Source organism: Reyranella sp., assembly GCF_004297265.1.
Taxonomy (GTDB): Bacteria; Pseudomonadota; Alphaproteobacteria; order Reyranellales; family Reyranellaceae; genus Reyranella.
The window spans coordinates 1-56948 of record NZ_SCUT01000045.1; the positions used below are offsets into that span (position 1 = coordinate 1).

50 protein-coding genes, 1 tRNA gene, 1 other RNA gene and 2 pseudogenes (1 of these 54 running past the window's edge) are annotated in these 56948 nt (G+C 66.0%); 33 read left to right on the forward strand and 21 right to left on the reverse strand.

Annotated features, from left to right (window positions below):
- Nucleotides 1-51: 51 nt before the first annotated feature.
- From EPO41_RS18755 to EPO41_RS18775, 5 genes are all read left to right on the forward strand, one after another.
- A tRNA-Leu gene (locus tag EPO41_RS18755) sits at nt 52-136 on the forward strand.
- Nucleotides 137-230: 94 nt separating this feature from the next.
- On the forward strand, nt 231-2513 hold the full coding sequence (locus EPO41_RS18760) for an NADP-dependent malic enzyme (RefSeq protein WP_296328081.1): 2283 nt from the start codon (nt 231-233) through the stop codon (nt 2511-2513).
- Nucleotides 2510-3871 carry a magnesium transporter gene (gene mgtE / locus EPO41_RS18765; RefSeq protein ID WP_296328084.1) on the forward strand — a complete coding sequence of 454 codons (1362 nt, stop codon included), beginning with the start codon at nt 2510-2512 and terminating at the stop codon, nt 3869-3871. Before EPO41_RS18760 ends, mgtE begins: the two co-directional genes overlap by 4 nt.
- Nucleotides 3872-3897: 26 nt before the next feature.
- Nucleotides 3898-4341 (forward strand): hypothetical protein, encoded by a 444-nt coding sequence (locus EPO41_RS18770; RefSeq protein WP_296328086.1) that lies wholly within the window; start codon nt 3898-3900, stop codon nt 4339-4341.
- A 25-nt stretch (nt 4342-4366) separates the two neighbouring features.
- On the forward strand, nt 4367-5539 hold the full coding sequence (locus tag EPO41_RS18775; RefSeq protein ID WP_296328089.1) for an isovaleryl-CoA dehydrogenase: 1173 nt from the start codon (nt 4367-4369) through the stop codon (nt 5537-5539).
- A 64-nt stretch (nt 5540-5603) separates the two neighbouring features.
- On the opposite strand, the gene EPO41_RS18780 is transcribed toward EPO41_RS18775, so the two are convergent.
- Entirely contained in the window at nt 5604-6509 is a 906-nt protein-coding gene (locus tag EPO41_RS18780) for a hypothetical protein (RefSeq protein WP_296328092.1), read from the reverse strand.
- 66 nt (nt 6510-6575) lie between these two features.
- Between EPO41_RS18780 and EPO41_RS18785 the strand changes: the two genes are divergently transcribed.
- The 4 genes from EPO41_RS18785 to EPO41_RS18800 are packed head-to-tail and all read left to right on the forward strand — an operon-like array spanning nt 6576 to nt 9890.
- Nucleotides 6576-7199 (forward strand): TetR/AcrR family transcriptional regulator, encoded by a 624-nt coding sequence (locus EPO41_RS18785; protein WP_296328095.1) that lies wholly within the window; start codon nt 6576-6578, stop codon nt 7197-7199.
- Nucleotides 7196-8731, forward strand: a complete 1536-nt coding sequence (locus EPO41_RS18790) for an acyl-CoA synthetase (RefSeq protein WP_296328098.1) — start codon at nt 7196-7198, stop codon at nt 8729-8731. Before EPO41_RS18785 ends, EPO41_RS18790 begins: the two co-directional genes overlap by 4 nt.
- A gap of 8 nt (nt 8732-8739) precedes the next feature.
- Nucleotides 8740-9414: a sulfite oxidase-like oxidoreductase gene (locus EPO41_RS18795; protein ID WP_296328102.1), complete on the forward strand. Its 675-nt coding sequence runs from the start codon at nt 8740-8742 to the stop codon at nt 9412-9414.
- A gap of 2 nt (nt 9415-9416) precedes the next feature.
- Nucleotides 9417-9890 carry a glutathione peroxidase gene (locus EPO41_RS18800; protein WP_296328104.1) on the forward strand — a complete coding sequence of 158 codons (474 nt, stop codon included), beginning with the start codon at nt 9417-9419 and terminating at the stop codon, nt 9888-9890.
- 83 nt (nt 9891-9973) lie between these two features.
- Here EPO41_RS18800 and EPO41_RS18805 read toward each other — a convergent pair whose 3' ends face one another.
- Together EPO41_RS18805 and EPO41_RS18810 are read right to left on the reverse strand one after the other, a co-directional pair.
- On the reverse strand, nt 9974-10624 hold the full coding sequence (locus tag EPO41_RS18805; protein ID WP_296328107.1) for a uracil-DNA glycosylase: 651 nt from the start codon (nt 10622-10624) through the stop codon (nt 9974-9976).
- Nucleotides 10625-10637: 13 nt separating this feature from the next.
- The gene (locus EPO41_RS18810; protein ID WP_296328109.1) at nt 10638-11261 is read right to left on the reverse strand and encodes an NYN domain-containing protein; all 624 of its coding nucleotides are present in this window, start codon (nt 11259-11261) and stop codon (nt 10638-10640) included.
- A gap of 144 nt (nt 11262-11405) precedes the next feature.
- Between EPO41_RS18810 and folK the strand changes: the two genes are divergently transcribed.
- From folK to era, 8 genes and pseudogenes are all read left to right on the forward strand, one after another.
- Nucleotides 11406-11957 (forward strand): 2-amino-4-hydroxy-6-hydroxymethyldihydropteridine diphosphokinase, encoded by a 552-nt coding sequence (gene folK / locus EPO41_RS18815; protein ID WP_296328700.1) that lies wholly within the window; start codon nt 11406-11408, stop codon nt 11955-11957.
- 35 nt (nt 11958-11992) lie between these two features.
- A pseudogene (gene rpoZ, locus EPO41_RS18820) lies at nt 11993-12307 on the forward strand (DNA-directed RNA polymerase subunit omega); the annotation flags it as partial.
- Between the two features lie 141 nt (nt 12308-12448).
- Complete coding sequence (locus tag EPO41_RS18825; RefSeq protein WP_296328112.1) at nt 12449-14629, forward strand: bifunctional (p)ppGpp synthetase/guanosine-3',5'-bis(diphosphate) 3'-pyrophosphohydrolase; 2181 nt, start codon at nt 12449-12451, stop codon at nt 14627-14629.
- A 34-nt stretch (nt 14630-14663) separates the two neighbouring features.
- Complete coding sequence (locus tag EPO41_RS18830; RefSeq protein ID WP_296328115.1) at nt 14664-15416, forward strand: pyridoxine 5'-phosphate synthase; 753 nt, start codon at nt 14664-14666, stop codon at nt 15414-15416.
- Nucleotides 15413-15814, forward strand: a complete 402-nt coding sequence (acpS, locus tag EPO41_RS18835) for a holo-ACP synthase (RefSeq protein WP_296328118.1) — start codon at nt 15413-15415, stop codon at nt 15812-15814. The genes EPO41_RS18830 and acpS overlap by 4 nt, the downstream gene beginning before the upstream one ends.
- Nucleotides 15815-15921: 107 nt before the next feature.
- Entirely contained in the window at nt 15922-16746 is an 825-nt protein-coding gene (gene lepB / locus EPO41_RS18840; RefSeq protein ID WP_296328120.1) for a signal peptidase I, read from the forward strand.
- Complete coding sequence (rnc, locus tag EPO41_RS18845) at nt 16698-17450, forward strand: ribonuclease III (RefSeq protein ID WP_296328122.1); 753 nt, start codon at nt 16698-16700, stop codon at nt 17448-17450. The genes lepB and rnc overlap by 49 nt, the downstream gene beginning before the upstream one ends.
- Nucleotides 17447-18379, forward strand: a complete 933-nt coding sequence (gene era, locus EPO41_RS18850) for a GTPase Era (RefSeq protein ID WP_296328123.1) — start codon at nt 17447-17449, stop codon at nt 18377-18379. Before rnc ends, era begins: the two co-directional genes overlap by 4 nt.
- On the opposite strand, the gene EPO41_RS18855 is transcribed toward era, so the two are convergent.
- Entirely contained in the window at nt 18376-19920 is a 1545-nt protein-coding gene (locus EPO41_RS18855) for an alkaline phosphatase D family protein (protein WP_296328125.1), read from the reverse strand. The genes era and EPO41_RS18855 overlap by 4 nt on opposite strands.
- 61 nt (nt 19921-19981) lie before the next feature.
- Here EPO41_RS18855 and recO point away from each other — a divergent pair, with 61 nt between their 5' ends.
- From recO to EPO41_RS18885, 6 genes are all read left to right on the forward strand, one after another.
- Nucleotides 19982-20698 (forward strand): DNA repair protein RecO, encoded by a 717-nt coding sequence (gene recO / locus EPO41_RS18860; RefSeq protein ID WP_296328127.1) that lies wholly within the window; start codon nt 19982-19984, stop codon nt 20696-20698.
- Between the two features lie 52 nt (nt 20699-20750).
- Complete coding sequence (gene parC / locus EPO41_RS18865) at nt 20751-22991, forward strand: DNA topoisomerase IV subunit A (protein WP_296328131.1); 2241 nt, start codon at nt 20751-20753, stop codon at nt 22989-22991.
- A gap of 2 nt (nt 22992-22993) precedes the next feature.
- Nucleotides 22994-23800: an undecaprenyl-diphosphate phosphatase gene (locus EPO41_RS18870; protein ID WP_296328134.1), complete on the forward strand. Its 807-nt coding sequence runs from the start codon at nt 22994-22996 to the stop codon at nt 23798-23800.
- 92 nt (nt 23801-23892) lie between these two features.
- Entirely contained in the window at nt 23893-24999 is a 1107-nt protein-coding gene (locus tag EPO41_RS18875; protein WP_296328137.1) for a TRAP transporter substrate-binding protein, read from the forward strand.
- 175 nt (nt 25000-25174) lie between these two features.
- Nucleotides 25175-26281, forward strand: a complete 1107-nt coding sequence (locus tag EPO41_RS18880; RefSeq protein WP_296328140.1) for a TRAP transporter substrate-binding protein — start codon at nt 25175-25177, stop codon at nt 26279-26281.
- A 195-nt stretch (nt 26282-26476) separates the two neighbouring features.
- Nucleotides 26477-27580 (forward strand): TRAP transporter substrate-binding protein, encoded by a 1104-nt coding sequence (locus tag EPO41_RS18885; RefSeq protein WP_296328142.1) that lies wholly within the window; start codon nt 26477-26479, stop codon nt 27578-27580.
- A 126-nt stretch (nt 27581-27706) separates the two neighbouring features.
- Here the strand turns inward: EPO41_RS18885 and EPO41_RS18890 are convergent, their stop codons facing one another.
- The 13 genes from EPO41_RS18890 to EPO41_RS18950 form a co-directional block, all read right to left on the reverse strand.
- Nucleotides 27707-28192 carry a GNAT family N-acetyltransferase gene (locus EPO41_RS18890; protein WP_296328145.1) on the reverse strand — a complete coding sequence of 162 codons (486 nt, stop codon included), beginning with the start codon at nt 28190-28192 and terminating at the stop codon, nt 27707-27709.
- A 78-nt stretch (nt 28193-28270) separates the two neighbouring features.
- A complete protein-coding gene (locus tag EPO41_RS18895) occupies nt 28271-29872 on the reverse strand; it encodes a TRAP transporter large permease subunit (RefSeq protein ID WP_296328148.1) in 1602 nt (533 codons plus the stop codon).
- Nucleotides 29869-30414 carry a TRAP transporter small permease subunit gene (locus EPO41_RS18900; RefSeq protein ID WP_296328150.1) on the reverse strand — a complete coding sequence of 182 codons (546 nt, stop codon included), beginning with the start codon at nt 30412-30414 and terminating at the stop codon, nt 29869-29871. Before EPO41_RS18900 ends, EPO41_RS18895 begins: the two co-directional genes overlap by 4 nt.
- A gap of 155 nt (nt 30415-30569) precedes the next feature.
- Nucleotides 30570-31304, reverse strand: coding sequence for an arginyltransferase (locus EPO41_RS18905; RefSeq protein WP_296328153.1), 735 nt, complete (start codon nt 31302-31304; stop codon nt 30570-30572).
- Nucleotides 31305-31387: 83 nt separating this feature from the next.
- Complete coding sequence (locus EPO41_RS18910; RefSeq protein WP_296328156.1) at nt 31388-31990, reverse strand: DUF4126 domain-containing protein; 603 nt, start codon at nt 31988-31990, stop codon at nt 31388-31390.
- 10 nt (nt 31991-32000) lie between these two features.
- Nucleotides 32001-32594 (reverse strand): recombination mediator RecR, encoded by a 594-nt coding sequence (gene recR, locus EPO41_RS18915; RefSeq protein WP_296328159.1) that lies wholly within the window; start codon nt 32592-32594, stop codon nt 32001-32003.
- 12 nt (nt 32595-32606) lie between these two features.
- The gene (locus tag EPO41_RS18920) at nt 32607-32936 is read right to left on the reverse strand and encodes a YbaB/EbfC family nucleoid-associated protein (RefSeq protein WP_296328161.1); all 330 of its coding nucleotides are present in this window, start codon (nt 32934-32936) and stop codon (nt 32607-32609) included.
- Entirely contained in the window at nt 32936-34699 is a 1764-nt protein-coding gene (locus EPO41_RS18925) for a DNA polymerase III subunit gamma/tau (protein WP_296328164.1), read from the reverse strand. The genes EPO41_RS18920 and EPO41_RS18925 overlap by 1 nt, the downstream gene beginning before the upstream one ends.
- A 97-nt stretch (nt 34700-34796) precedes the next feature.
- Nucleotides 34797-34891: signal recognition particle sRNA small type (gene ffs / locus EPO41_RS18930), an RNA gene on the reverse strand.
- A gap of 129 nt (nt 34892-35020) precedes the next feature.
- Nucleotides 35021-35473, reverse strand: a complete 453-nt coding sequence (locus tag EPO41_RS18935; RefSeq protein ID WP_296328167.1) for a copper chaperone PCu(A)C — start codon at nt 35471-35473, stop codon at nt 35021-35023.
- A gap of 21 nt (nt 35474-35494) precedes the next feature.
- Entirely contained in the window at nt 35495-36226 is a 732-nt protein-coding gene (locus EPO41_RS18940) for an SDR family oxidoreductase (protein ID WP_296328169.1), read from the reverse strand.
- Nucleotides 36227-36269: 43 nt separating this feature from the next.
- On the reverse strand, nt 36270-38060 hold the full coding sequence (locus tag EPO41_RS18945; RefSeq protein WP_296328172.1) for a hydantoinase B/oxoprolinase family protein: 1791 nt from the start codon (nt 38058-38060) through the stop codon (nt 36270-36272).
- Nucleotides 38057-40135: a hydantoinase/oxoprolinase family protein gene (locus EPO41_RS18950; protein ID WP_296328174.1), complete on the reverse strand. Its 2079-nt coding sequence runs from the start codon at nt 40133-40135 to the stop codon at nt 38057-38059. Before EPO41_RS18950 ends, EPO41_RS18945 begins: the two co-directional genes overlap by 4 nt.
- A gap of 123 nt (nt 40136-40258) precedes the next feature.
- Here EPO41_RS18950 and EPO41_RS18955 point away from each other — a divergent pair, with 123 nt between their 5' ends.
- The 6 genes from EPO41_RS18955 (at nt 40259) to EPO41_RS18980 (ending at nt 46731) form a co-directional block, all read left to right on the forward strand.
- Nucleotides 40259-41281, forward strand: coding sequence for an ABC transporter ATP-binding protein (locus EPO41_RS18955; protein ID WP_296328176.1), 1023 nt, complete (start codon nt 40259-40261; stop codon nt 41279-41281).
- A 59-nt stretch (nt 41282-41340) separates the two neighbouring features.
- Nucleotides 41341-42630, forward strand: coding sequence for a PotD/PotF family extracellular solute-binding protein (locus EPO41_RS18960; RefSeq protein WP_296328179.1), 1290 nt, complete (start codon nt 41341-41343; stop codon nt 42628-42630).
- A 123-nt stretch (nt 42631-42753) separates the two neighbouring features.
- Nucleotides 42754-43608, forward strand: coding sequence for an ABC transporter permease (locus tag EPO41_RS18965; RefSeq protein WP_296328182.1), 855 nt, complete (start codon nt 42754-42756; stop codon nt 43606-43608).
- Nucleotide 43609: 1 nt separating this feature from the next.
- Nucleotides 43610-44452, forward strand: coding sequence for an ABC transporter permease (locus EPO41_RS18970; protein ID WP_296328185.1), 843 nt, complete (start codon nt 43610-43612; stop codon nt 44450-44452).
- A gap of 1 nt (nt 44453) precedes the next feature.
- Nucleotides 44454-45518, forward strand: coding sequence for a ring-opening amidohydrolase (locus EPO41_RS18975; RefSeq protein WP_296328188.1), 1065 nt, complete (start codon nt 44454-44456; stop codon nt 45516-45518).
- A gap of 22 nt (nt 45519-45540) precedes the next feature.
- On the forward strand, nt 45541-46731 hold the full coding sequence (locus EPO41_RS18980; protein WP_296328190.1) for an aminotransferase class V-fold PLP-dependent enzyme: 1191 nt from the start codon (nt 45541-45543) through the stop codon (nt 46729-46731).
- Here EPO41_RS18980 and EPO41_RS18985 read toward each other — a convergent pair.
- The 4 genes from EPO41_RS18985 to EPO41_RS19000 form a co-directional block, all read right to left on the reverse strand.
- Complete coding sequence (locus tag EPO41_RS18985) at nt 46713-47813, reverse strand: ABC transporter ATP-binding protein (RefSeq protein ID WP_296328191.1); 1101 nt, start codon at nt 47811-47813, stop codon at nt 46713-46715. The two genes, EPO41_RS18980 and EPO41_RS18985, sit on opposite strands and share 19 nt — an antisense overlap.
- Complete coding sequence (locus EPO41_RS18990) at nt 47810-48841, reverse strand: extracellular solute-binding protein (protein WP_296328193.1); 1032 nt, start codon at nt 48839-48841, stop codon at nt 47810-47812. Before EPO41_RS18990 ends, EPO41_RS18985 begins: the two co-directional genes overlap by 4 nt.
- 51 nt (nt 48842-48892) lie before the next feature.
- On the reverse strand, nt 48893-50656 hold the full coding sequence (locus EPO41_RS18995; protein ID WP_296328195.1) for an iron ABC transporter permease: 1764 nt from the start codon (nt 50654-50656) through the stop codon (nt 48893-48895).
- Between the two features lie 137 nt (nt 50657-50793).
- Nucleotides 50794-52083, reverse strand: a complete 1290-nt coding sequence (locus EPO41_RS19000; RefSeq protein ID WP_296328198.1) for a hypothetical protein — start codon at nt 52081-52083, stop codon at nt 50794-50796.
- Nucleotides 52084-52128: 45 nt separating this feature from the next.
- Here EPO41_RS19000 and EPO41_RS19005 point away from each other — a divergent pair, with 45 nt between their 5' ends.
- From EPO41_RS19005 to EPO41_RS19020, 4 genes and pseudogenes are all read left to right on the forward strand, one after another.
- Nucleotides 52129-53019, forward strand: a complete 891-nt coding sequence (locus EPO41_RS19005) for a polysaccharide deacetylase family protein (RefSeq protein WP_296328200.1) — start codon at nt 52129-52131, stop codon at nt 53017-53019.
- An 8-nt stretch (nt 53020-53027) separates the two neighbouring features.
- A complete protein-coding gene (locus EPO41_RS19010; RefSeq protein ID WP_296328203.1) occupies nt 53028-54500 on the forward strand; it encodes a M81 family metallopeptidase in 1473 nt (490 codons plus the stop codon).
- 63 nt (nt 54501-54563) lie between these two features.
- The gene (locus EPO41_RS19015; RefSeq protein ID WP_296328205.1) at nt 54564-56150 is read left to right on the forward strand and encodes an ABC transporter substrate-binding protein; all 1587 of its coding nucleotides are present in this window, start codon (nt 54564-54566) and stop codon (nt 56148-56150) included.
- A gap of 67 nt (nt 56151-56217) precedes the next feature.
- A pseudogene (locus tag EPO41_RS19020) lies at nt 56218-56948 on the forward strand (ABC transporter permease) (it continues 211 nt past the right edge of the window).

Consider the following 56948-nt stretch of genomic DNA (forward strand, 5'->3'; position numbering starts at 1 on the left):
CGCCTTGCCACTGGGGGGGCGATTTGGTATCCCCCGCGCCATCGAACCGGCGCGGCCATGGCGGAATTGGTAGACGCGCTAGCTTGAGGTGCTAGTGCCGCGAGGCGTGGAAGTTCGAGTCTTCTTGGCCGCACCATCGCCGGTTCGAATGAAAAGGTAGACGAGAGGTCGCCGCCTGTTGGTAAATCCCAACCGGCGGCCCTTTTGTTTTTCAGGCGAGGAGACGAGCTTTGGCGGACGAACTCAGCGAAAGCGCCCTCCGATACCATCGCCTGCCCAGGCCCGGGAAGATCGAGGTCGTTCCGACCAAGCCGCTGGCGACCCAGCGCGACCTGTCGCTCGCCTATTCGCCCGGCGTGGCCGCGGCCTGCAACGAGATCGTGCGCGATCCCGGCACCGCCGCTGAACTCACCTCGCGGGCGAACCTGGTCGCCGTCGTGACCAACGGCACAGCCGTGCTGGGCCTTGGCGCGATCGGTCCGCTGGCGGCCAAGCCGGTGATGGAGGGCAAGGGCGTCCTCTTCAAGAAGTTCGCCGGTATCGACGTCTTCGACCTCGAGCTGGCCGAGCTCGACCAGGAGAAGCTGGTCGACATCGTGGCCTCGCTGGAGCCGACCTTCGGCGGCATCAACCTCGAGGACATCAAGGCGCCGGAATGCTTCTACGTCGAGCAGAAGCTGCGCGAGCGCATGAAGATCCCGGTGTTCCACGACGACCAGCATGGCACCGCCATCATTGTCGGCGCGGCGCTGCTCAATGCGCTGTCGCTGGTCGGCAAGGACATCGCCAAGGTGAAGCTCGTCGTGTCCGGTGCAGGGGCGGCGGCGCTATCGTGCCTCGGCGTGCTGGAGAAGCTTGGCCTGCCGCGCGAGAACATGTGGGTGACCGACATCGCCGGCGTGGTCTGGAAGGGCCGCAACGAGCTGATGGACCCGTGGAAGGAGCGCTATGCCCGCGACACGCAGGCCCGCACTTTGGGCGAGGTGATCGGCGGCGCCGACGTGTTCCTCGGCCTCTCGGCCGCCGGCGTCCTGAAGCCCGAGATGGTGTCCCGGATGGCCGCCCGGCCGCTGATCTTCGCACTGGCCAATCCCAATCCCGAGATCGCGCCGGAAGACGTCGCGGGCGTCCGCGACGACGCCATCATGGCGACCGGCCGCAGCGATTATCCCAACCAGGTCAACAACGTCCTCTGCTTCCCCTACATCTTCCGGGGCGCGCTCGACGTCGGCGCCACGACCGTCAACGACGAGATGAAGATCGCCTGCGTGCGCGCGCTGGCGGCGCTGGCGCGCAAGGAGCCCTCCGAGGTCGTGGCGCGCGCCTTCGGCGAGCAGGCCGGCGGCTTCGGCCCCAGCCAGATCATCCCCAAGCCGTTCGATCCGCGCCTGATCGTCGAACTGGCGCCGGCCGTCGCGAAGGCCGCCATGGACAGCGGCGTCGCGACGCGGCCGATCACGGATTTCGACGCCTATCGCCAGCAGCTCAGCCAGTTCGTCTTCAAGTCCGGTCTCATCATGCGGCCGGTGTTCGCCCAGGCGCGGTCCGATCCGAAGCGCGTGATCTTCAGCGCCGGCGAGGACGATCGCGTGCTGCGCGCCGCGCAGATCATTCTCGACGAGGGCATCGCCAGGCCGATCCTGATCGGCCGGCCCGGGATCATAAAGCGCCGCGCCGAGCGCCTCGGCCTGCGGTTCCAGCCGGGCGTCGACATCGAGCTGGTCGATCCGTCCAGCGACCCGCGCTACGACAAGTACTGGGGCGCCTATCACGAGCTGATGGAGCGGCGAGGCGTCACCGAACCGACGGCGCGCAACCTCGTGCGCTCCAGCCCGACCCTGATCGCCGCGCTGGCGGTGAAGCTCGGCGACGCCGACGCGATGATCGCCGGCGCCTATGGCCGCTTCCGCACCCACCTGGCCCATGTGCGCGACGTCATCGGCCTGCGCGAGGGCGCGAAGAACATGGCGGCGCTCAGCCTGCTGGTGATGCCGACCCGCTCGCTGTTCATCGCCGATACCTACGTGAACGACGATCCGGATCCCGAGACACTGGCCGAGATCACCCTGCTGGCCGCGGACGAGGTCCTGCGCTTCGGCATCCAGCCCAAGGTCGCGCTGATCTCGCATTCCAGCTTCGGCAGCTCCGATCATGCGTCGGCCCGGAAGATGGCGGCGGCGGTGAAGATCCTGCACCGGCGGGCACCGACCCTCGAGGTCGACGGCGAGATGCACGGCGACGCCGCGCTCGACGTCGACATTCGCAACAGCGTCTTTCCGCGGTCCAGGCTGAATGAGGCCGCGAACCTGGTTGTCTGCCCGTCGCTGGATGCCGCCAACATCTCCTTCAATTTGCTGAAGGAGGCGGCTGACGGGCTGCATATCGGACCGATCCTGCTCGGCACCGATCTGCCGGCACATGTCCTCACGCCGTCGGTGACCGCCCGCGGAATCCTCAACATGACCGCCCTGGCCGTGGTCGAAGCGCAGCGCCTCGCCGAGGCGCGTGGATGAGCGGCGAGATCGATCTCGTCGATGAAGTCACGCCGGACCTCGTCCGGCGAGTTGAGGCGGCCCTTGTCGAGAACAGGCCGGAAGAGGCGCGGGGCCTGCTGGCCAACCTCAGCGCTACCGGCCAGGCCTCCATCCTCGAACAGATTTCGGAGGAGGAGCGCGACACGCTGGTCGCGATCCTCAAGGACGATCTCGATCCCGAGACCCTCACCGAACTCGACGAGGAAGTGCTCGAGGACGTTCTCGATCAGCTCGACAGCAAGGAGATCGCGGCCGCCGCCCGCGAACTGGAGGCCGACGATGCGGCCACCATCCTCGAGGACCTGTCCGAGGACGAACGGCAGGAGGTCCTGGCCGAACTGCCGGCCGAGGAGCGTGCCGACATCGAGCGGGCGCTGGCCTATCCTGACGATACGGCCGGGCGCCTCATGCAGCGGTCGCTGGTCAAGGTCGCCGACACCTGGACCGTGGGCCAGGTCATCGACTATTGCCGCGAGGCGACCGACCTGCCCGACGACGTGTACGACATCTTCGTCGTCGATGCGGCGGGCCGGCTGCGCGGTTCGGTGCCGCTCGGCCGCATGCTGCGCACCAAGCGGCCGGTCCCGATCCTCGACATCGTCGATCCCGACATCCCGTCGCTGCCGGCGATGGCCGACCAGGCGGAGGTGGCACACGTCTTCCGCGACAAGAACCTGGTCTCGTGTCCGGTCGTCGACGGCGACGGGCGGCTGCAGGGCGTGATCATGGTCGACGACGTCGTCGACGTGATCGACGAAGAGGCCGAGGAGGACCTGCTCAAGATGGGCGGCGTCGGCTCCGACGACATGCATGCCGACACCGTGACGACCGCCCGGATGCGGGCGCCCTGGCTGCTGGTCAACGTCGCGACCGCCCTTGTCGCGTCCTTCGTCATCAGCCGGTTCGAGGACACGATCGAGAAGATCGTGATCCTGGCCGCTCTCATGCCGATCGTCGCGTCGATGGGCGGCAATGCCGGCATCCAGACCGTCACCGTCACGGTGCGCGCCCTGGCGATGGGCGAGCTTACTGCCGCCAACGGGATGCGCTTCATCGCCAAGGAAGCGGTCGTCGGCAGCCTGAACGGACTGTTGTTCGCATTTCTGCTGGCCTTGGGCGTGATCCTGATCTTCCACGACTGGCGGCTGGGCGCCGTGATCGCGGCCTCCATGGTCTGCAACCTGATGGCCGCGGCGCTGGCCGGCTCGCTGATCCCGCTCGGCCTGCAGAAATTCGGCGTCGACCCGGCCGTCTCCTCGACGGTGTTCCTGACCATGGTCACCGACGTGACCGGATTTCTCACCTTCCTCGGGTTGGCGACGATCTTCCTGCTTTGAGCTATCGTTGGCGGTGGAGGTCGTTCATGTCGGCAATCGTCCGTCTGGTGGCTGCATTCGCCCTGATGCTGGGTGCTTCCGTGGTGCAGGCGCAGAACAAGGTGCCGTCCGACCGCGTGCTGGAAGCGCTGGTCAAGAGTTCGCTGCTCAGCCTCAACGACGCCAATGTGACCGGCAACTACGCGGTGCTGCACGCGAAACTGTCCAAGCCGTTCCGCGAGCAGTTCCCGCCCGAGAAACTCAAGGCCACGTTCAGGGAATTCCAGAAGAAGAACGCCGACTTCGACATCATCGCGGCCATGCCGCCGAGCTACGATCCCCGGCCCGTCGTCGACGAGGACGGGAAACTGGTGGTGAAGGGCAGTTTCCCCACGGAGCCGTCGCGCCTGCGATTCGAGCTGGAATTCATTCCGTCGGACGGCGAGTGGAAGCTGATCCGAATCTACGTCAAGGTCGACCCGAAATCCTGATGTCCCTCGATAGGTAAGACAGATCATGATCCCGAATGCGATGCCGCCGTTCGATTTCGGCCTGGGAGAAACCGCCGACGCGCTGCGCGACCAGGTCCAGCGCTTTGCCTCGACCGAGGTCGCGCCGATCGCCGCCGAGATCGACAGGACCGACCGGTTCCCGCGCGAACTCTGGCCCAAGATGGGCGAGCTCGGCCTTCACGGCATCACCGTCGAGGAGGAATTCGGCGGCTCGGGCCTCGGCTATCTTGAGCATGTCATCGCCGTCGAGGAGATCAGCCGCGCCTCGGCCGCGGTCGGGCTGAGCTATGGCGCCCACTCCAACCTCTGCATCAACCAGATCCGCCGCACCGGCACCGACGAGCAGAAGAAGCGCTTCCTGCCCGGGCTGATCTCCGGCGAGCATGTCGGCAGCCTCGCCATGAGCGAGTCGGGCGCCGGCTCCGACGTCGTGTCGATGAAGCTCAGGGCCGAGAAGAAGGGCGACCGCTATGTCCTGAACGGCACCAAGATGTGGATCACCAACAGCCCCGACGCGCAGCTGATCGTGGTCTATGCCAAGACCGATCCGGCGGCCGGGCCGCGCGGCATCACCACCTTCATCGTCGAGACCGACCGCAAGGGCTTCAAGGTCGCCCAGAAGCTCGACAAGATGGGCATGCGCGGCTCCTCCACCGGCGAGCTGGTGTTCGAGGATTGCGAGATCCCCGAGGAGAACGTGTTGGGCGCGGTGGGCAAGGGCGTCAACGTGCTGATGAGCGGGCTCGACTACGAGCGCGCCGTGCTGGCGGCGGGACCCATCGGCATCATGCAGGCGGCGATGGACATCGTCGTGCCCTATGTCCACGAGCGCAAGCAGTTCGGCCAGGCGATCGGCGAGTTCCAGCTGGTGCAGGGCAAGCTCGCCGACATGTACACGACGATGAACGCCTGCAAGGCGTATGTGTATGCCGTCGCCAGGGCCTGCGACCGCGGCCAGACCACGCGCAAGGATTCGGCCGGCGCCATCCTCTACGCCGCCGAGAAAGCGACGCTGATCGCCCTCGACGCCATCCAGCTGCTGGGCGGCAACGGCTACATCAACGACTATCCGACCGGCCGCCTGCTGCGCGACGCAAAGCTCTATGAGATCGGCGCCGGCACCAGCGAAATCCGCCGCATGCTGATCGGTCGCGAACTGTTCGCCGAAACGGCCTGAGCGCGGTCACAGCCATGACGCAGGCTCCCGGCGCGGCCGTTCGGCTTGCGTGGGCGAGGTGCGCTCAGGGCCAGACCCCACATTCGACGAGCGCCGCGCCCTCGCTCCGGATCGCCTCGACCGTCAGCTCATGCTGGAAGGACAGAAGCGCCGGCGGATTGAGGATCATCCGGACGGTCGTCGTGACCGACCGGTTGTTCAGCTGGATCTCTATGGGCTGCAGGATGAGGTCCCTCGACCGATCGGTAGAGGTGGCGTGCAGGATCAGCACCGGCCCTGCCGGCCCGGTAACGGCGACATGGCCTGGCGAAATATCGATGTCGGCGGACGGCAGCTCGTTGGCCACGAGGTTCCAGCGGAAGCGGTCGAGGATGCGGACCTGCCGGCGTGAACCCAGGATCGTCAGGTTGAAGGCATTCTGCTCGAACAGCTTTTCGAGGTTCATGATCGCCGTCTGCGCCGCCCAGACATCAAGGAAGCCGCGTGAGCCGCACAGGAAGAAGCCGGAGTTGAGGTAGGGCGCAGATGGGTCGAAGCCGCTCACCAGAATCTCATAAGACGGTGCCGGCTCCATTGCCTGGTGCTCGCCGATGCTGACGCCGCTGTCGGCCACCGCGACGACATGCCCGTCGGCACGCATCGCGTCGAACAGCGCCTGCAGCGGGGCCTGAATATCGTTGAGCACGATCATGTCGGCGTCGATCCAGACAATGGCGTCGCTCGATACGGTGGCGACGTATCGGCCGAGATTGGCCTTGTAGTCCCATGGATGACGGGCCCGGATCTCCATCGGTTTGTCGAGCAGGACGTAGCGCCGGCGGACATAGGCCCGCTGCGCCTCGGTCAGGCCGAAGTCGCAGACATGGAGGGCGAGGCCAGGGCTGTAGCGGCGCAGCGATCCGCCGAGCAGCAGGAGCTGGGAGAACATGCCGGCGTCGACGCCGGTGACGAGGCACAATCTGGAATGCATCCGGGAATCTGGGATCGGGGCAAAAGTTGACGGTGGCAGGGCAAGTATACACACTGTGTATCTAACATGCCCCGCTATCTGACCGAACAGGACATTGCCAACTTCCGCGCCGAGCTGTGCCGGGTCGCCACCGAGCGGTTCGCCCGCTTCGGCTATGAGGGCGTCACCATGCGCCAACTGGCCGAGGCGCTGGGCTGCAGCCCCAAGACGCCCTATCGCTACTTCAAGGACAAGGCCGACATCCTGGCGACGGTGAGGGCGCAGGCCTTCTCCCGGTTCGCCGACGTTCTCGAAGCCGCCGCGGCGAAGGGCGAGGGGGCGCTCGACAAGGCGCGCCTCGTGGGGGATGCCTATCTGCGCTTCGCCGACGAACATCCGCATGCCTACCGCATCATGTTCGAGATCGACCAGCCGATCGGCGACGACCATCCCGACCTGCTGCGCGAATCGAAGCGGGCGCGCACCTTCGTGACCCGGCAGGCGGAAGAGATGGTGAAGGCCGGCCTGATCGACGCCGATCCGCTGCTGTTCGGCTGGTCGATGTGGGCGGCCACCCATGGGCTGGTCATGCTGAAACAGGCGGGCATGCTCGATCACGGGCCGGATGTCCGGACGCTCGCCGGCTATCATGGCGCGCTGATGTTCAAGGGCGCCTTGGCGGCTCCAAAGAAGACGGGGAAGAAACAATGACGGCAGGCGTCACGGCGGGCGAGCGGTTCCGCAGTTGGGCGGAGATCCGGGACAATGCGGCGCGGGCAGCCGGCGGTCTGGCGGCACTGGGCGTCGGCGATGACAGCGCCGTGGCGCTGATGCTGCGCAACGATTTCGCGACCTTCGAGGTCAACATGGCGGCGAGCCAGCTCGGCGCCTACGCCGTGCCGATCAACTGGCATTTCACGCCCGAGGAGGCGAACTACATCCTGCGCGACAGCGGCGCCTCGGTCCTGGTGGCCCATACCGACCTGCTGGCGCAGATCGCGGGTGGCGTTCCCGAGGGCGTGACGGTCTTCGCCGTCCCGACTCCCGATGAGATCGCCGCGGCTTATGGCGTCGCGGCCGAGAAGCGGCAGGTGCCGCCAGGTGCCGAGCCGTGGGATGCGTTCGTCGCGGGTTCGGCGCCGCGCACCGAACCGCCACGGGCGGCGCGTGGCAGCATGATCTACACGTCCGGCACCACGGGGCGGCCCAAGGGCGTGCGCCGCCAGCCCAGCACGCCCGAGCAGCAGGCCGCGGCGGCGCAGGAAGCGGCCCTGTTCTGGGGCCTGAAGCCCGATCCCGGGATCGTCGTGCTGATGAACGGGCCGATGTACCATTCCGCGCCGTCGGCCTACGGCAATGCCAGCTCGCGACTGGGCCTGCATATGGTGCTTCAACCGCGCTTCGAGGCCGAGGACATGCTGCGGCTGATCGCGCGGCACGGCATCACCCACATGCACATCGTGCCGACCATGTTCGTCCGCCTGCTGCGGCTGCCGGCCGAAGTGCGGGCGCGCTACGACGTCTCGTCGCTGCGCTTCGTGAGCCACGGCGCGGCACCCTGTGCGCCGGCGGTGAAGCGCCAGATGATCGAATGGTGGGGACCCGTCATCAACGAGTATTACGGCGCCACCGAGACCGGCGTCGTGGTCTGGCACGGCTCCGAGGACGCGCTGCGCAAGCCCGGCACGGTGGGCCGTGCGGTGCCCGGCGCGACCGTACGGGTCGTCGATGAAGAGGGGCACGACGTGGCGACGGGCGAGATCGGTGAGATCTATGTCCGTGGCCCGCACCTCGCGGATTTCACCTACAACAACGACGACGCCAAGCGCCGCGAGGTGGCGCTGGGCCAGCTCGTCACCGTGGGCGACGTGGGCTATGTCGATGCCGACGGCTTCCTGTTCCTGTGCGATCGCAAGCGCGACATGATCATCTCGGGCGGTGTGAACATCTACCCGGCGGAGATCGAGGGGGCGCTGATCCAGATGCCGGGCGTGCGCGACTGCGCCGTGTTCGGCATTCCGGACGAGGAGTTCGGCGAGCAGATTTGCGCCCATGTCGAGCCGGCCGCCGGCGCGACCCTCGATGCCGCCTCCGTGCGGGCCTATCTCGGGGAGCACCTGGCCCGCTACAAGGTGCCGAAGGTCGTCGAATTGAGCGCTGCCCTTCCCCGAGAGGATTCGGGCAAGATCTTCAAACGCAAGCTGCGCGCGCCATATTGGGAGAAGGCGGGCCGCCGCATCTGAGGAGTTCCATGGCCGACGACGACGTCACTCTGTCCGGCGAATTCAAGGGCAAGCTGGTCGACAGCAAGCAGAAGTGGGCCGAGGAAGGCCGCCTGCTCACCGGCAAGACGGCGGCCCCGACGGAACGTTTGCCGCCCGGCCAGCGCCTGGTCGAGACCTGGCCGGTCCTCGATCTCGGCATCAAGCCCGAGATTCCCACCCATGCGTGGCGCCTGTTCGTCGATGGTGAAGTCGAAGCTCCCGTCACTCTGAAGTGGGATGAGTTCAAGGCCCTGCCCCCGACGCAACTCACGAACGACATCCATTGCGTCACCGCCTGGTCGCGCTACGACAACAGGTGGGAAGGCGTCAGCGCCCGCGACCTGATCGCCCTGGTGAAACCGAAGGCCTCGGCGCAGCACGTGATCTTCCATTCCTACGACACCTACAAGACCAACGTGCCGCTGGCGGACTTCGCTGCGGAGGACGTCATGCTGGCCTGGAGCTGGAACGGCGAGCCGATCAGCCGCGAGCATGGCGGGCCGCTGCGCGTCGTGATTCCGAAGCTCTATTTCTGGAAGAGCGCCAAGTGGATCAAGCGCGTCGAATTCTCGGAGTTCGACAAGCCGGGCTTCTGGGAAGTGCGCGGCTATCACAATTACGGCGATCCGTGGCTGGAACAACGCTATGACGAGGAGCCTTGAACATGGGCGCACACGATTTCAGCTTCACCGCGATCGACGGCAAGCCGCTCGACCTGAAGAGATTTGCCGGCAAGCCGATCCTGCTGGTGAACGTCGCCTCCTATTGCGGGTTCACGCCGCAATACACCGACCTGCAGGCCCTGCATGAAAACTACGGGCCCCGCGGTCTCGTGGTGCTGGGCGTGCCCTGCAACGATTTCGGGGCACAGGAGCCTCGCGACGAAGCCGAGATCGCGAAGTTCTGCGAGTCGATGTACGACGTGACCTTCCCGATGACCGCGAAGCAGAAGGTGATCGGCCCCGAGGCCCACGACGTCTACAAGTGGATCGCGGCGGAAGCGGGCGAGGGCGCCGCGCCGAAGTGGAACTTCCACAAGTACCTGATCGGCAAGGACGGCAGCCTTCAAGGCGCCTGGCCGAGCCGCGTGCGCCCGGTGTCGAGCGAGATCACATCGGCGATCGAGGCGGCGCTGTAGAGTAGTCGGCGTCTCATTGGAGCGCGCCACTCCTGTGGCGCTCATGATCATGATTGCGCCACTGGAGTGGCGCGCTCCGCTGATCAGGCGTCGAGGGCGCGGCGGACCCCGTCGAAGACCTGGTGGAACATCTCGGTCGTGAGGCGGCCGGTGTTCGTGTTGTAGCGGGAGCAGTGATAACTGTCGGCGATCATCAGCCCGGTGGGCAGCTTGTGCAGGCGGCCGTGGATGAACGGATAGGCGCCGGCCGGCCGCACGGTCAGCGCCCGCAGGATCTGGTCGTGAGCGCCCTTGCCCAGTGCCACCAGGATTCGCAGCTCCGGCATGACGGCGAGCTCGGACTGCAGGAACGGCCGGCAGGCGGTGAACTCGACCGGCAACGGCTTGTTCTCGGGCGGCAGGCAGCGCACCGCGTTGGCGATGCGGCAGTCGACGAGCTGCAAGCCGTCGTTCGGATCGGCGCGGTAGGTGCCCTGCGCGAAGCCGAACTTCAGCAGGGTCGAGTACAGAAGGTCGCCGGCATAGTCGCCAGTGAAGGGGCGGCCCGTGCGGTTGGCGCCCTTCATGCCCGGCGCCAGCCCGACGATCAGCAGGCGGGCGTCGAGCTTGCCGAACGAACGGACCGGCGCGTTCTTCCAGTCCGGGAACTTGCCCTGCAGGTCGTGGCGGAAGGCCGCGAGCCTCGGACAGCGCGGGCAGTCGAGCGGCGGCTCTTCGAAGGCGGGCGCGGACACTGAAGCGGTTGGCCTAGGCCGAGCGCATCAGGGATTCCGGCGGCGCGTCGTACTCGGCTTCGGACTCGCGGGTGGTCGTGGCCGGGCGCGGGGCGCGCTCCGACGGGTTGCGGGCGATCAGCGGCGCCAGTTCGGACAGTTCGATGAAGTCGTCGGCCTGGCGGCGCAGCTCGTCGGCCACCATCGGCGGGGCGGACTTGATGGTGCTGACGACCGAGACCCGGATTCCGCGGCGCTGGACGGCCTCGACCAGCCGGCGGAAGTCGCCGTCGCCCGAGAACAGGATCACATGGTCGAGATGGTCGGCCATTTCGAGCACGTCGATGGCCAGCTCGATATCCATGTTGCCCTTGACCTTGCGGCGGCCCATGGCGTCGGTGAATTCCTTGGCCGGCTTGGTGACCATGGTGTAGCCGTTGTAATCCAGCCAATCGATCAGCGGCCGGATCGGCGAATATTCCTGATCCTCGACCAGGGCCGTATAATAATATGCCCGGACCAGCCGGCCTTTTTCCCGGAACACTTTCAGGAGGCGGCGATAGTCGATGTCGAAGCCCAGGGAGCGGGCCGCCGAGTAGAGATTCGCACCGTCGATGAACAGCGCGACGCGCTCGTTCTCGTAGAAGTTGCCCTTCATGGCGACCAAACCCTTTTTTGAAGAATATGCGCTGGCGAACGAAAATTATGCAGCTGCGAAAGGCTGGTAACCCATACCTCTCCTGGAACATATTAAGAGTAGGTTGTTAACCTATAGATCACAAGGGGTTGAGGGAACTTGCTGGTGGACAACACAGGCGGCCAACCGATTTTCATAGGTGCCGGCGCCAACCTGCCCCACCCATCCTACGCCTCTCCCCGCGAGACGCTGCAAGCCGCGCTGCTGGAACTGGACCGGCGGGGTATCCGCGTCCTGCGTTATTCCCGCTGGTACAGGACGGCCCCGGTCCCCGCCTCGGACCAGCCTTGGTACGTGAACGTGGTGGCCGAGGTCGCCACGTCGCTGTCCGCCGACGACCTGCTGGCCACCCTGCACGAAATCGAGGATCTGTTCGGCCGGGTTCGCAGTGTGCCCAATGCTCCCCGGCTGATCGATCTGGATTTGCTCGATTATCGTGGGGAAATAGCCGCTCCAGGGGCCGGGAGAGCCATCCTGCCGCATTCCCGCATGTCGGAACGGGCTTTCGTCCTGCGGCCTTTGGCCGATCTCGCGCCGACCTGGCGCCACCCGGTGTCCGGTACCCCGATCCACGACCTCCTGAAGGCCCTGCCGGCGGACCAGGTCGCCCAGCCGTTCCAGCCCGCCGGCTTGCCTTTTGGGCGGGGGCAGGTATAACCGCCGGCTTCCAGGAAATTCTGAGGTTCCCGCCCATGGCGCGTGTCACCGTCGAAGACTGCATCTTGCAGATCCCCAACCGTTTCGAACTGGTCATGTTTGCCTCGCAGCGCGCCCGCGACATCTCGGCCGGCGCCCAGATCACGCTCGACCGCGATCGCGACAAGAACCCGGTCGTGGCGCTGCGCGAGATCGCCGAGATGAAGCTCGATCAGGCGGTCCTGAAGGATTCCCTGATCTCCGGCATGCAGAAGCACGCCGACGTCGACAAGCCCGAGGAAGTCAACGAGATGGCCGAACTCGAGCAGGAGCTGGCCGCGGCGCTGGCGCAGGGCGGTGCGGAAGCGGCCCAGCCCAAGGCGCTGCCGATGGCCGAGGAAGACGACGTCAGCGAATAGTGTTTGAGGGCTGAGCCCTAACGGCGCTCAGCCTGCTATTCGTGCAAACGCCGTGGAGTGCACGCAATCGTCCCCATATAATGGGCGATTGTCATGATTCGTCAGTTTGAACTCGTCGAGCGCGTACATTCCTACGATCCGGATGCGGACGAGGACATGCTGAACCGTGCCTACGTCTATGGCCTCAAGAAGCACGGCAACCAGCTCCGCGCCTCGGGTGACCCCTATTTCTCACATCCCGTCGAGGTCGCCGGCATCCTGGCCGAGATGCGGCTGGATACCGACTCGATCGTCACCGGCCTGCTGCACGACACGCTCGAGGATACCGACGCCACGCGTGACGAGATCGCCAGTCTGTTCGGCGAGGACATTGCGCGTCTGGTAGACGGCGTCACCAAGCTCTCCCGCCTCGAGATCCAGTCGGAGAGCACCAAGGAAGCCGAGAACCTGCGCAAGCTGGTGCTGGCCATGTCGTCGGATATCCGCGTGCTGCTGGTGAAGCTGGCCGACCGCCTGCACAACATGCGCACGCTGCACCACATCAAGGAACCGGCGCGCCGCCGGCGCATCGCGCGCGAGACCATGGACCTCTACGCGCCGCTCGCCTCGCGCATCGGCATGGAGAATGTGAAGCGCGAGCTGGAGGAATTGGCCTTCGCCGAACTCAATCCCGATGGCCGGGCCTCGGTGCTGGCGCGCCAGGGCTACCTGCGCGAGCGCGGCGACAAGCTGGTGCCGCAGATCGAGGTCGAGCTGGTCCGGACGCTGAAGGACGGCGGGCTCGAGGCCCAGGTCTCGGGCCGCGAGAAGACGCCCTATTCGATCTGGCGGAAGATGCAGAGGAAGAACGTCTCCTTCGAGCAGCTCTCCGACATCATGGCGTTCCGCATCATCGTCGCCGACGTGGCGCAGTGTTATCAGGCGCTCGGCCTGCTGCACGGCCGCTATCAGGTGCTGCCGCAGCGCTTCAAGGACTACATCTCGGTTCCCAAGCCCAACGGCTATCGATCGCTGCACACCGGTGTGATCGGGCCGCTCGGGCAACGCATCGAAATCCAGATCCGCACCGCGGAGATGCAGGACCAGGCCGAGCGCGGCGTCGCCGCCCACTGGATCTACAAGCAGGGCGGCCCGTCGACCGACGCGCCGCAATATGCCTGGCTGCGCAGCCTCATGGACATCCTCGACAAGGCGCCCAACGCCGAGGAGTTCCTCGAGCACACCAAGCTCGAGATGTTCCAGGACCAGGTCTTCTGCTTCACGCCCAAGGGCAAGCTGATCGCCCTGCCGCGCGGCGCGACGCCGATCGACTTCGCCTATGCGGTGCACAGCCAGGTGGGCGACACCTGCGTCGGCGCCAAGATCAACGGCCGCATGCTGCCGCTGCGCACCCAGCTCTCGAACGGCGACCAGGTCGAGATCATTACGTCGAAAGCGCAGACGCCGTCGCCGACCTGGGAACGCTTCGTCGTCACCGGCAAGGCCAAGGCCGCGATCCGCCGCTTCATCCGGACGCGCCAGCGCGAGCAGTACATCCAGCTCGGCAAGTCGTTGCTCGAGAAGGCCTTCCATGAAGAAGGCTACGAGGTCACCGAGAAGGGCCTCGACGGCGTACGCATCAACTTCAAGCAGGCCTCGACCGACGACCTGATTGCGACGGTCGGCGCTGGTCTCGTCGGCGCCCGCGAGGTCCTGACGGCGGTCTACCCCGGGCTGAAGCAGCCACGCAAGGGTGGCGCCGACGTCGTGCCGATCTCGCGAGCCCGCTCGAAGTCCGGCAAGACGGCCGAGAACGGGCGAGGGGGCAAGCTCGAGGGCGAGCAGATTCCCATTCGCGGGCTGATCCCGGGCATGGCGCTGCACTTCGCGCGCTGCTGCCATCCGCTGCCGGGCGATCGCATCGTCGGCATCATCACGACCGGCAAGGGCGTCACCATCCATACGATCGACTGCGCCACCCTGGAGAGCTTCTCCGAGGCGCCGGAGCGCTGGATCGACGTCGGCTGGGATTCGGTGAGCGAAAGCGGAGGCGGCGTCTATACCGGGCGGCTCAAGATCACGGTCGCCAACCAGCCCGGCAGCCTGTCGAGCTTGTCCACGGTGATCGCCCGTCACCAGGGCAACATCTCCAACCTGCGCATCGTCAACCGGTCGATGGATTTCTTCGACATGGTGATCGACGTCGAGGTGTCCGACGTGAAGCACCTGGCCGACATCACCGCGGCGCTGCGCGCCACGCCCGCCATCAACGCCGTCGAACGCGCCCGCAATTGACGACTTCCTCGTTCCCCCTCTTCGAGAGCTGCGTATGACTGCGTCCAATCCCCTGCGTCTCGGCATCAACATCGACCACGTCGCCACGGTGCGCAACGCGCGCGGCGGGCACCTGCCCTATCCGCTGCGCGCGGCGCGCCTCGCGGAGGCGGCCGGCGCCGACGGCATCACCGCGCATCTGCGCGAGGACCGGCGTCACATCGTCGATGCCGACATCGAAGGCTTGATGCGCGAACTCAAGGTGCCGCTCAACTTCGAGATGGCGGCGACCCAGGAGATGGTCGACATCGCCTTGCGCCATCGGCCGCATGCCGCCTGCATCGTGCCCGAAAAGCGCGAGGAGCGGACGACCGAAGGCGGGCTCGACGCCGCCGGCCAGCACAACCACCTGAAGCCGATGGTCGCACGCCTGCGCGACGCCGGCATCCGGGTCTCGCTCTTCATCGAGGCCGACCCGCGCCAGCTCGAGGCCGCCGTCACGCTGGGGGCTCCGGTCGTGGAATTGCATACCGGTCGCTACTGCGAGGTCGAGGGCGAGGCCAAGCAGGCGGAACTGCACCGCATCCGCGAGGCGGCGGCGCTGTGCGCCAGGCTCGGCCTGGAATGCCATGCCGGCCATGGGCTGAGCTACGCCGACGTGGCGCCGATTGCCGCCATTCCCCAGGTGCGGGAACTCAACATCGGCCATTTCCTGGTCGGCGAGGCGATCTTCGTCGGCCTGGAGCCGGCGATCCGGGAGATGCGCCGCATCATGGATGCTGCGCGGGCCGGAGGGGCCGCCGCGTGATCATCGGCCTGGGCAACGACCTCTGCGACATCCGGCGCATCGAAAAGTCCCTGGAGCGGTTCGGCGAACGCTTCGTGCAGCGTGTCTTCACGGAAACCGAGCAAAAACGCTCGGAAGGCCGGGCAACCCGTGCTGCCAGCTATGCCAAGCGGTTTGCCGCCAAGGAGGCTTGTGCCAAGGCATTGGGCACCGGGCTGCGGGCCGGGGTTTTCTGGCGTGACATGGGTGTGATCAATCAGAAAAGCGGCAAACCCACCCTGGCCCTGACGGGTGGGGCATTGGCCCGGCTCCAAAAGATCACGCCGGCCGGCATGACGGCGCAGATCGACCTGAGCATCACGGACGAATACCCGCTCGCTCAAGCAGTCGTGATCATCTCGGCGGTCCCCAATCCATGATCCGCAAGGCGCTTTGGGCGATCACAGAGCCCCCATGCCGCGGCTGGGGCGGGAGACAGGGACCCCGGGCCCTGCTATAGCCCCGGCTTGTTCAAACTGGTACGGCGATGACGGACGTGGCTGAGCGTCGTAAGAGAACACAAGAAAAGACCGGCGGTTGGGGCGAAACCGTCCGGACGGTGGTCTATGCCGTCCTGATTGCGCTGGTCGTGCGGACTTTCGCCATCGAGCCCTTCAACATTCCGAGCGGCTCGATGATCCCGACCCTCCTGGTCGGCGACTACCTGTTCGTGTCCAAGTATTCCTACGGATACAGCAAGCACTCCTTCCCTTTCTCGCTCGGCGTCTTTTCGGGCCGGATCTTCGGTTCGCCGCCGGAGCGCGGTGACGTCGCCGTGTTCAAGTATCCCGGCGACCAGGGCCAGGGCGTCAACCGCACCGACTACATCAAGCGCATCGTCGGCATGCCGGGTGATCGCATCCAGGTGACGAACGGCCTGCTGCACATCAACGGCGTGGCCGTAGACCGGCTGAAGATCGGCGACCATGTGAAGGGCAGCAACGGCCACTACCAGAAGGGCACGCTCTACAGCGAAACCCTCCCCAACGGCCGCCGCTACACCGTGCTCGAGTATCGCGACGACGGCATGGCCGACAATACGCCGGAATTCCTCGTGCCGGCCGGCAGCTACTTCGTCATGGGCGACAATCGCGACGATTCGCTCGACAGCCGAACGCGGTTGATGCTGCGCGACTTCTCCGGCTCGACGCGCGACCGCGACCAGCTCGGCTGGTACGTGCCCTCGGAGAATCTCGTCGGCCGGGCGGAGTTCATCTTCTTCTCGCACGACCCGTCGGCTGCCGGTTGGCTGGAACCGTGGAAATGGCCCGAGGCGATACGCTGGAACCGCTTCTTCATGGCAATCCACTGATTTCGACGGACGTCGATCTCGCGGCGCTGTCGAAGGGTGTGGGTCATGTTTTCGCGCATCCCGAGCTTGCCGCGGAGGCGCTGACCCATCGCAGCGCGCTCGACCGCCGGCCCGAACTCAAGGCGGCCTTCCCGAACGGCAACGAACGGCTGGAATTCCTGGGCGACCGCGTGCTGTCGCTCGCGATGGCCGACCTGCTGCTGCGCCGCTTCCCACATGAGCGCGAGGGCGAGCTGGCGCGCCGTCACGCCGCTCTCGTGCGCGCCGAGACGCTCGTCGAAATCGCCACGGAAATCGACCTCGGCAGCCAGCTCCGCCTCGGCGATTCGGAGCGCACTCCGGGCACCAGCGTTCGGCCCAATATCCTGGCCGATGCGCTGGAGGCGCTTCTGGGGGCCATCTTCCTGGATGCCGGCCTGGAAGCCGCGGCGGCTAGCGTGGCCCTGCTGTGGGGCCACCGCCTCAGCAGCCAGGTAGCGGTGCCACGCGATCCCAAGACGGCGCTGCAGGAATGGGCGCAGGCGCGCCGTCTGCCGTTGCCTGTCTATCTCGAGGTCGATCGCGAAGGACCGCCGCACGCGCCGGTCTTCGTGGTCGATGCGGTGCTCAAGGGACACGAGCCCGCGCGCGGCCGGGGCGGCAGCAAGCGCGAGGCCGAGCGGCTGGCGGCCATGACATTGCTGGAAAGGTTGAACGGGGCATGAGCACAGCTGCAACGCGGGCCGGCTTCGTCGCCGTCGTCGGCGCGCCGAACGCCGGCAAATCGACCCTGGTGAACGGCCTGGTCGGCTCCAAGGTGAGCATCGTGTCGCCCAAGGTGCAGACCACGCGCATGCGCGTGATCGGCATCGCGATGACGGACCTCCCCGACACGGGCGAGGGCCCCTCGCGGGCGCAGGTCGTGCTTGTCGATACGCCGGGCATCTTCCGCGTCGCCAAGCGGCGCCTGGAACGCGCCATGGTCGCTGCCGCCTGGCAGGGCGCCGACGATGCCGACCTCGTGGCGCTGGTGGTCGACGCGGAACGCGGCGTCGGCGAGGAGACGAAGGCGATCGCCGGGCGGCTGAAGGAGTCGCGGACGCCGCGCTTCCTGGTCCTGAACAAGATCGACCTGGTGCCGCGCGAAAAGCTGCTGGCGCTGACGGCCGAGCTGAACGCCATCGTGCCGTTCGAGCGCACCTTCATGGTGAGCGCGCTCAAGGCCGACGGCATCGGCGACCTGCTGACGGCCTTCGCGCAGGCCGTGCCGCCGGGACCGTTCCTCTACCCCGAGGACCAGGCGGCGGACCTGCCGCTGCGCCTGCTGGCGGCGGAGGTGACGCGCGAGCAGGTGTTCCTGCAGCTTCACCAGGAGCTGCCCTACGAGGCGGCGGTCGAGACCGAGAAGTGGGAGGATCGCCCCGATGGCAGCGTCCGGGTCGAGCAGACCATCCATGTCCAGCGCGAGGGCCAGCGCGCGATCTTCCTCGGCAAGGGCGGCGCCCGCATCAAGCAGATCGGCGCGCGCGCGCGTCACGAACTCTCCCAGATGCTGGAGCGCCCGGTGCATCTCTTCCTGCACGTGAAGGTGAGCGAACGCTGGGCCGACGATCCCTCGCACTACCGCTCGATCGGGCTCGACTATCAGTCCTAGGACGGCATGACGTCGAGCGTATCGATCACCGCGCCGCCGGCGTCACGATGGCTGACCGTCATCACCCCTGACTTTCCGTCGATCTTCACATGCCCGAAGTGGCAGGAGCCCTCGAGCGGCGAAAGATCGAAGCGGCCGGGGGGCGGGACCTTCTGGAACACGACCTGCGGGCCGAACGTGCCGTCGAGCGCGTTGGGACCGAAGCCGCCGGCGCAGAGCGGGCCCGACACGAATTCGTAGAACGGCGTGAAGTCCTGGAAGGCGGCCCGTGCAGGGTCGTAGCGATGGGTCGCGGGATAATGCACATCCGCGGTGATCCAGTGCACGTTGCGGATGCCCTCGCGCTTGATGAAGGCGAGCAGTCCCGCGATCTCCAGTTCGCGGCCCAGCGGCGGGCCGTCATCGGCATTGGAGACGGCCTCGAAGCCGGACTTGCGGCGCCAGTCGTCGTAGACGACGAGGCCGAGGGGCATGTCGGCCGCGATGATCTTCCAGGTCGCGGTGGAGCCCTTGAGTGCCTGTTTCAGCCAGGCGACCTGTTCCAGACCGAGAAAAGCGGCTTCCGGGCCGGTCGCTTCCTGCCGATTGGCGCCGTTGGGTGCCCGGAAGCTCCGCATGTCGAGGCGGAAGAGGTCGAGGTGCGGCCCGAACGAGAATTTGCGATAGAGGCGCATCGGCCCGTCGAGCCCGTCGGCGAGGGGCATGAACTCGCGGAAGGCGCGCTCGGCGTGGCGCGCCAGCAGTCCGACGTCCTTCTCCCGATAGCGCACATCCTCGTCGAGGCGCTTCTCGCGGTACCAGTTGTCGACGACGTCATGATCGTCCCACAGGGCGATCATCGGGATTTCGGCGTTGAAGCGGCGCAGGTTGGCGTCGAGGAAATTGTAGAGGTGATTGCCGCGGAACTCGTCCAGCGTCTCGGCGATCTTCGACTTCGACTCGGTCGTGAGGTTCTTCCACACGCGTCCGTCGGGCAGTTTCTTTTCCGGCAAGAGTGGATCGTCTGCATAGATCGTGTCGCCGCAATGCACGAAGAAGTCGGGCGCCAGCGACCGCATCGTCTCGTAGATCGTCATGCCGCCAATGGCGGGATTGATGCCCCAGCCTTGGCCCACCGTATCGGCCGACCAGACGAAGCTCACATCGCCTTTGGTGGCTGGGGGAGTACGGAAGCGCCCGGTCACCCACTCGCTGATCGCCGCGTCGTTCGCGAGATCGGCATAGGCAATGCGATAGAAGATCGTCTGGCCCGGCGGAAGGCCGGCCAGCCGCAGGCGCGACGTGTAGTCGGTCGCTTCGAGCGCCGTTGGTCCCTGGACACGCGTTGCGCTGGCAAAGCTTTCCGTCGTTGCATGCTCGATGATCATGCGCGCCGGCCGGTCGGCGCGGCTCCACAGTGTCGCGCCGTCGCTACCGATATCGCCCGCTTGCACGCCTTGCAGCATCTGCGGCCGGGTGTCGGCGGGCCGGGCAAGGCCGGGAAGGGGCAGGGTCGTCAGAGCGCCCGCACCCAGAAGGGTGCGGCGTCTCAGGTTCGGCATATCGACTTCGGCATCGGCCGGAACCTAGCGCGATTCACCGGGACGCGGCATACACGGACGCATGGACTGGAACGACGAAGGCATCGTGCTGGCGGCGCGGTCTCACGGAGAGACGGGCCTCGTTGTATCGCTGCTGACGCGCGAGCACGGGCGGCATTCCGGTTTCGTGCCAGGCGGCGTATCCCGGCGTGCCCGTCCCATCTGGCAGTCGGGCAACCTGGTCGAGGTCGGCTGGCGCGGGCGGCTTCCCGAACAGCTCGGCAACTACTCAGGCGAATTGCGCGAGCCGCACGCCGCGCGCGCCATGGACGATGCCTCCGAACTGGCCGGGCTCGCGGCGGCCTGCGCCGTCATCGATGCCGCCCTGCCAGAGCGCGAACCGCATCCGGCGATGTTCGACGGGTTCAAGGCCTTCCTGGGCGTGCTCGGTCATCCCGGCTGGCCCACCATCTATGTCCGCCTCGAACTCGGCCTGCTGCAGGAGCTGGGCTTCGGCCTCGATCTCGAGAAATGCGCGGCCACGGGCTCGACCGATGACCTGGCCTATGTCTCGCCCCGGACGGGCCGCGCCGTCTCCCGCGCGGCCGCCGGACCCTACAAGGAGAAGCTGCTGCCGTTGCCGGGCTTTCTATCCACCGGCGGACCGTCGTCTGGTCGCGACGAGCTGCTCCAGGGCTTCGATCTGACGGGGTTTTTCCTAGAACGGCACGTTTTTTGGCCGCACAACAAGCCCTTGCCTCCCGCCCGGTCGAGATTTATGGAATCGCTCCAACGCTAGATAAATCGGGCCACGGCAGGAACTGCGGCTCTTCCCCTCGTCACGCTGGTCCATGGCAAAGCGCAACAACGTCGTCCAACTGGCCGAAGTGAAGCCGGTGCAATTCGGAGACGCGCTCCGCGAGCGCTATCTGTCGTATGCGCTGTCGACCATCATGTCGCGGTCGCTGCCGGACGTGCGCGACGGGCTGAAGCCCGTGCATCGCCGGCTGATGTACGCCATGCGCCAGCTTCGGCTCGATCCGAACAGCGCCTTCAAGAAGAGCGCCCGCGTCGTCGGCGACGTGATCGGCCAGTATCACCCGCATGGCGACCAGTCGATCTACGATGCGCTGGTGCGCCTCGCCCAGGAATTCGCCGCGCGCTATCCGCTGATCGAGGGGCAGGGCAACTTCGGAAACATCGACGGCGATAATCCCGCCGCGATGCGCTACACCGAGGCGCGCCTCACCGAGGTGGCCGAGGCGCTGCTGGGCGGCATCGACGAGAATGCCGTCGACTTCCGGCCCAACTACGACGGCTCGACCGAAGAGCCGATCGTGCTGCCGGGCGGCTTCCCGAACCTGCTGGCCAACGGTGCTGCCGGCATTGCCGTCGGCATGGCGACCTCGATCCCGCCGCACAATGTCGGCGAACTCTGCGACGCGCTGCTGCATCTCATCAAGACGCCCAACTCCCGCATCGAGACGCTGGTCGACCTGGTGAAGGGCCCCGATTTCCCGACGGGCGGCATCCTGGTCGAGCCGCGGGAATCCATCGTCGAGGCCTACAGGACCGGCCGCGGCGCCTTCCGGCTGCGCGCCCGATGGGAAGTCGAGCAGCTGCCGCGCGGCCAGTACCGCATCGTCGTCACGCAGATCCCGTATCAGGTCCAGAAGGGCAAGCTGATCGAGCGGATCGCCGAGATCATCAATGCCAAGAAGCTGCCGATCCTCGAGGACGTGCGCGACGAGTCGGCCGACGACGTGCGCATCGTGCTGGAGCCGAAGACCGGCAACGTGCCGGCCGAGCTCCTGATGGAGCAGCTCTTCAAGCTGAGCGATCTCGAGACGCGGTTCCCGCTGAACCTCAATGTCCTCGACAAGGACAACACGCCGCGCGTCATGGACCTGCGCGAGGCGCTGCAGGCCTTCCTCGACCACCGGCGCGAGGTGCTGGTGCGCCGTTCGACCTTCCGGCTGGCCGCGATCGAGCGACGCCTGGAGATCCTCGACGGCTACCTGATCGCCTATCTGAACCTCGACAAGCTGATCAAGATCATCCGCGAGGAGGACGAGCCCAAGCCCAAGATGATCAAGGCTTTCGGGCTCACCGACCTGCAGGCCGAGGCGATCCTGAACATGCGCCTGCGCGCTCTGCGCCGGCTCGAGGAATTCGAGATCCGCGGCGAGCACAAGAAGCTCAGCGCCGAGCGCAAGGACCTGAAGGCCCTCCTGAAGAGCGATGAGCTTCAGTGGAACGCGATCGCCGACGAGGTGCGCGAGACCAAGAAGAAGTTCGGCGGCAAGACCGAGCTCGGTCGCCGCCGCACGGAGCTGGCCGATGCGCCGGCCGAGATCGAGCATGCGATCGAGGATTTCGTCGAGCGTGAGCCGGTGACGGTGATCTTGTCCGAAAAGGGCTGGATCCGCGCGGCCAAGGGCCATCTCGATGACAAGGCCGCCGGCGAACTGAAGTACAAGGAAGGCGATACGGCGCGCTTCGCCATCCACGCCCAGTCGACCGACAGGATTCTGTTGTTCGGGACCAACGGCCGCTTCTACACGGTGGGCTGTGATCGCCTGCCGAGCGCTCGCGGCCATGGTGAGCCGATCCGGCTGATGATCGAGCTGGGCAACGACCAGGACATCGTCCAGCTCGAAGTCCTGAAGGGCGGCCGGAAGTTCCTCGTGGCGTCCGATGCCGGACGCGGCTTCGTCGTGCCGGAGGACGAGGTCGTGGCGCAGACCAAGAACGGCAAGGGGGTGCTGACCCTCGCCGACAAGGAGAGGGCGCAGGCCTTTGGCGTCGTACCCGAAGGCGCAAACTCCATCGCCGTGCTGAGCGAAGGTCGCAAGCTGCTGATCTTCCCCCTCGACCAGGTGCCCGAAATGGGCCGCGGCCGCGGCGTGCTGCTGCAGAAGTCGAAGGGCGACCGGCTGTCGGATGCGCAGGCCTTCGTCCTTTCGGAAGGGCTGCCGTGGGGCAACCGGACCATTCCGGCGGCTGAGCTGAAGTTCTGGCGGGGCGAGCGCGCCCAGGCAGGGCGCATGCCGGAGAAGGGCTGGCCACGGGCCAAACGCTTCAAGGATTGAGAATGGACCTGACGCTGATCTGGAAGGCGCTGCTGATCGGCGTTGTCGAAGGTCTCACCGAGTTCCTGCCCGTCTCGTCGACGGGCCACATCATCCTCGCCGAGGAACTGCTCGACTTCCAGGGGCCGCCGGGCAAGGTCTTCGAGATCGTGATCCAGCTCGGCGCGATCCTTGCCGTCTGTCTGCTCTACCGCGCGAAGATCTGGGCCACCGCGATGGGTGTCCTGGAGCGGGACAGGCAGGCGACACGATTTGCATTGGCCATTCTGGTGGCGTTCCTGCCGGCCGCGATCGTGGGCGTCGCGGCTCATAAATACATCAAATCCGTGTTGTTCAGCCCTTGGGTGGTTGCCATCTCGCTGATCGTGGGGGGCGTGGCGATCCTGGTGATCGAGAGATTCGCGCAGAGGCCGCGCATCAAGAGCGTGGACGACATTGGCTTGAAGACGGCGCTCTACATCGGCCTCTGCCAGTGCGTGGCGATGATCCCGGGTGTGTCGCGGTCAGGCGCAACGATCATGGGGGCGCGGATTTTCCGCGTGGATCGTGCGACGGCGGCCGAGTTCTCGTTCTTTCTCGCGATGCCCACAATGCTTGGGGCGACCGTCTACGACCTCTACAAGAACTGGTCGTCGTTGAGCTGGGATCACGGCGGCGTGATCGCGCTGGGCTTCGTCGCCGCCTTCGTCGCGGCGATACTCGTCGTAAGGGCATTCGTTCACTTCATCAGCCGCCACGGCTTTACCGTTTTTGCCTGGTACCGCATTGCAGTGGGCGCATTGGCGCTCACCTTATTGCTCATGCATTGAGCCTTTCTTCCGGTGCAGCGCGCATGTCATATGCCGCGCAAATCAGGCGGCATACGTGTCGTCCTGCAACATGAGTTGGGAGTCCTAGTTTCATGCAACGTCGTAAATTCGTCCGCACGGCCGGCATCGGCACCGCTGCGGTTGCCGCCACCGGAGCGCTCGCGGCGCCGGCCATCGCGCAGTCCGCGCCCGAGCTGAAGTGGCGCATGGCGTCGAGCTTCCCGAAGTCGCTCGACACGATCTTCGGTTCTGGCGAACTCTTCACGAAGTACGTCTCCGATGCGACCGACGGCAAGTTCCAGATCCGCCTGTTCGCCGCCGGTGAAATCGTTCCCGGCCTGCAGGTCGCCGACGCCGTCCAGAACGGCACGGTCGAGATGGGCCACACCGCTTCGTACTACTATGTCGGCAAGGACCTGACCTTCGCGCTCGACTGCGCCGTGCCGTTCGGCCTGAACGCCCGCCAGCAGGATGCCTGGTGGAACTGGGGCGGCGGTCGTCAGGCGATGAACGACTTCTTCAAGGACTACAACATCCACTCGATTCCCTGCGGCAACACCGGCGCTCAGATGGGCGGCTGGTTCCGCAAGGAGATCAAGACCGTCGAGGATCTCAAGGGCCTGAAGTTCCGCGTCAGCGGCTTCGCGGGTGAGGTGCTCACCAAGCTCGGCGTGGTGCCGCAGCAGATCGCCGGTGGCGACATCTATCCGGCGCTCGAGAAGGGCACGATCGACGCGGCGGAGTGGGTCGGTCCGTACGACGACCAGAAGCTCGGCTTCAACAAGGTCGCGCCCTATTACTACTATCCGGGCTGGTGGGAAGCCGGCCCGCAGCTCTCGGCCTATGTGAACCTGGCCAAGTGGGCGGAGCTGCCGAAGTCGTATCAGGCCATCATCGAGGCAGCCGCCGCCAAGGCGCACACCTCGATGCTGTCGAAGTACGATGCCCAGAACCCGAAGGCCGTTCGCGAGCTGGTCGGCGCCGGCACCAAGCTGCTGCCGTTCTCGCCGCAGATCCTCGAGGCCTGCTACAACGCGACCAACGACCTCTTCGCGCAGCTCAACGAGAAGAACCCGAAGTGGAAGAAGATCTTCGAATCGTGGAAGCCCTTCCGCGCCGAGGAGGTCCTGTGGTTCCGCGTCGCCGAGAACACGATGGACAATTTCATGGCGCGCCAGTCGGCGGCCAACAAGCTCTAGGCTTCACCGCCCCAGACCTGGAAAACCCCGCTTCGGCGGGGTTTTCTTTGTCTGCATGCTCCCGGCACCTGCTTTTCATCGCCGTTGCGCTATGCGATAAACGACACCAACAAGGTGTGGTTCGCGTGGCAGAAGTCGCGCGTTCGGTAAGCAAAAGAGTTAGGGAGATAAACAAATGCAACGTCGCAAATTCCTGCGCACGGCCGGTGTCGGCGGTGCGACGGTTGCCGCTGCCGGCGCCCTGGCCGCTCCGGCGGTCGCCCAATCGATGCCCGAAGTGAAGTGGCGCCTGGCGTCCAGCTTCCCCAAGTCCCTCGACACGATCTATGGCGCCGGCGAATTCTTCGCCAAGCGCGTCGCGGCACTCACCGACAACAAGTTCCAGATCCGGGTCTTCGCGGCGGGCGAGATTGTTCCAGGCCTGCAGGTCGTCGACGCCGTCCAGAATGAAACGGTCGAGTGCGGCCATACGGCGGCCTACTACTATGTCGGCAAGGATCCGACCTTTGCCTTCGATACGGCGCTGCCGTTCGGCCTCAACACCCGCCAGCACAATGCCTGGGTCTATTTCGGTGGCGGCCTCGAGCTGATGCGGGACTTCTACAAGGAGTATAAGCTGATCTCCTTCCTGATGAGCCATACCGGTGCCCAGATGGGCGGCTGGTGGCGCAAGGAGATCAAGACGCCCGAGGACATGAAGGGCGTGAAGATGCGCATCGGCGGCTTCGCCGGCCAGGTGATGGCGAAGCTCGGCGTGGTGCCACAGCAGATCGCCGGTGGCGACATCTACCCTGCGCTCGAAAAGGGCACGATCGACGCGGCGGAGTGGGTCGGTCCGTACGACGACCAGAAGCTCGGCTTCAACAAGGTCGCGCCCTATTACTACTATCCGGGCTGGTGGGAAGGCTGCGCGGCCCTGTCGCTCTACTGCGGCGAGAAGGCGTTCGCGGCCTTGCCGCCGATGTACAAGGAGGCGATCGCCGTGGCCTCCGGTGACACGGTGAGCTGGTCGGTCGCCAAGTACGACGCCCAGAACCCGCGCGCCCTGCGCGAGCTGGTGGCGGCCGGCACGAAGTTCCTGCCATTCCCGCAGTCGGTGATGGAAGCATGCTTCGGCGCCGCGAACGAACTCTATGCCGAGACCATCGCCAAGAACCCGAAGTTCAAGAAGGTCTACGATTCCTGGAAGCCGTTCCGGAACGAGGAGGTTCTCTGGTTCCGCGTGGCCGAGAACACGTTCGACAACTTCATGGCGCGCCAGTCGGCTGCCAACAAGCTTTAGAACCTCCGGCCCCCGGCCGGTCGAAAGCCCCGCTTCGGCGGGGCTTTTTGGTGTCGGAGCGGATCAATTCACGCCGAAACATTGCATATATTTAAGGATTTTCCGGCAGGCGGGCGCTTTTCAAAGTCAATTTCGCATGCCAGTGTTGCAGGGCTGAAGGGGGCCATGAAGGCAACCACGGGAGGAAAGAGAATCATGCAACGTAGGAAATTCATCAGGACAGCGGGCGTTGGCGCCGCGGGCGTAGCGGCGGCTTCCACGATTGCCGCGCCGGCCATTGCCCAGAGCATGCCGGAAGTGAAGTGGCGTCTGACGTCCAGCTTCCCCAAGTCGCTCGACACGCTCTACGGCGGCTCCGAGCTGTTCGCAAAGATCGTCGGTGAGATGTCGGACGGCAAGTTCCAGATCCGTCCCTTCGCCGCCGGCGAAATCGTTCCCGGCCTGCAGGTTGCGGATGCGGTGCAGAACGGCACGGTCGAGGCCGGCCAGACGGCCGCCTACTACTATTTCGGAAAGCATCCGAACTTCGTGTTCGAGACCGGCCTGCCGTTCTCGATGAACCAGCGCCAGTATTATGCCTGGCTGGAATTCGGTGGCGGCCACGAACTGATCAACGACTTCTACAAGGAGTACAATTTCCGCTCCCTGACCTTTGGCGGCACGGGCTGCCAGATGGGCGGCTGGTTCCGCAAGGAAATCAAGTCGATGGACGACATGAAGGGCCTGAAGTTCCGCGTCGGCGGATTCGCGGGCCTGATCCTGACGCGCCTCGGCGTGGTGCCGCAGCAGATCGCCGGCGGCGACATCTATCCGGCGCTCGAGAAGGGCACGATCGACGCGTGTGAATGGGTCGGTCCGTACGACGACGAGAAGCTCGGCTTCAACAAGGTCGCCAAGTACTACTACTATCCTGGCTGGTGGGAAGGCGCGTCGGTCGGTTCGCTCTACATCAACAACGAAGCATGGGCGAAGCTGCCGAAGCCCTACCAGGCGATGGTCGAGGCCGCGGCCGGTCGGGTCACCTCCTGGATGGTGCCCAAGTACGACGCGGGAAATCCGCCCGCGCTGCGCCGCCTCGTGGCGGCCGGGACCGAACTGCGTCCATTCCCGCGCGCCGTCCTCGAGCCGTGCTTCCTGGAAGCGTACAAGTACTACGATGAACTCTCGGCCAAGGATCCGAAGTTCAAGAAGATCTACGACAACATGAAGGCCTTCCGCGCCGACGAGAACCTGTGGTTCCGCGTTGCCGAGAACACCTTCGACAATTTCAACTTCTCGATGTCGGCCCAAGGCCGCTAGCAGGAAGCCTGATAGAAGAAGCCCCGCCGGTTGGCGGGGCTTTTTTGTTGCCCTTGCGGCAGGAAGGGGCCGCCTGCGCGCGAAGCGTCTGAAGCCAGCCGCTTCTGCCGGACGAGACGGCGTGACCTAAAATGTCTTCACCATGTAGACCCTGGTATGAGGGTCGAGCCCGTGGTCGGGTGGACCATGGCGCACGATCTCGAAGCCGTGTCGTTGGTAGAGGCGAATGTTGGCCATCGCCATCTCGGCGGTTTCGAGTGACAGGCTGCCAAGGCCACGTGCTCGCGCCATCTCGTCGATCTGCTCCAGCAGCCAGCTCCCGACGCCGGTGCCTTGTCTCACTGGATCCACGGCGATCGTGTGAATGTAGAGGTCTTTCGCCTGAGGCTTGGTCCTGACAGCACCGACGATGCGCTCCCCATCCAGAGCGATGTAAATCTCGCCGCGCCCGAGTTCCGCCGCAAATCGCTCCCGCTCTTCGGCATATTCAGCAGATTCATCGGTAGGAAAGTCGCGCCCCAAGGCGCGTAGATAGGGCGTGAAGGCTGCGCGTATGACGCGCACGACCTCTTCGCCTTCTGCAAGCATCGCCGTCCTGAAGGTCAGCACCATGGGCGCAGAATACCAAACAAAACGCCCGCCGGTGCGGCCGGCGGGCGTGTCGTTCAATCCGTGGACCGGATGCCCACGCTATTTAGGCGGCGCCCCGAAGACCGGCGGCGCGACATCGTCCGTCGGAGGTGCCTGGATGTCGATCGTCACCTTGCTGGGGTCGACCCCGCTCGGATCGTCGAGGAAGTAGGTCACCGACTGCGGGATGGCGATCACGATCGCCACCATGATGAGCTGCAGCAGCACCCACGGGATCGAACCCCAGTAGATGTCCGAACTCTTCACTTCCTTGGGCGCCACGCTGCGCAGGTAGAAGAGCGCGAAGCCGAAGGGCGGGTGCATGAACGAGGTCTGCATGTTCACGCACAGCATCACGCCGAACCAGATCAGGGCGGCTTCCGCTCCCACGACCGGCGCCAGGAGTTTCTGCGCGACCGGCGCCAGCATCGGAATGATGATGAAGGCGATCTCGAAGAAGTCGAGGAAGAAGGCCAGGAAGAAGACGAACAGGTTGACGACGATCAGGAAGCCCCAGACGCCGCCCGGCAGGTTCGACATCAGATGCTCGACCCACTGGTTGCCGTCGACTCCCTGGAAGCTGATCGAGAAGCAGGTCGCGCCGACCAGGATGAAGGCCACCATCGCCGTGATGCGCATCGTCGCCTGGAAGGCCTGCACGATCAGGTCGCGCAGGTCCTTTACCTGCCAGGCGCGCCAGCACAGCCAGATGATGGCGGCAAACATCACCGTGAAGGCGGCCTGGAAGGCGAGCGACTTGAAGGCGACGATGCCGATCAGGGCGCCGATGATGGCGGCCGCGCAGCCGCCGAAGAACGCGATGCGGTCGAAGCGGGTGAGCGGCGCGTTGCGCACCACCGCCAGCACGATCGCGCCGATCGTTCCCATCGCTCCCGCCTCGGTGGGAGTCGCCAGGCCCATCATGATGGTGCCGAGCACCAGGAAGATGAGCACGGCAGCGGGGATGATGCCCCAGGCGCACTTGATCAGCAGCGCCTTGCCGAACAGCGTCCGCGGCACCGGTGGCAGGGCCTCGGGCTTCACCAGGGTCAGGTAAAAGGTGTAGCCGGCGAACAGCGCGATCTGCAGCAGGGACGGGCCCCAGGCGCCGAGATACATGTCGCCGACGGACTTGCCGAGCTGGTCGGCCAGGACGATCAGCACCAGCGAAGGCGGCACGAGCTGGGTGATGGTGCCCGACGCGGCCAGCACGCCGGTCGCGTAGCGCATGTCGTACTTGTAGCGCATCATCACCGGCAGGGTGATCAGCGCCATGGCGATGACCTGGGCGGCCACGGTGCCGGTGATGGCGCCGAGGATGAAGCCCACGATGATGGTCGAGTAGCCCAGCCCGCCCTTGATGGGACCGAAGAGCTGGCCCATCGATTCGAGCATGTCCTCCGCCAGCCCGCATTTCTCCAGGATGGCACCCATGAAGGTGAAGAATGGAATGGCGAGCAGCAGCTCGTTCGACAGGATGCTCCCGAACACGCGGCCCGGGATGGCCTGCATGAAGGCCATCGTGAAGTAGCCCATCTCGATCGACAGGAACCCGAAGAAGAAGCCCACCGCGCAGAGCGAGAAGGCGACCGGGTAGCCGATGATCATGAACACGACGAGGCCGCCGAACATCAGCGGCGGCATGTACTCTAGAGGGATCATTGCGTGGGCCTCTCGTAGTGGGCTTCGAGGCTGTCAACGGCATATCCGTTGAGGAAGGCCACACGCTTGATGAGTTCGGAGAGGCCCTGAAGGGCGACCAGGGCAAAGCCTACGGGCAACACCAGCTTGATCGGCCAGCGCAGCAGCCCGCCGGCGTTCGAGGAGTGCTCGTAGACGTTGAACGACTGCATGAAGAAAGGCCAGCTCAGCCAGGCCAGGATGGTGCAGGTCGGCAGGAGGAAGATCAGCGTGCCGAGAATGTCGACCCAGAGCTGTCCGCGGCGGCTCAGGGTCATGTAGAAGAGGTCGACCCGGACGTGCTCGTTGCGCTTCATCGTATAGGAAGCGCCCAGCATCACGATCACGGCGAACATGTACCACTGGATCTCGAGCCAGGCGTTCGAGCTCGTGTCGTAGGCGTAGCGCACCATGGCATTGCCGGCGCTGACCACGCAGGCCAGAAGCACAAGCCAGTTGCAGATGTGTCCTATCTTTTCATTTAACGCGTCGATCAGCGCGCTGAACGCCAGCAATGAGCGCATCCCGTCTCCCCTACCCAGAGTTTCTTATTTGGCTGACCATCCGTTCTTGCCGACGGATAGACTTTCTTAGCTTGGTCCGCTGCGCGATGCCATAGCTTGCATCGGTCCGCAATGCGGACGAGGTGCGTCAAGTCGCGCCACGCCCGCTGCACTGCCTATGTCGCAGGCAACTCCATCCATCCTTCCGGGCCGAAGAATTCCAGCGGCCGGAAGGAGCGCTTGTAGGCCATCTTGGTGGACTCGGCGATCCAGTAGCCGAGATACACATAGGGCAGCCCCCGCTTGGCGGCGGCACTGGCCAGCCACAGGATCATGTGCGTGCCGAGGCCTCGCCGCGGATCCTGGGGATCGAAGAAGCTGTAGACCGCCGACACGCCGCTCGACAGCCAGTCCACGAGGCATGCCCCCACCAGACGGCCATCGGCCGAGTCATCGCGAAACTCGATGATCGCCGTCTCGACCGGACTCTCCTCGACCATGGCACGGTAGTCGTCGAAGTCCATGTCGGCCATGTCGCCATCGCGATGGCGCGTCAGGACATAGCGCGAGAACAGCGAGAACTGCTCTCCGGTCGCCAGGGCCTGCGTCTCGACGGCATGGACATGTTCGTTGCGGCGCTGGATGCGGCGCTGGGCCCGGCTGGGCTCGAAGTCCCGAACCCGGATGCGCACCGGAACGCAGGCCCTGCAACCGTCGCACAGCGGCTTGTAGACGAAGTGGTGCGAACGGCGGAAGCCGGCGTCGGTCAGCGTATCGTGCTGGGAGATGGCGTCCGGCCCGCTCAACTCGGTGACGAGCTTCGTCTCCAGGCGATGCGGCAGGTAGGGGCAGCGCATCGCCGGCGTCGTGCGGAAGAACCGAAGGGACTGGATGTTCTGGCGGATGAACATGTGCTTGCGGTTGCGAGTGTACCCCTCGGGCGGACGAAGGAAAGCGCCAGTTCTTCCGCCAAAGGTCTATGAAGGTCCCTCCGTCAGGGTCCCGGACGGCCCCGGGCCAGCCGGCGAAACGGCACCAGGGCCAATCGCACCAGCTTCGGCAGCAGCCATATAAGGAGGATCACGAACAATGCCAGCAGGCACAAAAAAGTGATCGGATGGGCGATCGCCAGCGCCAGCCCGCCGAAGACCGTGACGTCTTCGCCGAGGGAGGCGAGGATGTTGCTGAACGGTTCCGGCGTGCTGTTGATCAGCGCACGCGAGCCGGTCTTGGCGATGTGCGTCCCGGCCGCGAGCGTTCCGCCCAGCAGGCCGGCGATGACCGAGACTTCAGGGCTGAGGCCGCCGGCAGCGCCATAGGCCAGCAGCACGCCGGCGGGTATGCGCACGAAGGTCTGCAGCACGTCGTTGATGCTGTCGATGTAGGGGATCTTGTCGGCGAAGAAATTGAGCGCGAACAGGATCGCCGCCACGCCGAGGACCCAGGGCGATTCGAGCATCTGCATATCGTGCGGCAGGGCCACGAGGCCCAGGCGCTGCGCGAGACCCAGGACCAGCACGGTGGCATAGGCGTTCAGCCCGCTGGCCCAGCCGGCCGCCAGGGCGACGGCGATGGCGGTGAGAGTTTCGGCGCTCATCCGGGCGAGGCTAGAGGGCGCGCCGCGCCTTGAAGGCGGTGGCGAGCGTCCCGTCGTCGAGCCAGTCGAGTTCGCCGCCGACCGGCACGCCGTGCGCCAGCCGCGTCAGCGGTACCTCGTGCTCGGCCAGCCGCTCGGCGAGATAGTGGGCCGTCGTCTGGCCGTCCACGGTGGCATTGGTCGCCATGATCACCTCGCGGATGCCGCCCGCGGCGACCCGCTTCACGAGGCTGCCGATGTTGAGCTCCTCGGGGCCGATCCCGTCGAGCGCCGACAGCGAGCCGCCCAGCACATGGTAGCGGCCGGAGAAGATGCGGCCGCGCTCCATGGCCCACAGGTCGCCGACATCCTCGACGACGCAGATCAACCCGGCGTCGCGGCGGGGATCGGCACAGATCGAACAGGGGTCGATCGTGTCGAGGTTGCCGCAGAGGCTGCAGGCGCGGATGGCGCGTGCCGCGTCGGCCAGGGCGGCGCCCAGCGGTTGCATCAGCGTCTCGCGCTTCTTCAGGAGATGCAGCGCCACGCGGCGTGCCGAGCGCGGCCCCAGCCCCGGCAGTCGGCCGAGGAGCTGGATCAGTCGCTCGATCTCCGGGCCGTTCATCGCGGACGCTTCCTAGAGCTTGAAGCCCGGCGGCAGCGGCAGTCCGCCGGTGATGTCGCGCATCTGCTCCTGCACGGTCTGCTCGACCTTGGCGCGGGCGTCGTTGGCGGCCGCCACGATCAGGTCCTCGACCACGCCCTTGTCCTCGGGCTTGAAGAGCGAGGCGTCGATCTCGATCCGGCGGGTCTCGTTCTTGCCGTTGACCGTGACCTTCACCAGGCCGGCGCCCGACGAGCCCACGATTTCCAGGCGCTCGAGCGCCGCCTGCAGCTCCTGCATCTTCTGCTGCATCTGCTGGGCCTGCTGCATCAGGCCGCCAAGGTCCTTGAGCTTGTCGAACATCAGTACTCGCTTTCAGGGATGTCGTCGTCGGCCGGGTATTCTTCGGCGGGGGGCGGCTCTTCGGCAGCGAAATCACCGAGACCGGAGAGCATGGAAGTCTGCTCGCCCTTGCGCCGCACGGAATCGAGCCTGGCGCCGGGGAATGTCTTCAATATGGCCAGCACCAGCTCGTTGTTCTCGGCCGAGCTGCGCAGGTCGTCGGCCTTGGCCGCCTTCTGCTGGGTGAGCGTGGGCTTGCCCTCGGCGCTGGAGACGGACGCGATCCAGCGGCGGCCGGTCCATTGGCTCAAGAGTTCGCTGAGGCGCGGCGCCAGATCGGCCGGCGCCTTGGGCTCCGGGCGGAATTCGATCAGGCCCGGCTCGCAGCGCACTTCGTGCACATGGTGCATCAGGCTGTGCACGAGCCGCGCCTCGCGCTTGGTCTCGAACAGCGCCACGACCTCGGTGAAGTTCCGCGGCGCCGGCATCGCCTGTGCGGGCTGGGCGGCGACTGCCGTCACCGGCTGGGTCGCCAGGCGAGCGGCGGCACCCCCGCCACCGTTGCCTCGTGGCACCGGGCCTGAGGCCGTTGCAGCTGGGGCGCCGCCGCCATTCTGCAGCACCTTGATCGCGTCGGCGGGCGAAGGGAGGTCGGCGACGTAGCAGAGCCGGATCAGCGCCATCTCGGCGGCGCGCAGCGGCGAGGGCGCGGCGAGCGTCTCCTGCAGGCCCTTGAGCAGCAGTGTCCAGGCCCGCGTGAGGGAGGCCATGGAGAGCTTGCCGGCCATCGCGAGCCCTTGGGCGCGCTCGCTGTCGGCCGTCGAGGCCGCGGCGTCGGGCGCCACCTTGAGGCGCGTCACCCAGTGCGTGAGCTCGAGCAGGTCCTGCAGCACGACCACGGGGTCGGCGCCGGAATCGTGCATCTCGCCCAGCGCCGCGACCACGGCGGGCGCGTCGCCGCGCATCACCTTCTCGAAGAGTTCGAGAACGCGGCTGCGGTCGGCCAGACCCAGCATGTCGCGGACCTGCGCGGCATCGACCACGCCCCCGCCATGGGCGATCGCCTGGTCGAGCATGGAAAGTCCGTCGCGCACCGATCCGTCGGCGGCGCGCGCCAGCAGGGTCAAGGCCTCGGGTGAGATTTCGACCTTTTCGGCCTGTGCGATCTTGCTGAAATGCTCGACCAGCGTTTCCTGCGGCACGCGCTTCAGGTCGAATCGCTGGCAGCGCGACAGGACCGTCACCGGAACCTTGCGGATCTCGGTGGTGGCGAACAGGAACTTCACGTGCGGCGGCGGCTCTTCCAGCGTCTTCAGCAAGGCGTTGAAGGCCTTCTCCGACAGCATGTGCACTTCGTCGATGATGTAGACCTTGTAACGCGCCGAGACCGGGCGGTAGCGCACGCCCTCGATCAGCTCGCGCACGTCGTCGATGCCGGTGCGGGAGGCCGCGTCCATCTCGATCACGTCGACATGGCGGTCCTCGGTGATGGCCTTGCAGTTGTCGCAAACGCCGCAGGGATCGACCGTGGGGCCGCCGGTGCCGTCCGGTCCGATGCAGTTCAGCGCGCGGGCGATGATGCGGGCGGTGGTCGTCTTGCCGACGCCGCGCACGCCGGTGAGCATGAAGGCATGGGCGATGCGGCCGGTGGCGATGGCGTTGCGCAGGGTGCGCACCATCGCCTCCTGGCCGACCAGGGTGGTGAAATCGACGGGACGGTACTTGCGGGCAAGGACGCGATAGGGGGTAGCCGGATCTTCCGGGCCCTTGGTGGCCTGCGCCATGGCGATCACCCGCTATTCTGCGCCGTGGCCCCTCTCAGGCCCGGCGGTCATCGCGCCCGGGCCGCCCGCCCTCCGCGGCGGCGCGCGCAGGGGAACGGGTGAGAGACCGGCATGACCCGAAGCGAATTCGTTACGGCTGCTTCCTTCCGGATCTGACCGGGTTGGCGACTGCTCCGCCCACACCGGCCCCTCGAGGCGGTTATATCAGGAGTCTTGCCGCCTGGCGCAAGGGCCGAGTGAAGTGCTTGTGAGCAGCCTTCGCAAAACGCCACAAGATATTGATTTGCAACGGTTAAATGTGTCGCCGTCGGCGGGTGGATTCTACTGGGGCTCGCGGAGGGTGGCGTGTCCTACGGCGCCGGGCGCTTCCACGGCAAAGTCGACGGTGACACTGCCGGCCTTCTCGAAGGCCAGCGTGATCGGCAGGCTTGCTCCTGCGGCCAGGGGAGCGGTCAGGCCTCCTAACAGAAGGTGATAGCCTCGCGGCTTGAAGACCTGCTGGTTGGCGGGCGGGATGACGATGCCCTCCGCGATCTTCCGCATCTCCAGGACCGATCCCTTGACCCGGATGGCCTGGATGTCGACCGAGCCGGCGGCGGCACAGGTCGCCGATACGAGGCGGTCGGACTCGCCTTCGTTGATCACGGTCATGTAGCCGCCAGCGACGTCCGGTTCAGTCGAGGACGAGCGGGCCCAGGGCTTGACGATCTGCAGCGGACCGAGGGTGGCGGCCGGAACTTCCTTTGGCTCGGAACGACGAAGCCACTTCAGCAAAATCCATCCTCCGCTGCGCCGTCAGTGCGCGAAATAGTGCATGCCGCCATCCACCGGAATGACCGCGCCCGTGATGTAGCGCGCGGCCGGGGAGGCCAGGAAGGCGACGAGGTGTGCCACATCCTCCGGCTCGCCGAAATAGCCGATGGGGATGTTTCGCTCGATGAAGCTGCGCCGGGCTTCCTCGGTCGGATGCAGTTTCTCCCGGATCTGCTCGCTGTTGATGCGCCCCGGCTGAATCGTGTTCACGGTGACGTCGTCGGCGGCGACGTCGCACGACAGGCCCTTTGCCCATAGATGCAAGGCGGCCTTGGCGGCGATGGCGGCGTTGAGCCCGCGCGGCTCCATGGAGCCACTGATGTTGACGATCCGGCCCCACTTTCGCTCCCGCATCGCCGGCAGGAGGGCCTTGGTCAGCAGCCGCGCCGCCGTGAAGTTGAGCGCGAAGGCCTCCTCCCAGACATCCTCGCCGGCATCCGGCCCGGTCGGCCGCGAGCCGCCGGCACAGTTCACCAGGATGTCGACCGGGCCGAGCAACTTGTTCGCTTCGGTCGCGATTCGCGCGAGATCGTCCCGGTCCGTGACGTCGCCCGCGATCGCGGTCACGCCGTCGAGCCGCTCGATCTTCTCGACCCGTCGCGCGGTGGCGACCACGCGCGCGCCTTGCTGCGCCAGAAGTCTGACGACCCCGGCGCCGATGCCGGAGCTTGCGCCGGACACGAGGCAGGTCCGGTCCCTGAGCTGATAATCCATCGCGCCTTGATGGCGGAGAACTCAGGTCCTGCCAATAGAGGCGTCAGCCGCCTCGTGCCTTCGCGGTCGCAGCGGCGTCGACGACTCCCTTGGCCGAGACGACCACGCCATAGTCCCTGAGCGCGGTCGCGACCGAGATCACGCCGTCGAGCACGTCGTCGGCTACGTCGGCCGGATCGCGTTCCAGCGGGTTGCCGTAGCCGCCGCCGGCCGGGCCGTAGCACACGAAGCGGCCGTCCTTGCCGATGTGCATGTACGGAACCTTCGAGGGCAGCGCCCGGTCGGCCTGGCCCGGGATCATGAGATCGAGCTTGGCCGGCATGCCCTCGCTTCCACCCAGGAAGCCCCAGGGCCGGTAGCGATGGCCTTCGCCCTCGACCGAGGCGCCGCCGTCGCCGAGGAAAGTGAATTCGCGGACCGAGCCCAGGCCGCCGCGCCACTTGCCGGCGCCGGCCACGTCCTCGCGCAATTCGTAGCGCAGCACGCGCAGCGGCAGATGGGTCTCGATGTCCTCGATCGGGTTGTTGCGGGTGTTGGCGTAGAGCGTGTCGACGGCATCCATGCCGTCCTTGCCCAGGCGCCCGCCATAGGAGCCTTCGAAGATCTCCATGTGCACCCAGTGGGTCTCGTCCTTGAGGCCGGAGAAGGCGATGACCTTGAGGTTGCCGATGCCGGCCGAGACGTTGCCGGGCATGGCCTGCGACAGCGCCTTCATCACCGTGTCGGCAAGCTGGTTGCCGGGACAGAAGCGCGCGATGGTGGGCGCCGGGAAGGTCGGGTTGGCGAGGCAGCCTTTGGGCGCCACGATGGTGATCGGCCGGATGAGCCCGGCATTCACCGGGATGTGGCCGTGGACCTCGGTGTCGAGCAGCACCGAGCGGATGGTGAGCCAGATCGCGATGTCGGCGGTGCCTTCGAGTGGCATGTTGATCGGGCGGTCGGGCACCTGCAGCGCTGTTCCCGTGAGGTCGACCACCAGCGAGTCATCCTTCTTGGTGATGGTGACGACGATCGGGAGTTCTTTCTTGGTGGGATCGTCGCTGTCGAGATAGCCGTCGATCGCCGTCTCGGCGCGATAGACGCCGTCGGGCAGCTTTGCGATCGCCTGCCGCATCAAGCGTTCGGCATGATCCATGAGCGCGCCGCAGGCCTGCTCGAAGGTCTCCAGCCCGTAGCGCTCCACCAGCTCGACCATGCGCTCCGCGCCGATGCGGGCGGCGGCCACCTGCGCATCCATGTCGCCGACCACGAGGTCGGAAGCGCGGATATTGTCGCGCACGATCTGCCACACCGCGTCGTTGCGCACGCCGCGGTCGTAGACCTTGATGGCCTTGAACTGCAGGCCCTCCGCATAGGCGTCGATCGCCTCGACGATGCCGCAGGAGCCGGGCGAGAGTGCTCCGATGTCGAGATGGTGGGCGGTGGTCGCGGCGAAGGCGATCAGCCGCCCCTGCACGAAGACCGGCACGATGAAGGCGACATCCGGTCCATGACTGGCGCCGGAATAGGCATCGTTGTGCATGATGACGTCGCCCGGACGGATGACGTCGCCGCGTTCCTTCAGGATGCGCTGGATGCCGCGTATGTAGCCCGGGATCGGACCCGACTGCAGCGGCGTCGACTGCGCCGACTCCGCGAGGCCGCGGCCCTCGGCATCGACCAGCGCCGCCCCGAAATCTTCCGACTCCCGGATGATCGAGGAGTAGCTCATGCGCATCAACTTGTAGCCCATCTCGACGGCGATGTTCTCCAGCGCCCCCTGGATGACGCTGCTGGTGATCGGGTCGATGCGGTCGGGCTTGGTCGCGGGCTGGCGGGCGATGGCGCTGCTCATTGCTTGGCCTCCTTGCGGATCATGAGATTGCCGGCGGCGTCGGCCTCGAAGCTGAAATGGGGCGGCACGACAGTCGTGGTGTCCATCTGGAGCACGATGGCCGGACCGGGGATGCGCTGGCCGATCGGCAGCAGGTCGCGGCGGTAGAAGGTCGTCGGATAATCGGCGAGCTTGCCGTCGACGCGGAAGGTGCCGTTGCCGGAGCGCACCGTCGCCGCGGCGAGCGAGCGGGCGCCGTCGGGCACGGGCTTCGCGATGGTCGCGGCGCTGGCGGCACCAACGAGCCGCAGGTTCACGATCTCGATCGCGGACTGGGCGAAGTGATGACCGTATTCGCGCTTGTGGACTTCGTGGAACGCCTCGAACGCCTGGGCGAGGGCCGCTTCGTCGAGAATTCCGTCGGGGAAGGTGACCTTGAGTTCGTAGCCCTGGCCGACATAGCGCAGGTCGCCGCGCCGCTCGAACGTCACCTGCGCGAGATCGATGCCGTCGGCGGTGAAGCGTCCGGCCAGTTCCTTCGCCATGGCGTCGAAGTCGGCGTTGATGCGGGATAGGTCGGCGGCGCCGGAGACCTGGAACGAGGTACGGATGGCGTCGTAGCGCAGGTCGCTGATCAGCAGGCCGACCGCCGAGGTGATGCCGGGATGGGGCGGCACGATCACCTCGGTGACGCCCAGCATGTCCGCCACTTCGGCACCATGCAGGGGGCCGGCGCCGCCGAACGCCACCAGCGTATAGTTGCGCGGATCGATGCCCTTCTGGACGGTGCGCGAGCGGATGGCGTTGGCCATGTTGGCATTGATGAGGGTGATCACGCCTTCGGCGGCTTCACGATCGGAGAGGCCGAGTTCCCGTGCCAGCTCGCCGATCACACGCCGCGCCGCGACCTCGTCGAGCGACATGCCGCCGCCCAGGAAGTTGCCGCCGTCGAGCCGGCCCAGCACGACGTTGGCGTCGGTGACCGTGGCGCGCGTGCCGCCGCGGCCATAGGCGGCCGGCCCGGGCACGGCGCCGGCCGAGCGCGGGCCGACCTTGAAGGCGCCGGCCTGGTCGACGAAGGCGATCGAGCCGCCGCCGGCGCCGATCGTATGCACGTCGATCATCGGCACGAGCACCGGGAAGCCGGCGATCCAGGTGTCGCGCGCCGTCGCCTCGCCGAAGCCGCCCTCGGTGACGATGCCGATATCGGCCGAGGTGCCGCCGACATCGAAGGTGATGAGGTTGCGCTTCTCCGACAGTGCGCCCGCCCAGTCACCGCCGATCACGCCGGCCGCGGGGCCGGACAGGAGCGTAAGCACCGGCCGTTCGGCCACCATGCCGGGCGTCGCAACGCCGCCGTTGGAGGCCATGATGCGCAGGTCGGCCTTGAAGCCCGAGGCCTCGATTTCCGATTCGAGGCGGGTCACATAGTTGCGCACCTTCGGGCCCACGAAGGCGTTCATCGCCGTCGTCGTGAAGCGCTCGAACTCGCGGAACTGCGGCGACACCGACGAGGAGGTGGTGGCGAAGCACTCGGGATATTCCTCGCGCACGATCTCCATCGCGCGCGCCTCGTGGGATGCGTCGAGATAGGAGAAGAGAAAGCAGATCGCGATGGCCTCGACGCCGGCCTCCTTCAACTCGCGCACTGCCTGGCGCACGCCCTGCTCGTCGAGCGGCTCCAGCACCTCGCCGCGCGGCGGCACCAGTCGCTCCGTCACCGTCTTGCGGTGACGGCGCTTGACCAGAGGCCGGTCCTGCCAGGGAATGTCCTGCATGATCGAGTAGTGCTGAGGCCGCTGGTGGCGACCGATGTGCAGGATATCGCGATAGCCGCCGGTGGTGATCATGCCGGTGACGGCGCCGTCGTGCTCGAGGATCGCGTTGGTGGCGATGGTCGTGCCATGGAATACGGTGTCGATCGTCTCGCGCGGGATCGAATACTTGTCGCAGAGCGCCATCAGCCCCTGCACGACGCCCCGGGACGGATCGTCGGGTGTGGTCGAGACCTTGTGCACGGCGGTGCGGCCGGCCTCGGTGTCGGCAAAGACCAGGTCCGTGAAGGTGCCGCCCACGTCCACGCCGATCAACCGCATCCCGACCTCCCTAAGCTTCACGTTGGCCGGAGGGGAGCAAGGACCGCGCCAACGCCTGTCTGTTGGGACCTCTGTCCCCAGGGAATTTTACAGTGCTGGCATGCAGCTTGCTTCCTTTGCCGCATGGCCAAGCAGCCGGACATTGAACTCGTATCCCTGACCAAGCGCTACGGCGAGACGGTGGCGGTCGATTCGATCGGCCTGCGTATCCCCGCCGGCTCCTATTGCTGCCTCCTGGGCCCCAGCGGCTGTGGCAAGACCACGACCCTGCGCATGATCGCGGGCCACGAGGAGGTCTCCGAGGGCGACATCATCCTGGGCAGCGAAAACATCACCGTGCTCCCGCCCGCGGCGCGCGGCACGGCGATGATGTTCCAGAGCTACGCGCTGTTTCCGCATCTCGATTGCACCGACAATGTGGCTTTCAGCCTCAAGATGCGCGGTGTCGACAAGGAGACGCGCCGGGCACGCGCCGTCGAGATGCTGAAGCGCGTTCATATGGATGCCTATGCCGGCCGCTTGCCGGCCCAGCTTTCCGGCGGCCAGCAGCAGAGGGTCGCGCTGGCGCGGGCGCTGATCACCGATCCCCAGGTCCTGCTCCTCGACGAGCCGCTGTCCGCGCTGGATCCCTTCCTCCGCATCCGCATGCGCGAGGAGCTGAAGAGCCTGCAGACGCGGCTGGGCATCAGCTTCATCCATGTGACGCACAGCCAGGATGAGGCGATGGCGCTGGCCGACCTCGTCGTCGTCATGAACGGCGGCAGGATCGAGCAGGCGGCACCGCCGCGCGAAGTCTTCAACCGGCCGGCCTCCGCCTTCGTGGCCAAGTTCATCGGCGGCCACAACGTGCTGCCGGCAGCGGTCGCGCGCGCGGGAGTGGGCGAGGGGCCGTTCGTCGCGATCCGTGCCGACCGCATGTCGGTGCGGCCGGGCAGCTCGGGCGAGGCCGGCGTCACGTCGCTGCAGGGCGTCACGCGCTCCGTCGAGTATCTGGGTTCGACCGTGCAGGTCGGCATCGACGTCACAGGTCTCGAAACGCTGTCGGCCACGCTGTCGGAGGCGCGTTTCGATGCGTCGCCGGTGCGGCCGGGCGAACCCGTCATTCTGTCGTGGAGGCCCGAGGACGTTCACGTGCTGGGACGCTGAAGGGTCGTTGAGTGAGGGAGGCGGCCCCGCGCCGTCGAGGCTTGAAGGAGGAAGACGAGATGGCTCGGAAATCGAATGGCGGCATCGGCCGCCGCAGGATGCTCAAGGGCGCGGCCGGCATTGCGGGCGCGGCCGTCGGTAGCGGCGCGATCACCGGCTTCCCGGTGATCTGGGCGCAGAACAACAAGAATATCGTCTTGCGCCAGTGCGGCACCGGCGTGTCGGCGATCAACGAGATCGCGGAGAAGTGCAAGGCCGATCTCGGCATCACGCTGCAGATGACGGCGCTCGATTCCGACGCGGTCGTGCAGCGCGTCGTGACGCAGCCGAACTCCTTCGACATCGGCGACATCGAATACTGGATGATCAAGAAGGTCTTCGGCGCCAACACGCTGCAGGCGATGGACGTCAAGAAGATCAAGCTGTTCGACAAGATCGTGCCGATCTTCACCACCGGCAAGCTGAAGCCCGACAGCGTCATCGCCCAGGGCACGGCGCCCAGCACGGTGAGCTTCGTCGAGGGAGCGACCTCCACCAAGTTCGCCAAGAGCCCGACCCAGTGGTTCACCATCGTGCCGACGATCTACAACGCCGACACGCTGGGCATCCGGCCCGACCTGGTCGGCCGCAAGATCGACTCGTGGAAGGACATCCTCGATCCGAAGTTCAAGGGCAAGACCTCGATCCTCAACATCCCGTCGATCGGCATCATGGACGCCGCGATGATCTGCGAGGCCGCGGGCATCGTGAAGTACGGCGACAAGGGCAACATGACCAAGGCGGAGATCGACAAGACCATCGATTTCCTGATCAAGACCAAGAAGGAAGGCCAGTTCCGCGCCTTCTGGAAGACCTTCGACGAATCGGTGAACCTCATGACCTCGGGCGAGGTCGTGATCCAGTCGATGTGGTCGCCGGCGGTTTCGGCGGTGCGCGGCAAGGGCGTGCCCTGCGTCTACCAGCCCCTCAAGGAAGGCTATCGCGCCTGGGGCGGCGGGCTTGCGCTTGCCAAGCACCTCCAGGGCGCGCAGCTCGACGCGGCCTACGACTACATCAACTGGTACCTGTCCGGTTGGGTCGGCGCCTTCCTCAACCGCCAGGGCTACTACTCGGCGGTGCTCGAGACGGCCAAGGCCAACATGACGGCCGACGAGTGGGGTTTCTGGATGGAAGGCAAGCCGGCGCAGGGCGACATCAAGAATCCGCAGGGCCAGATCGTCGAGAAGGCCGGCGCCGTGCGCGACGGCGGCTCGTTCTACGACCGCATGGGCGCTGTCGCCTGCTGGAACGCGGTGATGGATGAGGACCGCTACATGGTCCAGAAGTGGAACCAGTTCATCGCCGCCTAAGTTAGCAGCCCTTTCATATTCCTCTCCCCTGTTAGGGGGAGAGGTTAGGTGAGGGGGCTTCGAAGACTGCGTGTAACCCCCTCACCCAGCCTCTCCCCCTAACGGGGAGAGGGGTAAGAGTCGATGAACCGCGTAAAGTCCTGGGTCACCTACCTGCAGGTCGCGCCGCTCGCGCTGGTATTCCTGCTGTTCCTCATCGTCCCGATCGCCACGATCGTGGTGGTGAGCTTCTTCGACTACAACACGACCCAGATCATTCCGGCCTTCCTGCTGCAGAACTACGAGGAACTGCTGCTCTCGCCGGTGACCTGGCGAACCTACCAGCAGACGATCCAATTCGCGCTGATCACCTGGGCACTCACCCTGGGCATCGGTTTCACCGTCGCCTATTTCGTGGCGTTTCATGTGCGCTCGCCGACGATGCAGACGGTGCTGTTCCTGATCTGCACCATCCCGTTCTGGACCTCCAACGTCATCCGGATGATCTCGTGGATCCCGTTCCTCGGCCGTCACGGGCTCGCCAACACCACGCTGATGAATCTCGGCCTGATCAACCAGCCGCTCGAGTTCCTGCTCTATTCCGACTTCTCCGTCGTGCTGGCCTATGTGCACCTCTACACGCTGTTCATGGTGGTGCCGATCTTCAACTCGATGATGCGCATCGACCGCAGCCTGCTCGAGGCGGCGCGCGACGCGGGCGCGACCGGCTGGCAGACCCTGGTCAACGTCATCCTGCCGCTCTGCAAGCCCGGCATCGCCATCGGCTCGATCTTCGTCGTCACCATCGTGATGGGCGACTTCGTCACCGTGCGCATGATGAGCGGTGGCCTCAGCGCCTCCGTTGGCCTGATGATGGCGAACGCCATGTCGCTGCTGCAGTATCCCGCCGCCGCGGCCAACGCCGTCGTGCTGCTGCTGCTGGTGCTGTTCATCGTCGCGGCCATGATGCGCCTGGTCGACATCCGCAAGGAGCTGTGACGTGCAGCACGGCAAACGCGGTCCTGCCTTCTGGCTCCTCGGCGCCTTCTTCTGCCTGTTCGTGCTGTTCCTCTACGGCCCGACGCTGACCATCCTCATCCTGTCCTTCCAGGGACCCGGGGGCGGGCTCACCTTCCCGATGAACGGCGTCTCGCTGCACTGGTTCAGGAACCTGTTCGAGAAGCAGATGGTGGGCGACTTCGCGGGCTCGCTGCAGCGCTCGATGATCTTGGGCGTCGCGGTCATGCTGGTGACGGTCGTGGCGTCGTTCTCAGCCGGGCTGGCCTTCCGCTCGCGCTTCCGCGGCTCCGCAATCATCTTCTATCTCGCCATCGCCAGCCTGATCGTGCCCTCGATCCTGATCAGCCTGGGCATCGGCCTGCTCTATCGAGTGCTCGGCTGGGATCCCGCCTGGTACAGCTCGGCCTTCGGCGCCCATCTGACCTGGACCCTGCCGTTCGGGCTCCTGATCATGTTCGCCGTCTTCAATCGCTTCGACCGGCGTTACGAGGAAGCCGCGCGCGACCTCGGGGCGACCTCGTGGCAGACCATCCGGCATGTCGTCGTCCCGATTCTGCTGCCGAGCCTGATCGGCGTCGGCCTGTTCGGATTCACGCTCTCCTACGACGAGTTCGCGCGGAGCCTCTACACGGCCGGCACTTTCAATACGCTGCCGCTCGAGATCTATGGCATGACCACCAACGTGACGACGCCGGTCCTCTATGCGCTGGGGACCGTGACCACAGGCGTCTCCTTCCTCGTGATCGCGCTTGCTCTTCTGTCGGTAACCTGGCTGCGCCGCCGGCGGGCGCGCCATGGCAGCGACGCCGGAAAGGCCGCCTGACATGACACGCCGGGCAAGAGTGCTGCGCCTGCCGACGGCCGGCCCGCAGGATACGTCGCCGCTCGCGTCCGCCATCGCGTCGGGGGAGATCGACGCCAGGACCATCGTGGCCATCGTCGGCAAGACCGAGGGCAACGGCTGCGTCAACGACTTCACGCGTGGCTATGCCACCCTGGCCTTGAAACTTATGCTGGCGGAGGCACTCGGCTGCCCGCTGGCGGAGATCGAGAAGCGGGTCGCCATCGTCATGTCGGGTGGCACGGAAGGCGGATTGTCGCCGCACCTCATCGTCTTCTGCCGCGAGACTGCAGACGAAGCGGTGTCGACGGGACCGCGGCTTGCCATCGGAGTCGGCCTGACGCGCCCCTTCAAACCGGAGGAGATCGGACGGGCGGCACAGATCGAGGAGACGGCGTCGGCGGTAACGCTTGCGCTGAAGGACGCCGGGATTGCCGGCCCCTCCGACGTTCACTTCGTGCAGATCAAGTGTCCGCTGCTGACCAAGGAGCGCATCGAGGAGGCCGCACGGCGCGGTGCGACGACCGCGACCGAGGACACCTATCATTCGATGGGCTTGTCGCGCGGTGCCTCGGCGCTGGGCGTCGCTTTGGCCCTGGGCGAGATCGCGGATGCGCCGGAAGCGGCGATCTGCAAGGACTGGTCGCTGTTCTCCCGTGTCGCCAGCACCTCGGCCGGTGTCGAGCTGCTGCGCAATGAGATCGTGGTGCTGGGCAACGCGCCGGGCTGGATCGGAGATCTCGTGATCGACCACGACGTCATGGGCGACGCGATCGACGCCGAAGCGGCGCGGCGCGTGCTGGCCCGCCTCGGCGGCGAGACGGTCGCGGTACTGGCCAAGGCCGAGGCCTCTCCGACCGGCGAGATCCGCGGCCGGCGGCACACGATGCTGGACGACAGCGACATCCATTCGACCCGCCATGCCCGCGCCCTGGTCGGCGGCGTGCTGGCCGGCGCCATCGGCGACACGATGCTCTATGTCTCCGGCGGCGCGGAGCATCAGGGCCCGGCCGGCGGCGGCCCCATCGCGATCATTGGGCGGGTCTGAGCGGCTGGGCTAAGCTCGCCGCATGACCGACGCGAGCCCCTACGATCTTCTCGGTGTGCGACGCCGCATCAATGCCGCCGGTGCGCTGACGCGGCTCGGCGGCGCGGTGATGGAGCCCGAGGTGGTGGCCGCCATGGCCGCGGCATCTCGCGCCTCGGTCGACATCGGCGAACTGCAGGACGCCGCAAGCGGCCGCATTGCTGCAGCGACCGGCGCGGAGGCAGGCCTCGTCACGACCGGTGCGGCCGCGGCCCTGACGCTCGCGGCGGCGGCGTCGATCGCTCGGTGGGACATCGCGAAGATGGCGGCACTCCCACATGCCGGTGACTTCCCGCATGACATCCTGATCCTGCGCACCCATCGCACCGGCTATGCCCATGCGCTGGCCGCTTCGGGCGCGCGGTTGATCGATATCGGCCACAACGACCGCGGCACCGGCGCCGGCGTGCGCGGATTGGAGGCGTGGGAGATCGAAGCCGCTCTGTCGCCGGCGGTCGTGGCGATGGCCTTCTCGGTCAACGCCAGCAGCATCGTGGACCTGCCGACGGCCATCGCGACATGTCGCGCCAACGGGATTCCCCTGATCGTCGACGCGGCGGCGCAGCTTCCACCCAAGGAGAACCTGCGGCGCTTCATCGACATGGGAGCGGATCTCGTGGCCTTTTCCGGGGGCAAGGCGCTGGGCGGTCCGCAGGCGTCCGGCATCCTCGCCGGCCGGCGCGACCTCGTGGCGTCGGCTTTGCTGCAGCAACTCGACATGGATGTGGCGCCCGACACGTGGACGCCGCCGCGCCTCGTTGACCGTGCCAACCTGCGCGGCGTCCCGCATCACGGGATCGGACGTGGCTTCAAGGCCGGCAAGGAAGAGATCGTGGGACTTCTCGCGGCGCTCGAGCGCTTCGTCGAGGCAGATGATGCGACGGCGAACGCCGCGCTTCAGGTGCGGCTCGAAGTAATCGCCACGGCATTGAACGGCTTCGACGTGAAGCTCGTGCCTGCGGCGCAGACGGGCCGCGTGCCTGTGCTGGAGATCGCCGTACCGGACGCACTCGCCGTCAGCGCGAAACTGCAGAAGGGCGATCCGCCGGTTCATCTGTCGGAGCGGCATGCCGCGCGCGGCGTGCTCACGCTCGATCCACAAGTCCTGCTGCCCGAGCACGATGCACCTCTCGCGGCGGCGCTTCGTGCGGTGCTTCACTCCACCGCCGCCTGACCTTCGTCCCGATAGGCCCAGCAGGTGTCGGGCGGCAGGGTGAGGGCGACTTCGCCCGGCTGGTGCCGGGCCGCCGTGCCGAGTTCCAGCACCTCGAGTTTCTGGCCGCCGAACTCGACGTCGTAGACGGTCTGCATGCCCTGGTAGCGGCGGTCGACGACCTTGCCGGTGAAGGCATTGACCGGGCCGCGTTCGCCGAGGCGGATGTTCTCTGCGCGCAGCGCCACGCGGGCGGTATCTCCGGCGGCGAGGGACTGCGGCGTCCAGGCTTCGATCCGGCCCGGGGCGCCGAGATCGATCGTCACGGTCTCGCCCTTGCGCTCCAGCACCTTGCCCAGCAGGAAGTTGGAGGCACCGGTAAAGTTGGCGACGAACGAATCGGCCGGCCTGTTGTAGATCTCGCCCGGCGGCGCCATCTGCAGCAGCTTGCCGTTACGCATGACGCCGATCCGGTCGCCCAGCACCACGGCTTCCGCCTGGTCGTGCGTGACGTAGAGGCCGGTCATGCCGGTCGCCTTCAGGATGCGGCGCAGCTCGTCGCGCAGCCGGATGCGCAGCTTGGCGTCGAGGTTCGAGAGGGGCTCGTCGAGCAGCAGGAGCTGCGGGCGGTAGACGAGGCTGCGGGCCAGGGCCACGCGCTGCATCTGGCCGCCCGACAGCAACGTCGCCGAACGGTCGGCATACTCGCCGAGGCCGACAAGCTCCAGCGTCTCACGCACCTTGGCGTCGATGTCGCCGCCGCCGCTGCGGCGGTGCTTCAGCGGATAGGCGACGTTCTGGCGGACCGTCATGTGCGGCCACACCGCATAGGACTGGAACACCATGCCGATGTCCCGCTCACGCGGGCTCACCAGCACGCCGCGCTGCGGTTCGGACACGACCCGGCCGCCGATCGAGATGCGGCCGCCGGTCGGATGCTCCAGGCCGGCGACGCAGCGCAGCGTCGTCGTCTTGCCGCATCCCGACGGGCCGAGGAGAACGACGATCTCCCCGGCCGGCACCTCGAAATTGACGTCGTCGACGGCGGGCTTGCCCGTGCCGAACTGCTTGACGAGGTGTTTGATGAGAAGGGCAGCGCTCACTGGCGGTAGCCGTAGGTCTTGTTCCACTCCTCGATCCAGGTCGCGCGCAGCTTGTCGAATTCCTCGAACTTCGGCACCCAGACCTTGACCGTCTTCGGATCCCAGCCCTTCGGATAGGCCGGCGGCTCCTTCAAGGACGTGATGTTGCCCAGCTTGTTGATCATGAAGGTCTGGCCTTCCTTGGACAGACGCCAGTTCATGAACAGCTTGGCGGCGTTCGGGCTCTTCGACGTCTTGGTGACGCCATCGGCATAGGGAACGATCGGCACGCCCTCGGGCGCGAAGATCGCCTCGGCCGGCGCACCGTCGGCGATCTTGGTGTAGATGATGTTGTAGAGCAGCGGGGCGATCGAGATCTCGCCGCGCACCAGCGCGTCGGAACAGGGCGCGCCGGAGGGATACAGCGAGATGCCGAGCGCAGCCTGCTTCTTCCAGTAGTCTTCGCCCAGCACCTGGCGCTCGAACATGATGCGGGTCCAGGTCGTGCCGCCCGACGGTCCGATCACCTGGCCGATCTGCTTGTCCTTGTATTCGGGCTTCAGCAGATCCATCCAGGTCTTCGGCGGGTTCTTCACCAGCTGGGTGTTGTAGGCGATCGCCCAGCCCAGCGTGGCCGACGGCCACAGCTTAGGGGAGACGAGCGCGTCGGGCCGGTAGTCGGCGGCGTTCGGCGGTGCGTAGTCCTGGAACAGGTCGGCCATCTCCAGCATCAGGCCGCGGTCGGAGTGATTGACGACGTCGGCCGCGAGCTTGCCAGCCGCGGCTTCGGTCTTGATGCGCTGGATGAGCTGGCCACCCGGGGCGCGCACCATCGCTACCTTGATCTTCGGGAAGCGCTTGTTGAACTCCTTGATGACCTCTTGCTGGGTCTCGGCGAAGTCGGCCGTGTAGAAGGTCATCGAGCCTTCCTTCTCGGCCGCCGCGATCAACTCCTTCGAGCCGAACGGGTCCTGCTGCGCCTGCGATGGCGCGGCGAAGCCCGCGGCGGCGGTGCCGGCAATGCCGGCCAGTACGGTTCTGCGCTTCATGGTCATTTCCTCCGTCTTTCCCAATTTTCCCCGATCTTCATCCATTCGGTGTCAGCCGGCGCGGGCGCTGCCTTGGGCCGCGCCGCGCGACAGCCAGTTCGTGATGCCGAGCAGGACCCCGAGGATCACGGTCTGCACCAGGCTGAAGGCGGCGGTCTTGCCGACGTTTCCGCCTTCGTAGTAGTCGAGCAGCAGCACTGCCATGACGGTGGTGTTGCTGGTGTAGAGGAACAGCGAAGAGCCGAGCTCGCGCACCGCCAGCACGAAGAGGAGCGTCATCGAAGCGACGACTCCGGGCTTGGCCAGCGGCAGCATGATGCTCCGGATCGTGCCGAGCAGGCCGCGGCCGCAAATCCACGACGCTTCCTCCAGCTCCTTGTGGATCTGCATGAAGGAGGTCGAGAGCGCCTTGACCGTGTCAGGAATGAAGCGCGCGACGAAGGCCAGTGCCAGGATCGTCAGCGTGCCGTAGAGCCCGCCCGGCAGGCCGATCCACGCCCACAGATAGGCCACGCCGACGACGAGGCCGGGAATGGCAACCGGGATGGTGGACAGCAGATCGATCAGGCGCCGGCCCGGCACATGCGTGCGGTTGATCGTGTAGCCGATGGCGAAGGCCAGGGTACCGCCCACGAGCGCTGTGATGAAGCCGACCTTCAGCGTGTTCCAGATCGACAGCATGGTGAGTGGATTGTCGAACACCGAGGCGTAGTGCGACCAGCCGTAGGCCTTCATGTCGAACACGGCCGCGAAGTCCTTGAAGAACAGGAACTTCCTGGTGGAGGCGATGATCAGCGCGACGGTCGGCAGGATCACCACGATGAAGAGATAGACGAGCGCCAGGCCGAAGGTGAACCAGCGCCACGGGCCGAGATTGAGGCTGCGCGGCCGGAACGCCTTGCCGGCCACGGTGGCGAAGCTCTTGCCCGACAGCACGCGCTGCTGGGCCCACACGAGGATCGCGGTCACGAGCATCAGCAGGATCGCGACGGCGGCCGCGGTATTGTAGAGCGGCGGGCTCCAGGCGGTCAGCTTGAAGATGTAGGTCGTCAGCACGTTGATGTTTGCCGGCGTGCCGAGTGCTGCCGGGATGCCGTAGATGCCCAGCATGACGACGAACGAAAGCAGGGAGCCTGCCAGGATGGCCGGCGCGATCAGCGGGAAGGTCACGGTGAAGAGCGTCGTGAAGGCGCTGGCGCCGGACACTTCGGATGCCTCCTCGAGGCTCGGGTCCATGTTGCGCAGCGCGGACGCCGTGAACATGTACACGTACGGCGCATAGTAGAAGCCGAACACCAGGATCAGGCCCGACATCGAATAGAAATCGAAGCGGAAATCGATCCCGATCCATTTCAGGGACGTGTTCAGGAGGCCGGTCTTCGGCGAGCCGAGGATACTCCAGGCCACGCCCGCGACGAGCGGCGGCACGAACAGCGGGATCATGCTGGCGCCGGCAATGAAGCCGCGGAACGGCGTGTTGGTGCGCACGACGATCCACGAGAAGGCGAGCCCGATCACCACGGCGAGCGCCGTGCCGCCGCCGCAGGCGACGAGCGCGTTCACGAAGGCAAGATGCACGTTCTCGTTGGCGAGGACGGTGACGAAATGCTCGAGTGAGGGATTGAACTTGCCGAACCCGTCGATCACCGGATTGGAATCGCTGACCGCGCCGAAGAACAGCATCAGCAGCGGATAGACCACCAGGAAGGCGAGGATGATCAGCAACGCGCCGACCCAGAGCGGCGCGGCCCATCGGCGCGCAGCGGGTGCGGCCTCCGTGGTCGCAGGCAAAGCGGCAGCACTCGTCGCCGTCAACGCGTTCTTCCTCCCGAAATGTCCGCGACCTGGGAGGGCGCGGCTTCTTCATTAAGTCTGCGACCGTAGCCCATCCGCGTTTCCGGCGCTACGCCTTGGTGATGCGTGGAGTCGTCACCTGCCGGTGTGCAGTCCCGTTACTGGTCGCCGTTCACGCCGGTCAGGAAGCGCTCCGAGTAGGAGTTCATGATCTGCTGCCAGCTCGTGCGGGTGCCGCGTGCGGACCATTCGAAGATCGGCTTCAGCGTCTTCGTCGTGAAGTCCGTCATCGAACCGAACGAGCCGGTGATGCCGTTGGTGATGATGCTGGCGTTCCGCATGCCTTCCGGATCGGCGGGCGAGGCCTTGGCCGCGAAATAGGAGAGATTGTAGTAGCTGTAGCTCGAGCAGCCGAAGAACGCGTAGATCTGGTACTGCTCCTTGTTCATTCGGATGGGCGCGCCGATCTGCTCGCCCATGTAGGTGAGATCGAGCAGGCCAACGCGGGAATGTCCCGCATAGAGAAACACCGAGCCGCGCTCCGCGGCCTCCTTGGCCATGCAGAAGAAGGCGATGCTGTCCTCGCCGATGTTGGTGACGCCCCAGAACAGACGGACGACCAGCGTCCGGCCGCCATCCTTGCGCGTGAATTCCTCGACATGGCCGGGCGAGGCGGCGAGGGACTTCGTGTTGCCGCAGTCACGCTCGCGCTCGGCGGCCGGAACGGTGCGTCCCGCGAAGCCCTGACCGAGCAGATACTTGCGGATGTCGCGGTAGTTGCCGGCATTGTAGTCGGTGTTGGCCTTCTCGGGAGGCAGATTGCCGTTCCGGTCCTCGTCGGCGCCGAAGGTCAGGACGACGCGGATTTCATTGTTGGCGTTGGCCAGCCGCTCGTAGGCCGGCGCGGTATTGGCGGTGTTGGCCCGCTTCGAGACGATCGCGCCATCCGAGGTGACATAGTCGACGCCGTCGACCAGCGGGCATCCCTTGTTCAGCGGCGCCCAGAAATAGGCCATGCGGTACTTCTCGCCCCAGCTGAAGCATTTGTCGGTCGATCTGTCCCATACCTCGTCGAGATTGAGGGGCAGGCGGATCTTCACGACGTCCTGGAGGCCGTTGTCGAGCACGAACGTGCCGGTGTAGCGGTAGCGCACGTAGAGCTTGCCGGTCTTGTCGTCGCGCTCCCGGCCCAGGATATCGACTTTCGCGTCGTTCTTGGCGGCGGCCTTCTTCGGTGCCGCCTGAAGAGGACCGGCGAGATAGAGCAGCTGCCGATTGATGTAGGAGGGCAGCAGGATGTAGTCGGGCGTGTCCGCGGCGATCTCGACCCGGCTGGTGAAGCTCACCTCGGCTTCGTAGGAATCCTTGGAGTAGTAGGCGAAGGCCGGCGAGCCCGTGAGGAGAAGCAGGCAGCCGGTGAGGGCAGCCGACAGAAGTCGATTGAGCATGGTGAAACCGTAGCCCTTCGCGTCGTGCGACGTTATTTTGTCGGGATGGAATTGAGAACGCACGACCGGTACGACTACGTCCCCCTGCGGGGCCGCTCCGACTACAGCTGGCCGGCAGGCCGACGTCTCGCCGTTTATTTCGCTCTCAATCTCGAGCATTTTTCATACGGCGAGGGTCTTGGGGCTGAGCTGGCACCGGGTGGTCCACATCCCGACATTCTCAACTATGCATGGCGCGATTATGGCAATCGCGTCGGCGCCTGGTACATGCTCGACGCCTTCGATGCTTTGCGGCTGCCGATGGCGGCCCTGGTCAACAGCGCGATGTACGACTACGCGCCGGCGCTTGTCGCGGCCTGCCGGGCCCGCGGCGACGAGATCGTGGGTCACGGCCGCACCAATGCGGAACGCCAGGGCGTGCTCGACGAGGCGGGCGAGCGGACCTTGATCGGCGAGGCGACCGCGCGCCTGGCGGAAGCGGAAGGTCGACCGCCGGAAGGCTGGCTGGGTCCGTGGATCTCCCACAGTCACGTCACGCCCGACCTGCTGGCCGAGGCTGGCTATCGCTACCTGCTGGACTGGTGCATGGACGACCAGCCCATCTGGCTCCGCTGTCGCGGCGACCGACGCATCCTCGCCGTGCCCTATCCCCAGGAAGTGAACGACATTCCGCAGATTGCCGGCCGCAAGATCGGCGGCGACGCCTTCGCCGACATCATCGTCGACCAGTTCGACGAGATGCTGGAACTCTCTCAGGAGCGGCCGCTGGTGATGGGCGTGGCCCTGCATGCCTATCTGGTGGGGCAGCCGCACCGGCTGCGGCACCTCAAGCGCGCGCTTCGCCATATCGCGAAACATCGCGACCGCATCTGGCTCACGACGCCGGGCGCCATCGCGCGGCATTGCCTTTCCCTTCCTGCCGGTATCGTTCCCTGAGGAGTCCCATGCGTCTGTTCTCGGCCACGCTGGCCACCGAAACCAACACCTTCTCGCCGTTGCCGACGAGCCTGGAGAACTATCGCGAGTCGGTGTTCTTCGGTGCCGGCCAGCATCCGGCCGATGCGCCGCGCATGTGCACGGCGCCGCTGTTCGTCGCGCGCGCCCGCGCCAAGGAAGAAGGCTTCGAGCTGATTGAGGGCAGCTGCTTTGCCGCCAGCCCGGCCGGCACGACCAACCGTGCCGACTACGAGACCATGCGCGACGAGATCCTCGGACAACTCGAGGCGGCGCTGCCGGTCGACGGGCTGCTGCTCGGGCTTCATGGCGCGATGGTGGCGCATGGCTACGACGACGTCGAAGGCGACATCATCGAGCGCTGCCGCGCCCTGGTCGGGCCGAAATGCGTGATCGGCGTCGAGCTGGACCCGCATTGCCATCTCACGATGAAGCGGGTGTCCAGCGCCGACATCATCGTCCTCTACAAGGAGTTTCCCCATACAGACGTGGTCGAGCGGGCCGAAGACATGCTCGATCTCGTGCTGGCGACCTTGCGCGGCAAGGTCAAGCCCGTGACCTCGGTCTACGACTGCCGCCAGATCCAGAGCTATCCGACGACGATCCAGCCGATGCGAGGCATCGTCGACCGCATCATGGCCATGGAAGGCAAGGACGGGATCCTTTCCGTCTCGATCGCGCACTGCTTTCCCTACGGCGACGTGCCCGAGATCGGCACGCGCGTGCTGGTGATCGCCGACGGCGACAAGAAGAAGGCCGACGCGCTGGCGACGCAGCTCGGCGAAGAGCTGGTGGGGCTGCGTGGCAAGACGGCGCCTCAGTCTCTGGGTGTCGCCGCCGGCATCAGCGAGGGGGTGGCTTTCAACGACCTGCCCGTTGTCATTGCCGATCCCTCCGACAATGCGGGCGGCGGCGCGCCCTCGGACAATACCGACATTCTGCGTCACTTGATCGAGAACAACGTCGAAAGCGCCTGCCTCGGTCCGATCTGGGACCCGATCGCGGTACGCATCTGCTTCGACGCGGGTCTCGGCGCCCGTATCGGCCTGCGGTTCGGCGGGAAGATCGCGCCGAGCTCCGGTCAGCCGATCGATGCCGAGGTCGAGATCGTCGGCCTGGTGCGCAATGCCTGGCAGAAGTTCGGGCCGACCCAGGTGCCGGTGGGCGATTGCGCGGCGGTGCGCGTCGGTGGCGTCGACGTCGTCCTGATCACCAAGCGCACGCAGGCGACCGGGCTGGAACTGTTCACCAACCTCGGGATCGACCCGACCCAGCGGAAGATCGTCGTCGTGAAGTCGACGAACCATTTCATGGCGGCCTACGGACCGATCGCGAAGAAGGTGATCTACGTCGAATCGAGCGGCCCGCTGCCGCGCGATCACCGCAAGGTACCGTACAGGAAGGTCGAGCGCCCGATCTGGCCGCTCGATGAAGGCGCCAAGCCGCGAGGGTTGATCTTCTAGCCCGCTGGACAAATCGGAGCGCGGCTTTGCATACTCTCTGCGGGGAGTAAGGGAGTGTTCAAAATGTTCAACCGAGTGTTCGCGGGCGCGCTTGCGCTGGCGCTGCCCTTCGCTGCGGTCCAGGTGCCGGCGCTGGCGCAGGAGAAGGTTCTCAAGGCCGTGATGCACGCTGACGTGCGCGTCATCGATCCGGTCTGGACGACGCAGACGATCGCCAACATCCACGGCGCGCTGGTCTACGATACCCTGTTCGGCAACGACGCCGACCAGAAGCCGCATCCCCAGATGGTCGGCAAGTACGAAGTCAGTCCCGACAAGCTCACCTACACCTTCACCCTGCGAGACGGGCTCAAGTTCCACGACGGCTCCCCCGTGACGACCAAGGACGTCATCGCCTCGCTCAAGCGCTGGGGGGCAAAGGACGGCGTCGGTCAGCGCCTGATGGGCTTCGTCACGAAGATGGAGCCGGTCGACGACAAGACCTTCACAATGGTGCTGAAGCAGCCGTACGGCATGGTGCTCGAGTCGCTGGGCAAGAGCGGCAGCTCGATCGCGGCGATCATGCGCGAGAAGGATGCGCTCACCGATCCGCAGCAGCAGGTCAAGGAGTCGGTCGGCTCCGGCCCTTACATCTTCGCCAAGGACCAGTGGGTGCCCGGCAGCAAGGCGGTCTACCTCAAGAACAAGGACTACCAGCCGCGCACCGAGGCGCCGTCGTCCTTCGCCGGCGCCAAGATCCCCGGCGTCGATCGTATCGAACTGGTCTGGATTTCCGATCCGCAGACGGCGATGTCGGCCCTGGTCAACGGCGAGATCGATTTCTACGAGGCGCCGCCCAACGATTTCCTGCCGCTGCTGGAAAAGGCCCGCGGCGTGAAGCTCCTGAAGACCGGCAAGATCGACAGTACGCAAGGCTTCATCCGGCTCAATCACCTGCAGCCGCCGTTCGACAACATCAAGGCGCGGCAGGCGATGTACTACCTGATCAACCAGGAAGACTTCCTGCGCGCCATCGTGGGCAATCCGAAATACTACAAGGTCTGCCCGGCTCTCCTGACCTGCGGCGGTCCGTACGAGAGCGCCGCCGGCCGCGAGTGGATGAAGGAGTACAACCCGAAGAAGGCGCTCCAGCTCCTCAAGGAGGCGGGATACAAGGGCGAGCCGATCACCGTCCTGGCGGCGACCGATCACGCCACGATCACGCCGGCGACCCAGGTGCTGATCCAGGCGATGCGCGAGGCGGGCATCAACGTCGACGCCCAGTCGATGGACTGGGGCTCGGTCGTCACGCGCCGCGCCAAGAAGGATCCGCCGGCCCAGGGCGGCTGGAACATCTTCGTGACGACGTCGGGCGGCGTGGGTTCGGCGAATCCGATCCTGCACACCTGGATCGGCGCGGCCTGCGACAAGGGCCTGTTCGGCTGGCCGTGCGATGCCAGGATCGAAGAGCTGCGCAATGCCTTCGGCATGGCGCAGACCGAGGAGGAGCGGAAGAAGATCGCCAACGAGCTGCAAGGCCGGGCGATGGAGCAGGTCGTGTACATTCCGTTCGGACAGTGGGACACGCCGCTCGCCTATCGCGCCGACAAGATCGACGGTATCGTACCGAACACGGGCCTTGCCGTGCTTTGGGGGATCACCAAGAAATAATGTCGTATCGAGTACGCGTAGCCGTCGCGCGCAAGGAGGCCTTGCCTGAGTCTGGCAAGGCCTCGTCGTGACCGCCTATATCGTCCGCCGGCTCTTCGCCACCCTGCCCGTCATGGCGGTGGTGGCGTTGTTCGTCTTCTTCCTGCTGCGCTTCGCGCCGGGCGATCCGGCGGCGATCATCGCCGGCGAGGATGCTACCGCCGAAGCCATCGAGGCCGTCCGCGCCAAGCTCGGCCTCGACAGGCCGATGGTCGAGCAGTTCCTCGTCTGGACGTCGCAGCTCCTGCGGGGCGACATGGGCGTCTCGATCTTTTCCAACATGCCCGTGACGCGCCTGATCTCGCAGCGTCTCGAACCCACCGTGGCGCTCACCCTGTCGACGCTCTTCGTGGCGGTGGCGCTGGCCATTCCCATCGGCGTGGTCGCGGCCTGGAAGGCGCGCAAGCTGGTCGATCGGCTGGTCATGGGCTTCGCCGTGCTGGGCTTCGCGATGCCCGGCTTCGTCCTGGCCTACATCCTGATCTACTTCTTCGCCGTGCAATGGCAGCTCCTGCCGGTGCAGGGTTACCAGCCGATCAGGGAAGGGCTCTGGCCCTTCGTCGAGAGTCTGATCCTGCCGTCGGTGGCGCTCGGCATCACGTACATGGCGCTGATCGCCCGCATCACACGCGCCTCGATGCTGGAGGTGCTGGCGTAGGATTACATCCGGACCGCCAACTCCAAGGGGCTCGCGACCGACCGCGTGCTGCTGCTGCATGCGCTCAAGAACGCGGCCGTACCGATCATCACGGTGATCGG

Bases quoted from the DNA above. Each gene is read 5' to 3' on its own strand.
- mgtE (WP_296328084.1), top strand. From the start codon at position 2,510: ATGAGCGGCGAGATCGATCTCGTCGATGAAGTCACGCCGGACCTCGTC.
- EPO41_RS18880 (WP_296328140.1), top strand. From the start codon at position 25,175: ATGCAACGTCGCAAATTCCTGCGCACGGCCGGTGTCGGCGGTGCGACG.
- recO (WP_296328127.1), top strand. From the start codon at position 19,982: ATGGACTGGAACGACGAAGGCATCGTGCTGGCGGCGCGGTCTCACGGA.
- EPO41_RS18810 (WP_296328109.1), bottom strand. From the start codon at position 11,261: ATGAAGGGCAACTTCTACGAGAACGAGCGCGTCGCGCTGTTCATCGAC.
- EPO41_RS18920 (WP_296328161.1), bottom strand. From the start codon at position 32,936: ATGTTCGACAAGCTCAAGGACCTTGGCGGCCTGATGCAGCAGGCCCAG.
- EPO41_RS18925 (WP_296328164.1), bottom strand. From the start codon at position 34,699: ATGGCGCAGGCCACCAAGGGCCCGGAAGATCCGGCTACCCCCTATCGC.
- parC (WP_296328131.1), top strand. From the start codon at position 20,751: ATGGCAAAGCGCAACAACGTCGTCCAACTGGCCGAAGTGAAGCCGGTG.
- EPO41_RS18950 (WP_296328174.1), bottom strand. From the start codon at position 40,135: ATGCGGTTGATCGGCGTGGACGTGGGCGGCACCTTCACGGACCTGGTC.
- EPO41_RS18990 (WP_296328193.1), bottom strand. From the start codon at position 48,841: ATGAAGCGCAGAACCGTACTGGCCGGCATTGCCGGCACCGCCGCCGCG.
- EPO41_RS18945 (WP_296328172.1), bottom strand. From the start codon at position 38,060: ATGAGCAGCGCCATCGCCCGCCAGCCCGCGACCAAGCCCGACCGCATC.
- EPO41_RS18975 (WP_296328188.1), top strand. From the start codon at position 44,454: ATGACACGCCGGGCAAGAGTGCTGCGCCTGCCGACGGCCGGCCCGCAG.
- EPO41_RS18775 (WP_296328089.1), top strand. From the start codon at position 4,367: ATGATCCCGAATGCGATGCCGCCGTTCGATTTCGGCCTGGGAGAAACC.
- EPO41_RS18825 (WP_296328112.1), top strand. From the start codon at position 12,449: ATGATTCGTCAGTTTGAACTCGTCGAGCGCGTACATTCCTACGATCCG.
- rnc (WP_296328122.1), top strand. From the start codon at position 16,698: ATGGCCCGAGGCGATACGCTGGAACCGCTTCTTCATGGCAATCCACTG.
- EPO41_RS18940 (WP_296328169.1), bottom strand. From the start codon at position 36,226: ATGGATTATCAGCTCAGGGACCGGACCTGCCTCGTGTCCGGCGCAAGC.
- EPO41_RS18900 (WP_296328150.1), bottom strand. From the start codon at position 30,414: ATGCGCTCATTGCTGGCGTTCAGCGCGCTGATCGACGCGTTAAATGAA.
- EPO41_RS18885 (WP_296328142.1), top strand. From the start codon at position 26,477: ATGCAACGTAGGAAATTCATCAGGACAGCGGGCGTTGGCGCCGCGGGC.
- EPO41_RS19005 (WP_296328200.1), top strand. From the start codon at position 52,129: ATGGAATTGAGAACGCACGACCGGTACGACTACGTCCCCCTGCGGGGC.
- EPO41_RS18890 (WP_296328145.1), bottom strand. From the start codon at position 28,192: ATGGTGCTGACCTTCAGGACGGCGATGCTTGCAGAAGGCGAAGAGGTC.
- EPO41_RS19010 (WP_296328203.1), top strand. From the start codon at position 53,028: ATGCGTCTGTTCTCGGCCACGCTGGCCACCGAAACCAACACCTTCTCG.
- EPO41_RS18955 (WP_296328176.1), top strand. From the start codon at position 40,259: ATGGCCAAGCAGCCGGACATTGAACTCGTATCCCTGACCAAGCGCTAC.
- EPO41_RS18800 (WP_296328104.1), top strand. From the start codon at position 9,417: ATGGGCGCACACGATTTCAGCTTCACCGCGATCGACGGCAAGCCGCTC.
- recR (WP_296328159.1), bottom strand. From the start codon at position 32,594: ATGAACGGCCCGGAGATCGAGCGACTGATCCAGCTCCTCGGCCGACTG.
- EPO41_RS18830 (WP_296328115.1), top strand. From the start codon at position 14,664: ATGACTGCGTCCAATCCCCTGCGTCTCGGCATCAACATCGACCACGTC.
- EPO41_RS18780 (WP_296328092.1), bottom strand. From the start codon at position 6,509: ATGCATTCCAGATTGTGCCTCGTCACCGGCGTCGACGCCGGCATGTTC.
- EPO41_RS18875 (WP_296328137.1), top strand. From the start codon at position 23,893: ATGCAACGTCGTAAATTCGTCCGCACGGCCGGCATCGGCACCGCTGCG.
- EPO41_RS18960 (WP_296328179.1), top strand. From the start codon at position 41,341: ATGGCTCGGAAATCGAATGGCGGCATCGGCCGCCGCAGGATGCTCAAG.
- EPO41_RS18785 (WP_296328095.1), top strand. From the start codon at position 6,576: ATGCCCCGCTATCTGACCGAACAGGACATTGCCAACTTCCGCGCCGAG.
- EPO41_RS18870 (WP_296328134.1), top strand. From the start codon at position 22,994: ATGGACCTGACGCTGATCTGGAAGGCGCTGCTGATCGGCGTTGTCGAA.
- EPO41_RS19000 (WP_296328198.1), bottom strand. From the start codon at position 52,083: ATGCTCAATCGACTTCTGTCGGCTGCCCTCACCGGCTGCCTGCTTCTC.
- EPO41_RS18895 (WP_296328148.1), bottom strand. From the start codon at position 29,872: ATGATCCCTCTAGAGTACATGCCGCCGCTGATGTTCGGCGGCCTCGTC.
- EPO41_RS18910 (WP_296328156.1), bottom strand. From the start codon at position 31,990: ATGAGCGCCGAAACTCTCACCGCCATCGCCGTCGCCCTGGCGGCCGGC.
- EPO41_RS18965 (WP_296328182.1), top strand. From the start codon at position 42,754: ATGAACCGCGTAAAGTCCTGGGTCACCTACCTGCAGGTCGCGCCGCTC.
- lepB (WP_296328120.1), top strand. From the start codon at position 15,922: ATGACGGACGTGGCTGAGCGTCGTAAGAGAACACAAGAAAAGACCGGC.
- era (WP_296328123.1), top strand. From the start codon at position 17,447: ATGAGCACAGCTGCAACGCGGGCCGGCTTCGTCGCCGTCGTCGGCGCG.
- EPO41_RS18790 (WP_296328098.1), top strand. From the start codon at position 7,196: ATGACGGCAGGCGTCACGGCGGGCGAGCGGTTCCGCAGTTGGGCGGAG.
- EPO41_RS18855 (WP_296328125.1), bottom strand. From the start codon at position 19,920: ATGCCGAACCTGAGACGCCGCACCCTTCTGGGTGCGGGCGCTCTGACG.
- EPO41_RS19015 (WP_296328205.1), top strand. From the start codon at position 54,564: ATGTTCAACCGAGTGTTCGCGGGCGCGCTTGCGCTGGCGCTGCCCTTC.
- EPO41_RS18905 (WP_296328153.1), bottom strand. From the start codon at position 31,304: ATGTTCATCCGCCAGAACATCCAGTCCCTTCGGTTCTTCCGCACGACG.
- EPO41_RS18980 (WP_296328190.1), top strand. From the start codon at position 45,541: ATGACCGACGCGAGCCCCTACGATCTTCTCGGTGTGCGACGCCGCATC.
- EPO41_RS18795 (WP_296328102.1), top strand. From the start codon at position 8,740: ATGGCCGACGACGACGTCACTCTGTCCGGCGAATTCAAGGGCAAGCTG.
- EPO41_RS18770 (WP_296328086.1), top strand. From the start codon at position 3,898: ATGTCGGCAATCGTCCGTCTGGTGGCTGCATTCGCCCTGATGCTGGGT.